Raw genomic sequence first — 55,787 nt, 5'->3', positions numbered from 1 at the left:
CGGCGGCACGCGCGCGACGCATTCGCCGCCGCCGCTCAACCCACATGCACGCCGCGCAGCGTCGTCAGCAACGCGACGAGACGGTCGACGTGCTCGTCCTCCGTGCGCCACGACGACACGCTGATCCGGAACGCCGGCCGCCCCTGCCATACGGTCTGCCCGAACCATACGTCGCCCGAATCCTGCGCGGCCTGAAGGATCGCGATCGTCTCGTCGTCGGTGCCGGCGCGCACGAGCACCTGGTTCAGCACGACACGGTTCAGCACGTCGTAGCCGGCCGCGCGCAGGCCGTCCGCGACGCGCTGGGCCTGTGCGCAATGCCGCTCGACCATCGTCGCCACGCCGGCGCGGCCGAGCGCACGCAGCGCGGCCCACACCGGAATGCCGCGCGCACGCCGCGAGAATTCGAGGTTCAGGTTCTTCTGCGCATCCTGCGCGCCGCTCAGGTAGACGGCATCGCTGTTCATCGCGGTCGCGAGCGCGGCCGCGTCGCGGCAGATCACCATCGCGCCGTCGTACGGCGTGTTGAGCCACTTGTGGCCGTCGGTGGTCCAGCTGTCCGCGCCGTCGATGCCGTCGGTCAGCGCGCGCTTCGACGACGCGCGCGCCCACAGCCCGAACGCGCCGTCCACGTGCACCCACGCGCCGGCGGCCTTCGCGCGCGGAATCAGCGCCGCGAACGGATCGAATTCGCCGGTGTTCACTTCGCCGGCCTGCACGCAGAGGATCGTCATGTCGTCGAGCGGCGGCAATTGCGCGGGGTCGATGCGGCCGTGCGCGTCGACCGGCGCGACGATCAGGCGCTTCATCCCGAAGCCGAGCACGCGCAGCGCCTTCTTCACGGTGATGTGCGCGAGCTCCGAGAGCACGACCTTCACCTCGGGTGCGCCGATCAGGCCGTCCGCGTCGACGTCCCAGCCCTTGCGCGCGAGCAGCGCACGCCGCGCGGCCACCAGCGCGACCAGCGTGCAGGCCGTCGCGCTCGTGCCGAAGCCGACCGCGCTGCCTTCCGGCAGCCCGAGCACGTCGACGACCCAACGCGCGGCCTGCCGCTCGATCGTCGCGGCCACCGGCGAATTCGCGAACGACGACGCGCACTGGTCCCACGCGAGCATCAGCCGCTCGGCGGCTGCTGCGGCCGGCAGCGTCGCGCCGATCACGAAGCCGAAGTAGTTCGGGCCGTTCGATGCGACGGTCGCGGGCGTGCCCTTGTCGTCGAGCAGGCGCAGCACGTCGTCGGCCGGGCGGCCCGCATCGGGCAGCGGCTCGTCGAAGGCCGCAAGACCCGCGAGCGCCGCGGCGTCGGGATAGGCGCGCCGTTCGTCGGTCGCGGCGAGATACGCGTGCGCGCGCCGGTCGGCATCGGCCAGCAGGGCGAGTTCATCCATGTCGATTGCCTCTGTGAAGATCAGAGTTGCAGGAGGTCGCGGCCCAACCGATGCAGCGCATCGTCGATCCGCTTGTAGTACGTGAACTTGCCGACGCGCGTCGCCCGCACGAGCCCGGCATCCGCGAGGATCCGCATGTGGCGCGTGGTCGTCGCCGGCGCGATGCCGAGCTTCTCGGTAATGTACGTGCAGCACACGCCGAGCTCGTCGAAGTCGCCGTGAGGCTGCGGCGGGAAATGCTTGCGCGGCTGCTTGAGCCAGCGCATCACGGCCAGACGGCTTTCATTGGCCAGTGCGCTGATGCGGGTGACGTCGTCCATGGTTCCGGTCTCGTTTGACGTTTTGAATATTAGCTAAATGACGAAACGTGGACAACCCGCTTCGCGGGCGATCTTGCGTTCGCTGTCGCGGGGGAAGCGGCCCCGTTCCGCTACTACGCCGTATTTGGCGTCATCGCGTCGGACGCTGACGCGCGAACGCATCGGCCGCGGCGCGATCCGGTTGCGCTCACCCCGCCGCCAACGCCTGCGCCAGTCGTTCGATCAGCGCCCGCACGCGCCGCGGCTGCACCGCACCGCCCGGGTAGACGATCTGCAGGTCGACCTCGCCCGGCGAGAACTCGCGAAGGATCTCGACCAGCGCGCCGGACGCCAGATCCTGCTCGACGTCGAGCAGCGACTTCAGCGCAATCCCGTGCCCCGCGACGCACCACGCGCGCACGAGCGCGCCGTCGTTGGCGACGCGCCGGCCGCGCACCGTCACGCGCTTCGGTTCGTCGTCGATACGGAACGGCCACTCGGCATACAGCTCCTGGCCGAAGCGCATCACGATGCAGTCGTGCGCGGCAAGCTCGGCCGGATGCCGCGGCGTGCCGTGCGCGGCGAGATACGCAGGCGCGGCGCACACCACGCGGCGCGAGCGGCCGAGCGAGCGGCTGCGCAGCGCGCTGTCCGCGAGCTGGCCGCGACGGATCGCGAAGTCGAGCCCCTGCCCGACGAGATCGACGTAGCCGTCGCCGAGATGCAGGTCGACCGTGACGCCCGGGTGCTCGGCCAGGAACGCGTCGACCACCGGCACGACGCGCGCCTGCCCGAGATCGGCCGGCGCGCTCAGCCGCACGGGCCCCGACAGCGTCTGCGCGCCGAGCCGCACGCGGCTTTCGAGTTCGTCGGCCTCGGCGAGCAGGCGCCGCGCGCCCGCGACCAGCGTGCGGCCCTCGTCGGTCAGGCTGATCGCGCGGGTCGTGCGCGTGAGCAGCGCCGCGCCGTAGTGGCGCTCGAGCGCCGTCAGCCGCTCGGAAACCGTGGCAGGCGACAGGCCGACCTCGCGGCCGGCCGCGGCCAGCCCGCCCTTCTCCACGATGCGCAGGAACAGCGCGAGGTTGTCGAGCAGCATTCTTCGCTTCCTCCGAAGGATATTTTCGAAGTCTGCCCAATTATCCGGATGAACCGCAAGCGCTAGAGTGAACGCTCACCTTGCCGACGCCCGCTCGCGCCGGCCTCGACGACGAAAGGACACCCGCCATGGAATACCGCACGCTCGGCCGCTCCGGCCTCAAGGTTCCCGCGCTGAGCTTCGGCGCAGGCACGTTCGGCGGCACCGGCCCGTTGTTCGGCGCCTGGGGCAACACGGACGTCGACGAAGCGCGCCGCCTGGTCGACATCTGCCTCGAAGCCGGCGTCAACCTGTTCGACACCGCCGACGTGTACTCGGACGGCGCATCCGAGCGCGTGCTCGGCGCCGCGATCCACGGCCGGCGCGACCAGGTGCTGATCTCGACCAAGACGGGCCTGCCGACCGGCGATGGCCCGAACGACGCCGGCACGTCGCGCTCACGGCTGATCCGCGCGGTCGACGACGCGCTGCGCCGCCTCGATACCGACTACATCGATCTGCTGCAGCTCCATGCGTTCGACGCGGCCACGCCGGTCGAGGAAGTGATGTCGACGCTGGACGACCTGGTGCGCGCGGGCAAGCTGCGCTACATCGGCGTGTCGAATTTCGCGGGCTGGCAGATCATGAAATCGCTCGCGCTAGCCGACCGGCACGGCTGGTCGCGCTACGTCGCGAACCAGGTCTACTACTCGCTCGTCGGCCGCGACTACGAGTGGGACCTGATGCCGCTCGGCGCGGACCAGGGCCTCGGCGCGCTGGTGTGGAGCCCGCTCGGCTGGGGCCGGCTCACCGGCAAGATCCGCCGCCACGCGCCGCTGCCCGAACGCAGCCGCCTGCACGATACGGCCGGCTTCGGGCCGCCGGTCGACGACGAACGGCTGTACGACGTGGTCGACGCGCTCGACGCGATCGCCGAGGAAACCGGCAGGACCGTGCCGCAGATCGCGCTGAACTGGCTGCTGCAGCGCCCGACCGTGTCGTCGGTGATCATCGGCGCGCGCAACGAGGAACAGTTGCGCCAGAACCTCGGTGCGCTCGGCTGGTCGCTGACCGATGCGCAAGTCGCGAAGCTCGATGCGGCGAGTGCGATCGAAGCGCCGTATCCGCACTTCCCGTATCGCCGGCAGGACGCGTTCGCGCGGCTCAATCCGCCGATGCGCGGGTAAGTGGAGCAGCGGACCGTCGCGCTCCGATGCAATGATGCAACGACGTGGCGACGTGGCGACGTGGCGACGTGGCGACGTAGCGACGTAGCGACGTAGCGACGTAGCGACGTAGCGGCGTGGAGACACAGCGTCGTAACGGCGTAACGGCCTAGCGACATAGCGACGACACGGCGCGACGGCCGTCACCGCGCGGCCAGCACACAGTCGATCATCTCGCCGATCCGCCGCGCGAGCCCGTCCATCCGCTCGGCCGGCACGCCGCCGTAGCCGAGCACGAGCCCGTTGTAACCCGCCGCGGTGCCCGGCAGGCAGAACGACGACAGCGGCCGCAGGATCAGCCCGTGCGCCTGCGCGACGCGGCTCAGTTCCGTGTCGGCCACCGGCACGTCGAGCCGCGCGGACAGATGCATGCCGCCCGCGCCGCCCGACACCGTCAGCCGCGTATTCAGCCGCCGCGCCAGTGCGTCGTGCAGTGCGTCGCGCCGCTCGGCATACACGCGGCGCATGCGCCGCAGATGGCGCGTGAAATGCCCGGCGTCGATGAAATCCGCGAGCGCGCGCTGCTCGACGGCGCGGCCCTGCAGCATCAGTGCGCCCGCCGCGTCGCGCAGCGGCCGCGCAAGCGCGGGCGGCACGACCATGAAGCCGAGCCGCAACGCCGGAAACATCACCTTGCTGAAGGTACCGAGGTAGATCACCGGCGCGTCGTCGGCGAGCCCCTGCACGGCCGCGTGCGGCGTGCCGTGGTGACGGAACTCGCTGTCGTAGTCGTCCTCGACGATCCATGCGCCGGCCGCGCGCGCCTGCGCGACGAGCGCGAGCCGCCGTTCGAGGCTCATCACCGCGCCGAGCGGATATTGGTGCGACGGCGTGATGTAGACGAGCTTCGGCGGACGATCGCGCCAGTCGTCCGGATGCGGCGCGAGCCCCTGCGCATCGACACCGATCGGCTCGACGCGCAGGTCGGCCGCGAGAAACGCGTTGCGCGCGCCGTGGTAGCCGGGATTCTCGATCCATGCGACATCGCCCGCGTCGGCCAGCGCGCGGGCGCACAGGTCGAGCGCGCCCTGCGTGCCGTCGGTGACGATCACCTGCGCGGCGTCGCAGCGCACACCGCGCGACGCGCGCAGATAGCCGGCGATCGCGTCGCGCAGCACCGCGTCGCCTTCCGCGGACTGATAGCCGAGCTGCGCCGGCCCCGCCGAGCGCCATGCGCGCTCGACGCAGCGCCGCCACTGCTCGAGCGGGAACGCGTCGACGGCCGGCACGCCCGGCATGAACGGCAGCGATTCGTCGAGGCCGCTCGTCGCGCGCTCGGCCTGCGCGACGCGCCGCGACAGCGCCGCCGTAGCGCCGGCGGACGCCGCGGCGGCGACCTGCGACCCGCGCAACCCCATCCGGGCGACCACGGTGCCCTGCCGCGTGCCGGTCACGAACCCTTCCGATGCGAGCCGCTCGTACGCGTACAGCACCGAATTGCGTGCGATGCCGAGCTCGTCGGCCAGCGTGCGCGATGCGGCAAGCCGCGTTCCCTCGGCGATCCGGCCGCTCAGGATCGCGTCGCGCAGGCACGCGTACAGCCGCTGCTGCTGCGACATCCGCGTGGCCGCGTGCGGCCCCGCTTCGCGCTCGAAGGTCGACAGCAGCAACGCGTAATCCATCGTGGCTCCAGAATGTGTGAATGTCATGGGTCTACACATGGTGCCACGAACTTTCTATCGTAGAGGTCTGCGCGCGTTTCCGGTCGTGCCGGCAACGCTTCATTCCATCCATCCTCGAAAGGTTCGCGACCATGAACGCTACCGACACCGGCCTGACCGTACGCCGAGTCCGCGAAGACGATTTCGACGACTGGCTGCCGCTGTGGGACGGCTACAACCGCTTCTACGGCCGCTTCGGCGATACCGCGCTGCCGCGCGAGATCACGCAGCTCACGTGGTCGCGCTTCTTCGACGGCTACGAGCCCGTGCATGCGCGTGTCGCGGAACGCGACGGCCGGCTCGTCGGGCTCGTGCATTTCCTGTATCACCGCAGCACGACGCTGGCCGGGCCGACCTGCTATCTGCAGGATCTCTTCACGCTCGAGCGCGAACGCGGCAAGGGCGTGGGCCGCGCATTGATCGAAGCCGTGTACGACGCCGCGCAGGCGCAGCGCGCCGAACGCGTGTACTGGCAGACGCACGAGACGAATCGCACGGCGATGCGGCTCTACGACACCGTCGCGGAAAAAACCGGATTCGTGATCTACCGGAAAGTCTTGCCGCGCTGATCATGCGGCGTGCCGCAGGCCGCAGGCCGCACGCCGCGCGGCCGCGACGGTTTCAATCCAGCGGCCGCGCCTTGATCCACAGGAACAGCGGCACGCGCGACCACTGCTTCAGCGTGTCCGTGTCGGCGCGATCGGGCAGCGGCTCGCGCAGCGACACGATCGCGAAGCCGGCCGCCTCCAGCGCATCCATATAGGCCTGGAGCGGCAGCGACCAGCCCGCGAAGTGCATCGACAGCCCGTCGCGCGTTTCCACGCCCTCGAAATGCTCGCTGCCGAAATACGTGCCTTCGAGCACGAACGGCGCGTCGGGCTGTGGCCCCGCGAAACGGCCGCGATCGCGGAACGGATGCACGAGCGACACGAACAGCAGCCCGCCCGGCTTCAGCACGCGACGTGCCTCGCGCAACGCGGCCGCCATGTCGTCGAGGTCCATCAGCACGTTGTATGCCATCACGATGTCGAAGCTGGCCGGATCGAACGGCAGCGAGGCGGCATCGGCGAGCGCGTAGCGGTGCGCCGATGCCGCGCGACGCGCGGCGTCGAGCATCGCGGGCACCGCGTCGCTAGCGGTCACGTCGTAGCCGAGCGCCTTCAGTTCGCGGCTCACGCGTCCCTCGCCGCAGCCGATCTCCAGTGCGCGACCTGTGCCGCGGCCGAGGTAGGCCGCCAGCCCGTCACGATACTTCCAGAACGCATCGTGGCCCGGCCTGCCGGCCCAGTCGATCCATTGGTCGGCGACGTGCGTCCAGTGTTCCGTGATGGCTTTGCTGTCGGTCATGTTGGCTCCCGATCGGTGTTCGTCGTGCTGGTTCAGGATGCGCATGGTAAGCCGAAGCGGCGGTGCGCGTGAGCGCGTCGCGCGGCACGAGGCCGCCGCGGCCGGTTTCCGTTTCCGGCGGCGGCGTTCTACAGTGGTTACGACGGACGACATGCGCCGCCGGACATCGTTCGCGTTCGGCGCGCGTGCCGATACACCCCCGATTCCGAGGAACTTCCATGCCGAGTATCGTCGCCGGCCCCGCCGATCTGCCGCCGAGCCCCGTCGCCGCCGAAACGCGGATGGTGCACGACGTCGCCACGCTGCAGCCGTCGGACTATCGTTCGGCCGACGGGTCGTCGTGGGTCATCGCCACCCTCACGCCGGCCCCGGACAGCGGCGAAAACGTGACCGGCAATACCTACTTCGATACCGCGAAACGGCAAACCGTCGCAGTGCCCGACGCGCGTCGGCGTTACGCGAACCGCGGCACCTGGCAGGTCGTCGCGAGTTCCAGCCCGTCGGTGCCCGCCACCGGCCGCTACGACTGGCTCACGCTCGCATGGCTGCCGATCAACGGGCGGCCGCTGCCGCAAACGCCCGAGCATCTGTATTCGCCGTTCATTCGCGGCGGCACGATCGTCTATCGGTGGAATCCGGCCGCGCAAGGCGGCGAGCAGTTCGGCAACGTGCGGATGATCTTTCCGGCGTGGCAACGGCAGGTCGCGGACGTGCTGCGCGCCGCGCCCGGCGACGTCGCGCAAGCGGCGGCGGCGCCCGCATCGGCGCTCGATCGCGTGCAGCAGGACGGCAATCCGATGGCCGCCGTGCTCGACTTCGCCGCCGCGCTGCATGAGGAACCGGCCGACCGGATCGCTGCGCGCCTGCCGGCATTGCTGCGCGCGAGCGACCTGCACGAAGTGTCGGCGATCGTGTTTCAGTGCATCGCCGCATCGCGAGAAGCGGACCGGCCGCGCTTCGTCGAGGCGATCAACGGGTCCGTCACCTCGATCGACGACGGCGCGCGCCTGCTCGCCATCGCCTACGGCGCATTCGCGGCCGGCAGGGCGAAGCCGCGTCCGTTCAGTGATGCCGAACAGGCCGCGCGCATCAACGATGTGTTCGCGGCCTTGAAGCAGCGGACGTCGGCACTCGGCGTGCCGGCCGGACAGGGTTCGCCGTGGTACGAATTCTTTACCGCGTACCGGCTTGGCGGTGCGCCTTCCGGCTCGAGCGGAAGCAGGCAGTAATTACCTGGCCTGCGCGAACGTCGGCGGCCTGATGCGTCGCAAGACTTCGACGAAAACGACGTCGTCCTGAATGCCGGCGCCCGGCATGCGATTCGCACGCGTCGGGCGGTGCATGGCGCGCGGTCGCCAAGGGAACCCGTGTGCGTCCCGTAGGGTCGAAACGTCACATGACCGTCGACGGCATCGCGTTCGCCGGTCGATCCACGATCCCCGCACCCTTTTCTCCCCATGTTGAGCATCGGTCCCTTCTCGATCCGCGTCGTCGCGGTAGCCGCCGCCGCGCTGCTGGCGTGGCTCGTTGCCCGTTTCATCCAGCGCCGCCCGCCCGACGGACATCACAAGAGCGCGTCGAGCCTGATCCTCGACGTGCTGCTGCTCGGGCTGGTCGCCGCGCGTATCGGCTATGTCGCGCAATGGTGGCGCGACTACGCGACGACGCCGCGCGCCATCGTCGCGCTCGGTGACGGCGGCTTCGACTGGCGCATCGGCATCGCCGCCGCACTGGCGTTCGCCGTCTGGCGGCTGCGTCGCCTGCCCGCGCTGCGCAAACCCGTGGCGGCCGGCATCGTCGCGGGCCTCGCCGCGTGGGGCATCGCGCAAGGCACGCTGGCGACACTGCAGCGCACCGCGCCGCCGTTCGCCGCGCTGCGGCTCGAAGCGCTCGATGCGACGCCCGTCCTGCCGCAACGCTTTGCAGGCAAGCCGGTCGTGGTGAACCTGTGGGCGACGTGGTGCGCACCGTGCCGGCGCGAGATGCCGCTCCTCGAACAGGCGCAACGCGATCATCCGGGCATTACGGTGCTGATGCTCAACCAGGGGGAAAACGCGCAGGCCGTGCGCGCGTTCCTCGAACAGCAGGGGTTGCGCTTCGACAACGTGCTGCTCGATCCGTCGTTGCATGCGATGCATGCGTACGGATCGCGCGGGCTGCCCACGACGCTGTTCTTCAATGCGAAAGGCGAGCTCGTCGAATCGCACATGGGCGAGCTCACCGCCGCGCGATTGAAGGATGCGGTGGCGCAGCGTTTCGGTCAGTGATGTCGTCGGCAGCCTGCTCGAGGCCACGATCGATCGTCGATGGCAGCGCGCGTTCCCGCAGCCGCGACCGACTCGACCGCCGACACGCCGGCACTTCGACTACCATCGGCGACGCTCACGGCCTCGACAACACCATCACCCGCCCCGACACGCGCTGAAGCTTCAGCCACCCCGTGTCGGCGGTAAACCTGAGCTGCTGCAACGGGAAATCGAATCCCGCCTTCTGCGCGGCGCTGACCACCGCATCGGCAATCCAGCGAATCAGTTCCTTTCCTTCGTCGGTCGTCTGGTGACCGTTCTGGACACCGTAGAAATAGCGGTTCCCTGCATTGACTTCGTTCTGCAGCTGCATCCAGTGCCCCGGGAGGCCGGGCAGGGTCCTGAACAGGTCGGCCACGCGCTGCGTCGTCAGGCCGCGCGCCCACAACGCGCCGTTCACGGCGGGCCGCGCCAGGTTGTGACGGTCTGCGTCCTGTGCCTGTCCCTTGATCTCGCCTTTCAGACTATCGGGTTTCGTCATCGCACTGTCCTCGTGAGGGCCCGGTAACGGGCCGATTGAATGAATAATGCCGCCGAATAGCGAGCGCACGCGCGTCTTGCACGATACCGCTAATCTCAAAATTGATCGCCTGTCAGGTATATCAGGCCGGCGTCCGGTAATATCGCGCGCAAAAATCATCCTCGTCCGATAGGCGTCGCGACAGCAGGCCGATATGCTTCGTCGGGTGCGGTGCCGGTGAAATGCCCTGTTCAAGTTCGGAGTGAGCCGGTCATCGAGCTTCATCGGCGCCGCACCCCGCTTCGTTGCGATCCGGCTTCGGCGCGGGCGCTCGATGGTGGCCGGTGGGCGCGGCCACGACAGGGAAAGACGATGTTGAAACAACACGCTGCCATATGCGAACGCCGAGCGTCTGCGCCGAAGCCGGATCCCTCCCGCCATTCCCTTCATTCCCGCCTGCACACCCCGCCATTATTCAAAAAAGCGTGACACGCATCGATATAATTTCCGAGATATATCGAACGGCACTCCATTGAATTTTCATCATTAAATCGGACTGTTTCGGTTTCCGATTTTCTGAACAATTCCCATTCCCGGTCGAATATTTTTTCATTTATTTTTCGCCATGCTGACTGAACCGTGTTTGAAACTGCAAGCGTTTGCGAGACACGGTGAAGTGCCTTATCCATCGACTTCCAGGAGGAAAGCATGGCCGACTCTCAAACGTCCTCGAATCGCGCCGGCGAGTTTTCGATTCCGCCGAACACCGACTTCCGCGCGATTTTCTTCGCGAATGCTGCCGAGCAGCAGCACATCAAGCTCTTCATCGGCGACAGCAAGGAACCGGCCGCTTATCACAAGCTGACCACGCGCGACGGCCCGCGCGAGGCCACGCTGAATTCGGGCAACGGCAAGCTCCGCTTCGAAGTGACGGTAAACGGCAAGACGTCGGCCACCGATGCGCGCCTCGCGCCGATCAGCGGCAAGAAATCGGACGGTTCGCCGTTCACCGTCAACTTCGGGATCGTCGTGTCGGAAGACGGTCACGACAGCGACTACAACGACGGCATCGTCGTGCTGCAGTGGCCGATCGGCTGACCTGACGCACGATCGGCGGCCGCGCCGTGCCGGCCCACCGTCGTCTGGCCGGCCAGCGGTTCGCGCCCATCAAGCGGGCCCTCACGCAGCACCCCAATCCAGAACAGCGTTATCACAGGAGACTTCCATGCCGCTTCTTTCGGCTTCGATCAACAGCGCACCCGTCGTCACGTCCGAGACGTACGTCGACATCCCCGGCCTGCATATCGACATCGCCAAGGCAGAGATTCGCGACGGGAAACTGCAGGTCATCCTCAACGTGCCGACGCCGTACGCGACCGGCAACAATTTCCCCGGCATCTATTTCGCGATCGCGACCGACAAAGGCGTCGTCGCGGACGGCTGCTTCACCTATTCGTCGAAGGTGCCCGAAAGCACTGGGCGCATGCCGTTCACGCTCGTCGCGACGATCGACGTCGGGAGCGGCGTCACGTTCGTGAAAGGGCAGTGGAAAAGCGTGCGCGGCAGCGCGATGCATATCGATTCGTACGCGAGCATTTCCGCGATCGGTGACACGGCCGCGCAATCGTCGTCGCAAGGCGGCGGGAATCAGGGCACCGAAACCGGCGGCGGTGCCGGCAACATCGGCGGCGGCGGCGAACGCGACGGCACGTTCAACCTGCCGCCGAACATCAAGTTCGGCGTGACCGCACTCACCAACGCGGCGAACGACCAGACGATCGACATCTACATCGACGACAACCCGAAACCGGCCGCCACGTTCAAGGGCGCGGGCGTGCAGGACCAGAACCTCGGCACGAAAGTGCTCGACTCCGGCAAGGGGCGCGTACGCGTGATCGTGACGGCGAACGGCAAGCCATCGCGCCTCGGCTCGCGGCAAATCGATCTCTTCAAGAAGTCGTACTTCGGAATCGTCGGCTCGGAAGACGGCACCGACGACGACTACAACGACGGCATCGTGTTCCTGAACTGGCCGCTGGGCTGAACCCGGCGATGCGCGGCGCGGCAAGGCGTGCGCGCCGCCGTCGAAGCCGCAATGGCGACGGGGCCAACCGCCCCGGCCACCCGTTGTGAAGCGATTCATTCGAGCAGTCATTTGCAGTCCCACGCCGCGCTCCGCGCGCGACGACGGCGAGATCCGCTCACCGGCCGCGCGATGCGAGACATTCCATCAAGACGAGGAAGACATGTCACAACCGTTTACCCATGACGATCTGTACGCCCTGCTGCAACTTGCCGGCAACGATGCAACCGCCGTGCAATCGAACGGCGACCAGGCCGTGCTCGACCGGATGCGTCAGTTCATGACCGCGCAGCTCGTGGAAAAGCTGCCGCAATACGATGTGTTCGTCGACATCGCGACCATCCCGTACAGCTTCGATGTCGGCAGCTGGCAGAACAAGGTGAAGGCCGATACGGCCGGGCAGGTGATCGCCTGCACGGTGACGTGGGCCGGCGCGCCCGGCGTGCTGCCCGGCGCGGCGGCGAAATTCGGCGTCGGTGCGGTGGTCAACTACTTCTCGAAGGCGACGCCGCAACCGCAACCCACGCAACCGGACACCACGACGACCGGCGGCGGCGAACGCGACGGCATCTTCAACCTGCCGCCGAACATTGCATTCGGCGTGACGGCGCTCGTCAATTCGTCCGCGCAGCAGACGATCGAAGTCTTCGTCGACGACAACCCGAAACCGGCCGCAACGTTCCAGGGCGCCGGCACGCAGGACGCGAACCTGAACACGCAGATCGTGAACTCGGGCAAGGGGAAGGTGCGCGTGGTCGTGACGGCGAACGGCAAGCCGTCGAAGATCGGTTCGCGCCAGGTCGACATCTTCAAGAAGACCTATTTCGGACTGGTCGGCTCCGAAGACGGTACGGACGGCGACTACAACGACGGCATCGCGATCCTGAACTGGCCGCTGGGTTGACGGGCTGACCGTCAAACGGAAGGCAAGCACCGGGCGCCGATTCGCCAGGCGCTTGCCTTTATTGCTTCCGATGCCCGCCGGGAACATCGCATACGGGCATGACGAGCACCAGATGGATAGCCTGAAACATGACGTGGTCGCGCCTGCACACGGTACGCCGGGCGAGCACGCGCGACGTCGCGACATCAGCCGTCACGCCGGGCGCCACGCTGCGACATCGCGAGCGGCGACGTCAAGCTGGCCGCGGCCAACTGCGTGCGCGCGGCGTAGGCCACGCGGTTGAACGCGACACGCTGCTCACCCTTCAGTTTCGCTGCCTTCGCCGCCTGCACGAGGCCGGTCGGATCGACAAGACGGCCGTGTCGGCGGACCTCGAAGTGCAGATGCGGGCCGGTCGCGGTCCCGGTACTGCCGACCGCGCCCACCCGTTGACCTCGGGCGACCCGCGCACCGGTTCGCAGCGTGGGCTCGAACGCCGACAAGTGCGCGTAGTACGACGCATAGCCACCGTCATGACGGATCACCACATACTTGCCGTAACCGCCCGGCTCGGTGCCGATGAACGTCACGACGCCGCGCTCGGAGGCATGGACGGCGCGCCCTGTCGGCGCGGCGAGATCGACGCCCGAATGCACGTGGCGCGCGCCGGTCACCGGATGCACGCGCGCGCCGAAGCGCGAACTGGTGCGAGTCGACCGGACCGGCATCGCGAACCGGGTGCCGTCGAACGGCATGCCGTCGAGATCGTAATAGGCGCCCGGCACCGCCGCTCCGGGGGCGAACCACACGGCCGCGACGCGCCGGCCGCGAAAGCGGATGTCGAGCGCCGTCACGCGCACGCCGTCCGGCAGTGCCGCATCGTCATCGGATTCGAATGCGACACGGAAGGTGTCGCCGGTCGCGCCGTGCAGCTTCGGGTCGATACGACCGGCCAACATGCGCGTCAGCTGCGCCACGACACCGTCGGGCAATTCGGCGCGCGCCAGCGACGCATGCAGGCTGCCGGTGATCGCACCGGCCCGCGCGCCGCTCTCCCGCTCCGCGAGCACGAACGGTTGCGCGGACGCCAGCTCGACCCGACGCGATGCGAATGCCGAAGGCGTGCCGATCGCGGGAAGATGCGATGCAAAACCATAATCGAAACGCCCTGCGTAACCCCGCTCGATCGCACCCCGTGCCGCATCGCAAAGGACAACGTACGGCGCACAGGCGCCGGCACGCACGACGAACATGCCGGGATAGGCCTCCGCACGCACACGCACCGCCTGCGCATCCGCCACGATGCGCGGAACCACCGTCGACGCAAGCAAGCCGCCCCAGACGGTGCGGGCGGAATTGAAGAAAGGCACGTCGACAAGGTCAGCCGCTTGCGCCGCCACGGGCGCGGACGGCACGGCACCGGAGGATGCCAGCGCCATCGCGCCCTGTGTGCCGGCAAGCCACGCCGCCGCGATGACACCGCGCAACAGCGCGCGGCGAACGGGAAAGCGGATGGCGCCGCGTTGCGCGGATCGACCTTGTTCGCGTGCGAGACGTAAACACAGGTCGAACCGCATCGCGTCGTCACTCGCTATCCATGAAAATTTGAAATGAACCGGGTATCGCGGAGGAAAGAGCGTCGCGATCCGGTAGCCTGGAGGCGAGTGTACTGGCGCGACCAACATCGCCGAATAGGACCAATCCGATTTGTTCAGATGTTGTCTTAGTACATGAACGAAAGACAAAAGTCGCCGTAAAAATGCGCGGGATGCGCCCCTTCGGTCGCGTGACACCCCGCATGGCTGTACAGTCGAGGGTTGCCCGCGCACGCGCGCATGCCCGCCGGGCCACGGCGGGTGCGCCGCCCGTCGCGCCTTCTGTCCTCAACCCGGAATCCCGTCATGTTTCTCGATCATCTTCATCCGGAACGCTGGACGTTCCTGTGGAACGCGTTGTCCACGCTGTCGCTCAGGCTCTGCTCCGCCCTCGCGCTGCTCGTCGCGGGCTGGTGGCTGTCGAAACGCATCGGCAACTGGCTGAGCCGGCTGCTCGCGAACAAGGAGCGCGTCGACGACACGCTGCGGCCGATCCTCTGCGACGTCGCCGTGTGGGGCATCCGCATCGTCGCGATCGTCGGCGCGCTGTCGCAGCTGGGCATCGAAACCGCGAGCATCGTCGCGGTGCTCGGCGCGGCCGGCCTCGCGATCGGGCTCGCACTGCAGGGCACGATGCAGAACATCGCGGCCGGCATCATGCTGTTGCTGCTGCGGCCGTTCAAGGTGGGCGACTACATCGACGGCGGCTCGAGCGTCGCGGGGACGGTGGACGAAGTCGGCCTCTTCATGACGCGGCTGACGAAGCCGGACGGCATCTGCGAATATGTGCCGAACAGCGCGCTGTGGGGCAGCGCGATCCGCAATTACACGCGCAATCCGACGCGCCGTCTCGATCTCGAGGTGGAAGTGTCGGTGCACGACGACATCGATCGCGCGCTCGACGCGCTGCGCGCGCTGGCCGAAGCCGATCCCGACGTGCTGACGGAACCGGCACCGGACGTGATGGTGATGCGCTTCGACGACAGCACGGCGATCGCGAACATGCGCGTGTGGACGCACACCGACAAGTTCTGGGCGATGCGCTGGCGCCTCGCGCGCCAGGTGCGCAAGACGCTCGCCGATGCGGACTGCGCGTTGCCGATCCGCACGCGCGAACTGCACATCGTGCATGACGCCGAACAGCAGCGCCGAGCCGACCCGCGCCGCGTACAGGCGTCGTAAGACCTCGGGGCGCACGAGCGCGCATGGCGCGCTGCGCCGTGCGCCCCGCTCGCATCACATCCTGACGATATCGAGCAGCGCCTTCCTGCCGCTCTTGTAAGTGAATACCGAGATCGCACCGTGCTTCAGGTCGCCCTGCGGCGTGAAGCTCGTTTCGCCGATCACGCCGCGATAGTCGGTCGCCGGCATCGCGGCGAGCACCTTCGCCGGGTCCGTCGAGTTCGCGCGCTTCATCGCGTCGACGATGATGTACACCGCGTCGTACGAGAACGGTGCATACACCTGCATCGGCTGGCGATAGCGCGCCTCGTAACGTTTCACGAACGCCGCGCCGCCCGGCATCTTCTCGAGCGCGATGCCGGCTTCCGAGCACACGACGTTGTCCGATGCCGGGCCCGCGAGCTTCGGCAGGTCGGTCGAGCACACGCCGTCGCCGGCGAGGATCTTCGCGCGCATGCCGAGCTGGCGCGCCTGCTTCGCGAGCGGACCGCCCGTCGCGTCCATCCCGCCGTACATGATCGCGTCGGGGTTCTCGCCCTTGATCTTCGTGAGGATCGCGCGGAAGTCGATCGCCTTGTCGTTGGTCGCATCGCGCGAGACGATCTTCATCCCGGCCGCTTTCGCCGCCTTTTCGAACTCGGTCGCGAGGCCCTGCCCGTACGCGGTCGAATCGTCGACCACGGCGACCGTCCTGATGCCCAGGTGCTTCGCCGCGTACATCGCGAGCGCGGGCCCTTGCTGCGCATCGGTCGCGACGACGCGATAGGTCGTCTTGAAGCCCTGCTGCGTGTAGGTCGGGTTGGTCGCGGCCTGCGAGATCTGCACGACGCCGCCGTCGCGATAGACGCGCGATGCGGGAATCGACGTACCCGAGTTGTGATGGCCGACGACGCCGACCACCTTGTCGTCGACGAGCCGCTGCGCGATCTGCGTCGCGGTGCGCGGGTCGCCCGCGTCGTCCTGCGCGTCGAGCTGCAGCGTGACCTTTCTGCCGCCGATCGCGAGCCCCTTCGCGTTGATTTCCTCGACCGCGAGCCGCGCGCCGTTCTCGCTGTCCTTGCCGAGATGCGCGATCGCGCCGGTCAGCGGCGCGACGTGCCCGATGCGCACGATCTCGTCCGCGTGCGCGGACAGCGCGAATAGTGCACACGCCAGCGCGACCGCGCATGCCGCCTTGTTCCGATGCCGATTCCGATTCATGTTCGTCTCCTTCCTTTTCGCTATTGGTTCGTGATCCGTACCATCGTCGATTGCGGGCAAAGCGATGCGCTCACGCGCGCCCTTCGAAGCCGAGCAGCACGTTCACCGCGTTGATACCGATTTCCTCGACCATGTAGCCGCCTTCCATCACGAACAGCGTCGGCAGGTTCAGGCGCGCGAGCGCGGCGCCGATCCGCAGGTAGTCGGGCGAGCGCAGCTTGAAATGGCTGATCGGATCGTGCTCGAACGTGTCGACGCCGAGCGACACGACGAGCAGGTCGGGCGCGTGCTTCGCGATCGCGGCAGTGGCCTGGCCGAGCGCCGCCGAGTAGGTGTCCCACTGCGTGCCCTTCGGCAGCGGCAGGTTCAGGTTGAAGCCTTCGCCCGCGCCCGCGCCGCGCTCGTCGGCATGGCCCGAGAAGTACGGATACGACACCGCCGGCTCGCCGTGCAGCGACGCGAACAACACGTCCGAACGCTCGTAGAAGATGTCTTGCGTGCCGTTGCCATGGTGGAAGTCGACGTCCAGCACCGCGACGCGCGCCGCACCGCTCGCGATGCCGTGCTGCGCGGCGATCGCCGCGTTGTTCAGATAGCAGTAGCCGCCCATGTACTCGCGGCCCGCATGGTGGCCGGGCGGACGGCACAGCGCGAACGCCGCGCGCGCGCTGCCGTTCGCCAGCAGGTCGGCGCCGGTGAGCGCCGAGTTCGCGCTCGCGCTCACCGCGTCCCACGTGCCGGCGTTGATCGGCGCACCGGCATCCATCGCGAAGAAGCCGAGCTTGCCGTCGATGAAGTCGGGCAGCGTCGCCGCCGACGGCATCGCGCGCACCGGCCACACGAGCGGCAGCGCCTGGCAGGTGCGGCCGGTCGCGGCCCATTCGTCCCATGCGCCGGCGAGAAAGTCGACATAGCGCGCGCTGTGCGCGCCGGCATAGCTCGAGCGGTCGAACGCGCGCGGCGCGATCACGTCGCCGAGGCCGGCCGCGCGGACCTGCGCGAGCACCGTTTCGGCGCGAAGGGGGTTCTCGAACGAATCGGTGATCGCGCCGTCCTTCAGTTCGACGCCGCGGTGCAGATGGTGATCGCTGCTGTAGACCGTGAGCATGGTTGACCGTTGCAGTGAAGGCTGTGAGGGGTGGCAACAGTCTATTGAGGGCAGCCGGCAATAACTTTGCTTTTCAACTCTTCGTTTCGTACAATTTTGAGAAAACCGTCTACGGAGACCCTGAAATGAGCAAAAATCGCGCTTCGGTGGAGCTGGACGGTGTCGATCGCGCGATGCTCCGCCTGCTGCAGGAAGACGGCGCGCTGTCCAACGCGACGCTCGGCGAACGGTTGGCGCTGAGCGTCACGCCGTGCTGGCGGCGGCGCAAGCGGCTCGAGGACGAAGGCGTGATCACCGGCTACCAGGCGAACCTCGACCGCCGCGCGCTCGGCATGAACGTGTTCGCGTTCGTGCAGGTCACGTTCAACATGCATTCGGACCAGGATTCGGATCACTTCGAGGACGTGATGCGGCGTCACGACGAAGTGACGTCGTGCCACAAGATCACCGGCGCGGCCGACTACATCCTGCAGGTCGTCGCCGCCGATCTCGACACGTATGCGGAATTCGTCGAACGCGTGCTGAGAAAGCAGGCCGGCGTGTCGTCGATCCAGTCGAGCCTCGCGCTGCGCGAGGTCAAGTTCTCGTCGCGCGTGCCGGTGCCGGATGCGTGATCGATCAAGCGCCCGTGCACGGGCATCCGCTGTCGACCTTCATCCCATGGAGCGCTACCGCATGAAACATTGCATTCCTTCCGCACCGCTTGCCGCCGCGATCGCTCTCGCGTTTGCATTGGGCGCGTGCGCGACGCAACCGCCTGCCCCGCTTCCACCCAATGTCGCCGGGCAGGACCCGCAGGGCACGCAGACCGCCCAGGCTACCGAAGCCGCCCCGCCGATGGTCGGCGGCGATCGCGACGCGCACGGCTGCATCGGCTCGGCCGGTTATGCCTGGTGCGACACGACCCGACAATGCGAGCGCCCGTGGGAACTTGCGAAGGCGCATGGCTTCGCGAACTCGGCGCAGGGATACGAGCAGTTCTGCCGGAACGGCGCAGCGAAGTGAAGTAATGCGATGTGACCGGGTCGCGATGCAACGTCGCGCCCCGATGAAGTGCAAGCGCGATGCGCGCGTTTCGCCCCGCTGATCCCGCCGTTTTTCCCGTTCCGCGCACCGTCATTCCGGAAACCCGGACACACAAAAAACCCCACGAAATCAGGGATATTCCGCGCGAGCGACACGGCAATCGAGTTCGGTTATATTACGCGCCCCTTGCCATCCCGCCCCGCGGAACGCATTGCGCGCGGCCGCTTTCGACGCGGTCTGAAACGCCTTCCGGCGAGGCCCGCAGCAAGGGCCTGCGCGCCCGTCGCACGACCGCGAAGCAGCCGATTGCACGCGTACATGAAGCCGATCCGAAGGTGTCCTTCGCAACGGCCTCGCGTGCGCAAATGCAACGGTGAACGCGGTCGGTCCGGAATTCCGGATTCGCGATCCGGATCTCCGGATGCGCGATCCGGTTGCGAATCCGCATCGGCCGGGCGGCATGGCAAACCGATGCATCCAAGTTGAAAAAGGGATCTGCTGTGATCAAAACGTTACGGGTAATACTGTCGGCGCTCGCGCTGTGCGTCGCGACGTCGTCCGCGCATGCCGCCGATACGAAGAAGGTCGACGTCCTGCTGGTGGGCGGCGGCATCATGAGCTCGACGCTCGGCGTGTGGCTGCACGAGCTGCAGCCCGACTGGTCGATGACGATGGTCGAGCGCCTCGACGGCGTCGCACTGGAAAGCTCGAACGGCTGGAACAACGCGGGCACCGGCCACTCGGCGCTCGCCGAGCTGAACTACACGCCGGAGAAGGCGGACGGCAAGATCGACATCTCGAAGGCGATCGAGATCAACGAGTCGTTCCAGATCTCGCGCCAGTTCTGGGCCTGGCAGGTCCGGCAGGGCGTGCTGAAGAACCCGCACTCGTTCATCAACTCGACGCCGCACATGAGCTTCGTGTGGGGCGACGACAACGTCCGCTTCCTGAAGAAGCGCTACGACGCGCTGCAGGCGAGCCCGCTGTTCCGCGGCATGCAGTATTCGGAAGACTACGACCAGATCAAGCAGTGGGTGCCGCTGATGATGGAAGGCCGCGACCGCAACCAGAAGGTCGCGGCAACGTGGACGCCGATCGGCACCGACGTGAACTTCGGCGAGATCACGCGCCAGTTCGTCGGCTACCTGAAGACCCAGCCGAACTTCACGCTGTCGCTGTCGAGCGAAGTGCGCGAGATCTCGCGCAACGCGGACGGCACGTGGCACGTGTCGTGGGTGAAGCTGCATTCGGACGAACCGCCGCAGGCCGTCGACGCGAAGTTCGTGTTCATCGGCGCGGGCGGCGGTGCGCTGCACCTGCTGCAGGCGTCGGGCATCCCCGAGGCGAAGGACTACGGCGCGTTTCCCGTGGGCGGCTCGTTCCTCGTGACCGACAACCCCGAGGTCGTGAAGCGCCACCTCGCGAAGGCGTACGGCAAGGCGTCGGTCGGCTCGCCGCCGATGTCGGTGCCGCACCTCGACACGCGCATCATCGACGGCAAGAAGATCATCCTGTTCGGACCGTTCGCGACGTTCTCGACCAAGTTCCTGAAGAACGGCTCGTACTTCGACCTCGCGAAGAGCACCAACCTGCACAACGTCGCGCCGATGATGCGCGTGGGCGTCGACGAATTCCCGCTCGTCGAGTATCTCGCCGGCCAGCTGATGCTGTCCGACGACGACCGCTTCAACGCGCTGAAGGAATACTTCCCGGACGCGAAGAAGGAAGACTGGCGCCTGTGGCAGGCCGGCCAGCGCGTGCAGATCATCAAGCGCGACCCGAAGAAGGGTGGCGTGCTGAAGCTCGGCACCGAGATCGTCAGCTCGCAGGACGGCAGCATCGCGGGCCTGCTCGGCGCATCGCCGGGCGCGTCGACGGCCGCGCCGATCATGCTGAGCCTGATGCAGAAGGTGTTCAAGGACAAGGTCGCGACGCCCGAATGGCAGCAGAAGCTCCGCCAGATCGTGCCGAGCTACGGCACGAAGCTGAACGACAGCCCGGCGAAGGTCGTCGAGGAATGGACCTATACGAGCGGCGTGCTGCAGCTGTCGCCGCCGCCGAAGATCGACCTGACGGCGCCGTCGCAGGCGACGGGCACTGCTCCGGCGCGCCCCGCGAAGGCGGCGGCCGACATGGCGCTGTAACGCGTCCGGTCCCGTTTCGCCGCATCGCACGGCCGCCCTTCGGGGCGGCCGTTTTTCATCGCGAATGCGGACGGCGCTGCGTGCTGCGTCCTGCGTAGGCTTCACCGGCTGCCATACCGCCCGCCGCACCACGGCCGATCGCCCGCTGCGGGGGCCGTCCGCCACCGGCCCTCCGCCACCGGCCCTCCGCCACCGGCCCTCCGCCACCGGCCGACCCGCTGCCGATGACCCCGCTGCGGGCCGCGCGGGGCCGGTCGCCCCAGCCACCGTCCCGCATCCGCTAGAATTGCGGGCACGCGCGACACCGTCGCCACCGATCCACCATCCGCATCGACGCGGTCCACGCGACCGCCGGTGCGGCCCGCGCCCGAGCCGCGCGAGCGCCGCACTTCGTTGCCGCGCCCGCCCGGGCGCGCCACCAACCGAATTCAGCTGGAGAAAGACCGTGTTTACTTGCCGAAACCAGAGCTGCGGCACGCAGTGGGAAACGTCCGACGTCGTCATCAAGGACGAAGGCCAGGGGCTGCTGTTCCGCTGCCCGCTGTGCGGCGCGCGCAACTATCTCGAACGCTTCGAGGACGATGAAGGCAACGTCGCCTACGAACAGATGGAAGGCAAGCCTTACCTCGGAGACCTCGAATGACGCAGCCGACCGCCACGCCCTTCAGCGCGCTGCCGCTGACGCCCGCCACGCTCGCGAACCTCGCGCAGCTCGGCTATGTCGACATGACGCCGATCCAGGCCGCGAGCCTGCCGGTCGCGCTGGCCGGCCAGGACCTGATCGCGCAGGCGAAGACGGGCAGCGGCAAGACCGCCGCGTTCTCGCTCGCGCTGCTGGCGCGCCTCGACGCGCGCCGCTTCGACGTGCAGGCGATGATCCTGTGCCCGACCCGCGAGCTCGCCGACCAGGTCGCGCAGGAAGTGCGCCGCCTCGCGCGCGCCGAGGAAAACGTGAAGGTGCTGACGCTGTGCGGCGGCACGCCGATGCGCCCGCAGGCGCAGAGCCTCGAGCACGGTGCGCACATCGTCGTCGGCACGCCGGGCCGCATCATGGATCACCTCGACCGCGGCAACCTGAAGCTCGACGCGCTGAACACGCTCGTGCTCGACGAAGCCGACCGGATGCTCGACATGGGCTTCTTCGACGACATCGCGAAAGTCGCGCGCATGTGCCCGACGACGCGCCAGACGCTGCTGTTCTCGGCGACCTACCCGGACGGCATCGCGAAGCTGAGCCAGCAGTTCCTGCGCAATCCGAAGGAAGTGAAGCTCGAGGAGCGCCACGACGACAGCAAGATCCGCCAGCGCTTCTACGAAGTGACGGAAACCGAGCGGCTGCACGCGGTCGGCCAGTTGCTGAACCACTACCGGCCGGTGAGCACGATCGCGTTCTGCAACACCAAGCAGCAATGCCGCGACCTGCTCGACGTGCTGCACGCGCAGGGCTTCCACGCACTCGCGCTGCACGGCGAGCTCGAACAGCGCGAGCGCGACCAGGTGCTGATCCAGTTCGCGAACCGCAGCTGCTCGGTGCTGGTCGCGACCGACGTGGCCGCGCGCGGGCTCGACATCGCGCAGCTCGAGGCCGTGATCAACGTCGACGTGACGCCCGACCCCGAAGTGCACGTGCACCGCATCGGCCGCACCGGCCGCGCGGACCAGGAAGGCTGGGCGCTGAGCCTCGCCAGCATGGACGAGATGGGCCGCGTCGGCGCGATCGAGCAGGCGCAGAAGCGCGACGTCGAATGGCATCCGCTCGCGGAACTGAAGCCGGCCGGCAACGACACGCTGCTGCCGCCGATGGAAACGCTGCAGATCCTCGGCGGACGCAAGGACAAGATCCGCCCGGGCGACGTGCTCGGCGCGCTGACCGGCGATGCGGGGTTCGACGGCAAGCAGATCGGCAAGATCAACGTGACCGAGTTCTCGACCTATGTCGCGGTCGAGCGTGGCGTCGCGCGCGACGCGCTGCGCAAGCTCAATGCGGGGAAGATCAAGGGCAAGCGGGTCAAGGTCCGGTTGATGGACGAAGAGTGACGCGGTGATGCCGGCGCGCGCCGCAATCCTTATGCGGCGCGCCCGCCCAGCATCGCCAGATACTGCCGTACCGCGCCCCATTCCCCGCCGCTGCGGCTGAGCGCGACGAGTTCGGACCCCGGCACGCTGCCGGCGAGTTTCCGGTACACGACGTTCGGCGCCGCGATCCGGCTGAGCGGCGCCGGCACCAGCGCCACGCCGAGACCGGCGCCCGTCAGCGCCAGCACCGACAGCGTGCTGCTCACCTTGTGCGCGATGTGCGGCGTCTTGCCGAGCACCCGCCGCAGGATCGCCAACTGCCCTTCGTCGTCGCCGTCGGCGGCATAGAAAATGAACGGTTCGTCCGCGAGCGCCGCGACGCTCACCGAGCGCCGCTTCGCGAGCGCATGCCGGTCGCTCATCATCACGTCCCACGCCCAGCTGCCGATCGTGCGCACGGCCAGCTTCGGATCGAACGCCGTGCCGAAGGCCGGGCAGTAGCCGATGTCGAGCCGGCCCGCCAGGATCGCGTCCTGCTGCGCGGCCGGCGCCATTTCGTGCAGGTCGAGCGCCACTTCCGGCCACGCCGCGTGAAACGCGCTCAGGTCGTCGGACAGCCGCCCCGTCGCGACCGCATTGCCGACGAAGCCGATCCGCACCACGCCCGTCTCGCCGCGCGCCGCGCGCTGCACGACCGTCTTCGCGCGCGCGGCCTGCTCGAGCGTGTGCCGCGCTTCGGCCACGAGCAAGCGGCCCGCGTCGGTCAGCAGCACCTTGCGGGTGCTGCGCTCGAACAGCGTCGCGCCGAGTTCCTCCTCGAGCGCGCGGATCTGCGCGCTCAACGCGGGCTGCACGATATGGAGCCGCTCCGCCGCGCGGCCGAAATGCCCTTCTTCGGCAACCGCGAGAAAGTAGCGCAAATGGCGAAGGTCCATACGGTCGATTGATCACCCGAAACAATTAATCTCGAAATTTAATCTATTGGAATGAAAAATCAAGCGCGCGCATCCTGATGGTGATCCGCTGCGTCGCAGCCCACCTGCAAGGAGCCCCGTCGTGTCCGACCGCAACCGCATCGATGTTCACCAGCATGTCGTCCCGCCGTTCTGGGCCGCAGCCCTCCCGTCGCACGGCGGCGATCCGTCCGGCTGGGGCAGCCCGACCTGGAGCCCGGAAGCCGCGCTTGCGTTCATGGACTCGCTGGAGATCCAGACCAGCGTGCTGTCGCTGACGGCGCCCGGCGTGCAGGGCTGGAACGGCCAGGCCAAGCGCGACATGGCGCGCCAGGTCAACGAATACGTGGCCGGCCTCGTCGCGCAACGGCCGACCCGCTTCGGCAACTTCGCGACGCTGCCGCTGCCCGACGTCGACGGCACGCTCGCCGAGATCGATCACGCGTTCGACACGCTGAAGGCCGACGGCGTCGTGCTGCTCAGCAACTACGGCGGCACCTATCTCGGCGATGCTGCATTCGACGCCGTGTGGGCCGCGCTGGATCGCCGCCACGCGGTGGTGTTCATTCATCCGGCCAAGCCCGCGATCGACGTGCTGCCCGGCATGCCCGGCCCGCTGCTCGACTACCCGTTCGATACGACGCGCACCGCGCTGCAGCTCGTGCTCAACGGCGTGATCGCGCGCTACCCGAACGTGCGCATCATCCTGTCGCACGCCGGCGGCTTCCTGCCGTACACTGCGTACCGCTTTGCCGAACTCGCGCCGGGCGTGCGCAACGACGTGCCGGATCGCGACGGGCTGCTCGACCTGCTGCGCACGTTCTACTTCGACACCGCGCTGTCGTCGCCGTCCGCGCTGCCGAGCCTCACCGCGTTCGCGCAACCGGATCGCGTGCTGTACGGCAGCGACTTCCCGTATGCGCCGCCGGCCGTCGGCACGTCGTTCACCGCGGCGCAGGACGCGTATGCCGCGCTGGGCGCCGACCGGCACGCCGCGCTCAATCGCGCGAACGCGCTGCCGCTGTTCCCGCGCCTCGCCGCACTCGCGCGATAACGCGCGACGCAGTGCCGCGTGACGCCCCATCGCGGCGGCGTCACGCGCGCAACCGCCCGCGGCCGTCCGCGCCGCGCGGCACCGTCAGAACGGAATGACGGCCTTCGCCCAAACGGCCTCGCCGGCCGGCCGGTTGCGCACGAAGAATTCCTTCACGACGCGCGCTTCCAGGCTGACCTTGCCGAACTGGTAACGGACACCGGGGCCGATCGCGAACGTCTGTCCGCGAAAGCCGTCGCCCGCGACCGGCTGGCCGTTCTGCATGTCGTCGGTGGTCTGCTTGACGAAGTAGCCCGACAGCCCGACGCGCGCCTTCGGCGTGACCGCGTAGCTCGCCGAGTAATCGATGTGGAACAGGTTGCCCGAGTGGTAATGGGTGTCGTTGTTCGGCGAGTTGAAGCTGTACGTGATCTTCGCGGACACCTCGATCTTGTCGTTCGGCAGCCACGTCACGCCGAACACCGGCCGCGCGGTGTAGTAGTTCTTGCCGGTATTCAGCGCCGCATGCATGTCGTACTGGCCGGTCGGGAACACGAATTCGATCGCCGCGACGGTGCGCAACGCGCCCGATCCCCACGCGATCAGCGCGGGGCTGACGATCAGGTCGCCGAGATTGGTGCGGTCGAACGACGCGCCGCCCGCATCCAGCGCCAGATGCTCCATCGGCAGCACCGCATACGCACCGTAGCGCCCGCCGAGCACCGACAGGTTCGACATCCACACGACGCGCGGAATCAGCACGTCGGCATCGAGCTTGAATCCTGGCACCGAACCGTTGCCGTGCGAATCGTTGAAGCGCGATGCATGGTAGTGCGTGTAGTACAGCAGCGCGTACAGCCCGGCCGGCGGCAGCGCGCCGGCGAAGAACGCTTCCGCGCCCTCGCCGATCGTGTCGCCGCCGCCCTCCGTTGCAAACGCGCCGGTGCTCAGCGCCATGCCCGCGCACGCGGCGAGCGAAACCAGTCCGAATGCAGCCTTTCGTTTCATCGATGTCTCCAATATTCGTTCTACTGAATTGATTTTTTATGGTCGTCCCGCGCGCCGCCCCCGCCGGCTATTCGTTGAAGTGCTCGATCACGAGCCGGTTGAAGCGCGCCGCGTGCTCGATCTGCGTCCAGTGTCCGCAGCGGCCGAACACGTGCAGCTGCGCATTCGGCAGCAGTTCCAGCAGCCGCGTCGAGCTGTCGAGCGGAATGACGCGGTCCTCGCGGCCGTGCACGATCAGCGTCTCGTGCGGCAGCGCGCGCAGTTTCGCCTCGTCGCTCGCGAGCGCATCGACCCAGCGCTGACGCGGCGCGGGAAACATGTTCGCGAACGCCTCCTGGTAGCCGGGCCGCACACTCGCGGCGTAGCGCACCTTCGCGAGCTCGTCGTTCACCAGCGTGCGATCGAACGCGAAGATGTCCAGCAGGCCGCGCATGTTCCCGATCGACGGCGTATAGCCCCACACGGCGTCGAGCCCTTCGGTGAGCGTGAAGCGCGTGCCGGCCGCGCCCATCAGCACGAGCCGGCCGACCCGTTCGGGCGCGCGGATCGCCAGCGCGAGCGCGAGCGCGCCGCCGAACGAGTTGCCGATCACGTGCGCGCGCTCGACGTCGAGCGCATCGAGCAGGCCGAGTGCGTGGTCGACCCAGTGGTCCATCGAATACACGTAATCGCGCGGCCGCTCGGTTTCGCCGAAGCCGGCCATGTCCGGCGCGATCACGCGAAACTGCGCGGCAAGCGCGGGCATCGTGAGCCGCCAGTTCGCATAGGCCGTGACGCCCGGCCCCGAGCCGTGGATCAGCAGCACCGGCGGCCCGTCGCCGAGGTCGTGATAGTTGGTGTCGAGACCGGCCGCGACGATCCGGCGGCCCAGTTCGGGATTGCTTGACATGATGCTTCTCCAGTCGGTTTCGATGGCGCGCGGCGCGTCAGCGCCCGCGTTTCTTCGCGCTCTGCCCGCCGATCCCGAAATGCGCCTTCGGCATCTCGGTGATGATCACGCGCACCGATTCGAGCGGTGCGTCGAGCGAGCGATGGATGGCTTCGCTGACTTCGGCGATCAGGCGTTCCTTCTTGTCGTCGTCGCGGCCTTCCAGGATGTACAGATGAGCTACCGGCACGATGGCCTCCCGTTGCGTTCGGAACGTTCAGATGAAGCGCAGGCCGACCGAGCCGATGTCCTGCACGCGCAGCGTCACGTTGTCGCCGGCCGCGACGGCCACCGCCTCCGTGATGCCGCCCGACAGGATCAGGCTGCCCGCCGGGATCGATTCGCCGCGCGCGCCGAGATGGTTCGCGAGCATCGCGATCGCCGCGGCCGGATGCCCGAGCACGGCCGCGCCGGCGCCGAATGCGACCGGCAGCCCGTTCTTCTCGAGCACGATGCCGAGCGTGCGCAGGTCGACGCCGTCCACCGGCAGCGGGCGGCCGCCCGCGACGAAGCGCGCGGCCGACGTGTTGTCGGCCACCACGCTCTTCAGGTCGAACTTGAAATCGCGGTAGCGGCTATCGATCACCTCGATCCCGGCGACGACGAAATCGGTCGCGGCGAGCACCGCGCCGACGTGGCAGCCGGGCCCCTTCAGTTCGGCCTTCGTCACGAACGCGATCTCCGGCTCGACCTTCGGATGGATCAGTGCGGACGTGTCGCACTCGCCGCCGTCGGGCAGGTCGTAGACGTCGGTGAGGAAACCGAACACGGGCGTGTCGACGCCCATCTGCCGCATCTTCGCGTGCGACGTCAGGCCGGCCTTGTAGCCGACGATCCGCGCGCCGCGCGCGAGCTGCCGGCGGCGGATCGCATCCTGCACCGCGTAGGCGTCGTCCCAGTCCATCTCCGGATGACGGTCGGTGATCTTCGGTGTGTCGCATGCTTCACGCATGCAGTCGTCGAGATGCGCGGCGAGCGCCTCGATCGTGTCGGTCGACAGGTTCATGCGGCCTCCCGCTTCGCTTGCGCCGCGCGCGCCTTCGCGAGCGTCAGCGCGGTGTCCTCGATCATGTCCTCCTGGCCGCCGACCATCCCGCGCCGGCCAAGCTCGACGAGGATGTCGCGCGCCGGAATCCCGTATTTGTCGCCCGCCCGCTTCGCGAACAGCAGGAACGACCCATAGACGCCCGCATAGCCGAGCGTCAGCGCGTCGCGGTCGATCCGGATCGGGAAATCCATCATCGGCACGACGAGATCCTCGGCGACGTCCTGGATCTTCCACACGTCGACACCGGTTTCGATGCCCATCCGCTCGCACACGGCGACGAACACTTCGAGCGGCGTGTTGCCGGCGCCGGCGCCGAGCCCCGCCGCCGCGCCGTCGATCCGGTTCGCGCCGGCCTCGATCGCGGCGATCGAGTTCGCGACGCCCATCGCGAGGTTGTGGTGACCGTGAAAGCCCAGCTCCGTGTCGGGCTGCAGCGCGTCGCGCACCGCGCCGAGGCGCGCCTTCACGTCGTCGGGCAGCATGTAGCCCGCCGAGTCGGTGATGTAGATGCAGTTCGCGCCGTACGACTCCATCAGCTTCGCCTGCTTCACCAGCCCGTCCGGGCTGTTCATGTGGCTCATCATCAGGAAGCCGACGGTATCCATGTCGAGCTTGCGCGCCATCGCGATGTGCTGCTCGGAGACGTCCGCCTCGGTGCAGTGCGTCGCGACGCGGATCGTATGCACGCCGAGCGCGTGCGCTTCCTTCAGATGGTCGACGGTGCCGATGCCCGGCAGCAGCAGCGCCGACACCTTCGCGCGCTTCAGCAGCGGGATGACCGCGCCGAGGTATTCCGCGTCGGTATGCGCGGGAAAGCCGTAGTTCACCGACGAGCCGCCGAGGCCGTCGCCGTGCGTGACTTCGATCAGCGGCACGCCGGCCGCGTCGAGCCCGCTCGCGATCGAGCGCATCTGGTCGAGCGTCATCTGGTGACGCTTCGGGTGCATGCCGTCACGCAGCGTCATGTCGTGGACGGTGATTCGCTTGCCTTTGAGATTCATTTCCGTTCCTTTTCGTCCGGTCGTGGAAGTCGCGTCCGCGGGCATCAGGCCGCCTGCGCGGCCGATGCCAGCGTGAGGCGGCCGGCCAGTAGTTCCTCCGCGAACATCTCGGCCGTGCGCGCGGCGGCGGCCGTCATGATGTCGAGGTTGCCCGCGTATTTCGGCAGGTAGTCGCCGAGGCCTTCGACCTCGAGATAGACCGACACGCGATTGCCGTCGAACACCGGCCCGTTGACGAGCCGGTAGCCGGGCACGTAGCGCTGCACGTCGGCGATCATCGCGTGCACCGATTCGACGATGCGCGCTTCGTCGGGTGCGCTCTCCGTCAGGCAGTGCACGGTGTCGCGCATGATCAGCGGCGGGTCGGCCGGGTTGATCACGATGATCGCCTTGCCCGCCTTCGCGCCGCCGACCTGCGCGACGGCCGCGGCCGTCGTGCGCGTGAATTCGTCGATGTTCTTGCGCGTGCCGGGGCCGACCGAGCGCGACGACACGGTCGCGACGATCTCGCCGTACGCGACCGGCTGCACGCGCGAGATCGCGCGCACCATCGGGATCGTCGCCTGGCCGCCGCAGGTGACCATGTTGACGTTCATCTCGCCGGAGCCGATGTGGTCCTTCAGGTTGACCGGCGGCACGCAGTACGGACCGATCGCGGCCGGCGTCAGGTCGATCATCAGCACGCCGAGCGCATTGAGCTTGCGGCTGTTCTCCGCGTGGACGTATGCGCTCGTCGCATCGAACGCGATCTGCACGCCGTCCGCCTGCACGTGCGGCAGCAGGCCGTCGACGCCGTCCGCGGTGGTCTTGAGGCCGAGTTCGCGCGCGCGTTTCAGGCCGTCGGAATCGGGATCGATGCCGACCATCCACACGGGTTCGAGCACGGGGCTGCGCATCAGCTTGGCGAGCAGGTCGGTGCCGATGTTGCCGGGACCGATCAGCGCGCAACGGATCTTTCGGGTCATGGGGAATGCCTCGTTAGCGTGGAAAGGAGAACGGGCGGCGCTCACGCGAACCGCACCGAACACGCGCCGATCCCGCCGATCGACACGCGGAAGTTGTCGCCGCGCGCGGCCGGCGCCATCGCGGCGAGCGCGCCGGACAGGATCACTTCGCCGGCCTTCAGCGGAATGCCGAGGCGGCCGAGCGTGTTGGCGAGCCACGCGACCGCGTTCACCGGCGAGCCGAGCGCGGCCGCGCCGGCACCGGTGCCGATCACATCGCCGTTCTTCTCGAGCACCATCCCGCAGGTCGACAGGTCGACGCTGCGCGTGCTCACGGCCTTGTCGCCAAGCACGAACACGCCGCACGACGCGTTGTCGGCGACCGTGTCGCCGATGCGGATCTTCCAGTCGCGAATGCGCGAATCGACGATCTCGAAGCACGGCATCACGCATTCGGTCGCCGCCAGCACCATCGCGTTCGTCACGCCGGGGCCGAGCAGATCGCGCTTCAGCACGAACGCGATCTCGCCTTCGGCCTTCGGCTGGATCAGCGTGTCGAGCGCGATGCACTCGCCGTCGCCATACACCATGCCCGACAGCAGGTAGCCGAAGTCGGGCTGGTACACGCCGAGCATGTCCATCACCGCCTTCGACGTGACGCCGATCTTCTTGCCGATCACGGTCTCGCCCGCGTCGAGGCGGCGTTGCACGAAGCGCTGCTGGATGCGGTACGCGTCGTCGACCGACAGGTCCTCGTGCTGCGATGTCAGCGGCGCGATCGGTTCGCGCGACGTCATCGCGTCGTACAGCCGGTCGCCCAGCGTGGTAATCAACGTGGAGTCCATAAGAGTGTTCCGGTCAGTAACGGTTGGGTCAGAGCTTCACGCAGACGTTGCGCAGCTCCGTGTAGAACTCGAGCGAATGCACGCCGCCCTCGCGGCCGATGCCCGATTGCTTCGCGCCGCCGAACGCGGTGCGCAGGTCGCGCAGGAACCACGAATTGACCCACGCGATGCCGACGTCGATCGACGCCGCGACGCGATGCGCGCGCGACAGGCTGGTCGTCCAGATCGCGGTCGACAGCCCGTACGCATTCGCGTTCGCGCGGCCGATCACTTCGGCTTCCGAATCGAACGGCATCACGAGCGTGCACGGCCCGAAGATCTCGTCGCGCGCGATCGGCGAATCGTCGCCGAGGCCGGTCCAGATCGTCGGCTGCACCCACGCGCCGCCGCGCAGGTCGTCGGGCATGTCGGGCACGCCGCCGCCCGTCACGATCGTCGCGCCGAGTTCGGCCGCCTTGCGGTAATACGACAGCACCTTGTTGCGATGCTCCTGGCTGATCAGCGGGCCGAGGCCGGTCGACGCCGCTTCCGGGCGGCCGGGTTGCAACTGCTCGGCGCCGGCCTTCAGCGCCGCGACGAAGCGCTCGAACAGCGGACGCTCGACGTACACGCGCTCGGTGCCGAGGCAGACCTGCCCCGCGTTCGCGAAGCACGAGCGCAACGTGCCTTCGACGGCCGCGTCGAAGTCGCAGTCGGCGAACACGATCGCCGCGTTCTTGCCGCCCATCTCGAGACTGACGGGCCGCGCACCGTCGGCCGCCGCCTTCATGATGGCCGCGCCGGTGCGCGTCTCGCCGGTGAACGTGATCGCGTTCACGCCCGGATGGGTCGTCAGGAATTCGCCGGCGGAAGCCGGCCCGAAGCCGTGCACGACGTTGTAGACGCCGCGCGGCACGCCCGCCGCGTTCATCACTTCGCCGAGCAGCGCGGCCGTCTGCGGCGTCTCCTCCGACGGCTTCACGACCACCGTGTTGCCGCACGCGAGCGCGGGCCCGACCTTCCACGTCATCAGCAGCAGCGGCAGGTTCCACGGGCAGATCACGCCGACCACGCCGACCGGCCGGCGGATCGCGTAGTTGAGCGCGCCCGCGCCGTCCGGCGTCGCCATCTCGAAGGTTTCGCCGGGCACGTTCTTCACGACGTCGGCGAATACCTTGAAGTTCGCGGCGCCGCGCGGAATGTCGATATGGCTCGCGAGGCTCACCGGCTTGCCGGTGTCGGCCACTTCCGCTTCGAGGAAATCGTCGAAGCGGCGCGTGATGCCGTCGGCCACCGCATACAGCAGCTCGACGCGCTGCGCGACCGTCAGCCCGCCCCACGGGCCGGCCAGCGCCGCGCGGGCGGCCTGCACCGCCGCGTCGACGTCGGCGCGGCTCGCTTCGGCCACGCGCGCGATCACCGCGTTGTCGAGCGGCGAGCGCTTGTCGAACCAGCGCTCGCCCGCGCGATAGTCGCCGTCGATGAAGTTGCGGACGCGCCGCGGTTCCGGCTGCCCGCCGGCGGGGCCGCGTGTCGCGGCGTTGGGTTCGGTGTCGTACATGATGGAGTTACCGATAGTCGTGAATCCGTGATCCGTGGGTTCGTGAAGCGTGTTCGCGTGCGATGTCGTGCCGTGTCTTGCCGTGTCGCATGCCGCGCGTCACGACCCGCCAAGGCCGGCCGCATCGAGCCCCGCCTGCGCGCATTGCGCGTCCTGTGCCTCGCTGCCGCCCGACACGCCGATGCCGCCGATCAATGCACCGTCGTCGACGATCGGCAGCCCGCCGCCGAACGCGACGAAGCGTGCTCGCAGCACGAGGCCCTGCCGCACGGCGTCCGAGTGCGACGCCAGGGCGGCGTGCCACGCGCCGGTCGGCAAACCGAAGCTCGCGGCCGTGTACGCCTTGTCGATCGCGATGTCGATCGAATGCAGCGGCGCGCCGGGCATGCGCACGAACGCCGCGAGCAGCCCGGCCGCATCGACGACCGCGACGTTCACGCGCACGCCGAGCCGCCCAGCGGCCTCGGCCGCCGCCTGCGCGGCACGCGCGGCGGCAGGCCAGTCGATCGTGCGCAGCTCGACGCTGCGGGTCGTATCGTTTCGGTTCATGGCGCTGGGCTCCTTCGCGGGTCAGGTATAGACGGTCGTGAACGCTTCGTTCAGCTCGCCGGAGTGGAAGAAGATCCCGCGCCCGAGTTCCTCCTCGGTCCACGTGGTGACAGGGCGATCGGGTTGCGCGAGATAGCCGAGCCCCGCGAACGTCTCGTTGCGGTTGCCGCTCGGATCGAAGAAGTAGATCGTGGTGCCACGCGTGATCCCGTGCCGCGTCGGCGCGACGTCGATCTTCACCTTGTTCTTCGCCATCACGTCGGCCGACTTCAGCACGTCGGCCCAGTCGTCGAGGAAGAACGCGATGTGATGCAGCCCGTTGCGCGGGCCGCCGACGAACGCGATGTCGTGCGGCGTCGTGCTGCGAAACATCCACGTCGCGGCCTGGATCGTGTTGCCCGGGCCGACCATCACCTGTTCCGCCAGGTGGAAGTCGAGACACTCGGCCATGAAGCGCGTGTTCTCCTCGACGCGGTTCACGCCGGCCTCCGGATTCAGCTCGCACATCAGCAGGCAGTGGTCGAGCCAGTGCACGGCCGAGCCCGGCACGTCGTCGGGCCACGGATCGGGGTTCAGCGAGCCGACCGCGGTGCCCACCAGCTCCTTCTTCGCGAACAGGCGCAGCTCGTGCCCGCTCGGCAGCAGGAACCGCAATTGACGCCCGACCGCCGGCAGCGCGCCTTCGGGCAGCATCTCGGTCGCGATTCCGTATGCTTCGATACGCTGCTGCAGCGCGTCCAGATCGGCATCGTGCTCGACCTTGTACGCGGCATGCTTGAGCCCCGCCTGATCGGACGGCGACAGGATCAGCGAATACTTGTCCCATTCGTCCCAGCATTTCAGGTAGACGTTGCCTGCCGCGTCGCGCATCGTCTCCTGCATGCCGAGCACGCGCACGTAATGACGCAGCGCCGCTTCCATGCCCATCACCTTCAGACTGACATGACCAATACGCATCACACCCATGATGTGTCTCCTCCTGGTTTCCTGATTACTTGTCGATCGCCGGCGCGCCTGCACAGGACGCGCCGCAGAAGAACGGCTTTTTCAACCGGCCGGCCACTTCGAGTTCGACGTCGCCGTCCGGCACGACGCGGCACGCCAGCGCATAGCCGTCGCTTTCCTCCTCCGCGCTCACGTGCGCTCGGCTGATCGGCCCGAGCTTGCGCACCGCGCCGCGCAGCACACGCACCTTGCATACGCCACACCCACCGTTCAGGCAGCCGACCGGAATGCCGCGCCGGCCGAGCTTCGCCATGCCGGCCAGCAGCGACTCGCCGGACACGCACGCATAGCGCTCGTCGGTCTGCGCGATCCGGACCGTCCCGCATACGCGGCCCGCGTCCATGTCACACCCGCCGGAACAGCGGGCTGCGCGTCTGTTGCGCGTCCGCCGCCGAGATGAACTTCTCGTGATAGATGTCGCGCTCGAACAGGCGCCCCTGCATCAGCGTCGTGATGCACGCGTCGATCATCGCGGGCGGTCCGCACAGGTACGCCTGGTGCCCCGAGAAGTCGCCGTCGAAATGCGCCTTCGCGACGTCGTGCACGAACCCTTGCGCGACGTCGCCGCCCGCATCCGGCGCGCCTTCGGACAGCGCCGGCACGTACGTGAAGTTCGGATGGCGTGCGGCGAGCGCGCGGAATTCGTCGTGGTAGTACAGCTCCTTCGCGTTGCGCTGGCCGTAGACCAGCGTGATCGGCGCGGTGACGCCGCTCGCGAGCAGATCGGCGATCATCGAGCGCGGGCTCGACAGCCCCGATCCGCCCGCCATGAAGATCATCGGCCGCGCGGCCGAGCGGCGCACGAAGAAGCGGCCGTACGGACCCGACAGCCGCACGCGGTCACCCGTCGCGAGCTGCTCGTGCAGATAGCCGGTGCCGAGCCCGCCCGGCACCTGCCGCACGTTCAGCTCGATCTCGCCGGTGGCCGCGACGTCGGCCGGCGCGTTCGCGATCGAGAACGCACGGCTCTGCCCGAGGCCGGGAATCTCGAGCTGCACGTACTGGCCCGCCTGGAAATGGATCGGCTGCGACAGCTTCAGGCGGATCGACTTGATGGTCGGCGTGAGCTGCTCGATACGCGTGACGTCGGCCGCGAAGTCCTTGACCGGGATGATCTCCGCGTCGGGCTCCTCGTCGACGTCGGCCTCGATCACGGTGTCGGCCTGCAGCGTCGCGCAGCACGCGAGCGCCTTGCCTTCCTCGCGCTCGAAATCCATCAGCGCGAACGGGTTCGCGTCGCCGAGATCGGTTTCGCCGTCGAGCACGGCGACCTTGCAGGTGCCGCAGAGGCCGTGACAGCACGCGTGCGGAATGTAGATGCCCTGGCGCAGCGCGGCGTCGAGCATCGTCTGTCCTTCCTCGACCTCGATCGTCACGCCCAGCGGCTCGATGGTAAGTTGATGGCTCATGATGGTTCGCTCGTCCGCGTGGCGGTCAGAAGCTCGCGCCGCCGAGGCCGTCGAGGCCCGGCGCGCGGAAGCTGATCAGGTCCTTGTGCCCGAGGCCGTTGTCGGCCAGGCTCTTCGCTGCGTCGGGCGTCCACGGCTCGCCGGAGCGAAACCACGCGACGCGATCCCAGTCGATCTTCGCGAAGTCGGGGTGATAGCCATAGACGGGCGGCAGCACCTTGTCGGCCAACGCGCCGAACGGCAGGTCGGGCGGCAGCGGCAGGCAGAACGGCGCCGGGAACATCAGGTGGTCTTCCCAGCACACGTAGAGCAGCGGCGCCGGAAACTTCCCGACGGCATCCTTGATCGGGAAGTCGTAGGGTTTGAGCGCGATGACGGCCATGTTTGTCTCCTGTCGGCCCGCGTTCGCGCCGAGGCGCGCGCGGGTCCTGTTCAAGGTTGCGTATCGATTGCGGGTCAGTTGCGGGTGGCCTGGCCACGCCAGGCCGCGAAGTTCTTCTGGTCTTCCGAGCCGTCGAAATCGAGGTTGTCGCGGCCCATCTGCACTTCGTAGTAGTCGAGCACCGCGGCGAGCGGATCGAAGCCTTCCGCGCTCGGGTCGGCATCGGGCGGGAAGCAGTTGCCCTGATGGATCTGGTGCACCGGCAGCCACGCCTGCACGTATTTCTGCGGCTCGTGGTCGAAGATTTCCTTGCAGTGATCGCTGCAGAAATGGAACCTGTTGCCGAGATAGTTCGACTCGCGCGCGCCGATCTTCTTCGGGTTGCCGGGCTCGGTGAACAGCATCGGGATCTGGCAGGTCTGGCACAGCATCGGCAGCGTCTTCATGTAGAAGCGGTTGCCGGCTTTCGCCTGCTCGCCCCAGTAGTCGAAACGCGGGCGGTAGTAACGGTCGAACGAATCGGGATACTTCGCGGACAGCCACGCCATCTCGTCTTCGGTCGGCACCCAGGTGTGGAACGCGGAGGCCGCGTTGAAGCCGTAGAACGTCGACCACGCCTGGTGGCTGATGTGGTCCTTGCCTTCGCACGCGTCCTGCCAGCCCTTCGGCTCGCGAATCCCGTAGCGCGCGAGATCCTTGAACAGCGCGCCGCCGTTCTGCTCCGCGTACATCTCCCACGATTCGCGCCAGCTCATCACGCGCTTCGGCTGCATGTAGTCCATCATCATCGCGACCAGCGTGAGCAGCCGGTAGCCGCGCCAGAACCACTTGTCGATCCAGCGCTGCACGATCGGCACGTTGTCCGGGTCCTGTTCGAGCAGGAACTTGATGCACTCGATGCCGAGCGTCATGTGACGCGATTCGTCCGACTGCGCGGAGAAGCCGAACGTGACGGTCGACATGTCGCCGTTGTACGCGGCGCCCGACATGAACGGCACGAACAGCAGGTTCGTCAGCACGTATTCGAACGAGAAGCTGACCGCGGTCAGGAACTCGAACGGGCCCGACGAATACGCATCCTCGAAGAACGACTTCGGCACCGACAGATACCAGACGCGATCGAACCAGTGGTTCGAGTGATGGAATCCGTTGAAGAACTTGTTGTACGTCGACATCGCGTGCGTTTCGGTCTGGTAGTGCCGCAGCTCGTCGATCGACTGCATCTGGCATGCGATGCGCGCGCCCTCGCCGGTGAAGTGCCGGCCGACGTGCGCGAAGCCGCGGTGCGCGAGATATTCGAGCGGCGTCACACCCTGGATGAACAGCTTCAGCGCGTTGATGTAGCGGGCGTCGGTCACGCCGAGGAACGCGTTGTTCTGCGTGAACGCGTCGATCACCGCGTACAGCTTCTTCTCCTTCTCGCCCTGGTATTTCCAGTACGCATCCATCGTCAGGCGGAACGGGTCGACCCACTTGTCCCAGTCGTGGATCTTGATGCCTTCATAGCGGTCGTACGGGAAGACCTTCTCCATCGGCTGGTAGGTCGTCTCCCAGCCGAGGCCGCGCGTCATTGCCGCGTAGCGGTCCTTCAGGCCGAGCTTTTTCTTGAGCGTTGGCGTGTCCATGCGTGTCTCCGTGTTGTCGGTGCGCGTAGCGCGGCGTTCAGTGCGACCAGCTCAGCGTGAACTGGTCGTCGTCCTCGTCGATGTGGCCGGACAGCGTGATCAGGTTCACCTGCAGCTGCTGCAGGTCGAAGCGCGTGCCGGTCAGCTCCTCGATCGTGTCGCGGCGGATCGTCAGCCGGTCCGGCGCGTCGATCTTGACCATGCCGGGCGACTCGACCACCACCGCGCGCGGGTTGTCGGCGACGATCGCGTCGACGATCGGTCTGGAGTCCTCATTGGCCTGAAAGGCGATGAATACGTTTGACATGCTGGTTATCCTTGGGATGTGAGGTGAACGCCCGTCGTCAGAGCGCGATGCCGAGCTTCGCGACGCGCGCCTGAAACTGCTCGCGCACTTCGTCGAGCGCGGCCTGGCCGGCGTCCTGCAGCGCGCGTGCGGCGACCGGCGCGAGCGCCGCGTCGGCCCGGGCCGACCAGTCGCGGGTCCAGCGGGCGAGCAGCGCACGGTTGTCGTCGGATTCGGCGGCCATCGTCTTTACGACCGCGTCGATCCAGCGGTTCGATTCGGCGTGCCATTCGGGCATGAACGCAGTCAGCATCGCGACCGCCGAGCCGCCCGCGAGCGCGATCCGTTCGTCGACGAAACGGTCGTAGACGAGCGGATACAGCAGGCCGTCGAGCGCGAGGTTCTGCGCGACGAACAGCTCGACCGGGTCGGCCACGACCAGCGTGTCCTCGACGTAGCGGCGCAGCGGCTGCCAGGCGGCGTCGTTCGTCCAGGCCGCCTTGGCCGCATCGAGCACGTCGGGCTCGGCCATCGCGAGCGCGAGGCGCGTCAGGTACTGCGCGACGCCGAGGTTGTCCATCGCATGGAACATCGCGGGCGCCGTGAACGCGGTGCCGTAGCCGAGCGCGCAGATCTGCGCGTTGTTCATGTTCGCGCCCCACGCGACGTGGCGCAGCGGCACCAGCACGTCGAGCGCGTGCGCGGCCACGTCGTCGCGCATCAGGCCGATCATCCGGCGCGACTCGACGAACTCGAAGTTCGACTCCATAGCGTCCTGCTGGCGCGCCCGCGTGGTCGCCCACGACGCGTAGTAGAACTGGCGCGGATCCTTCAGCGCGTACCAGCTCGCCATCCGGATCGCCGAACGCGACGGATCGAAGATCTCGTGGTCCGGATCCCAGGTCGGCCGGTAATGGAAGTTCGCCTGGGGCTGCGCGCCCATCATGCCTTCCTGGTAACGCGTCGCCGTCTTGTCGCCGCCGATGTGCTGCGCGACGTGCGCGAAGGTGTGCCGGAGCGGCTTGATGTCGACTGTCTTCAGCTCGATGGTCACTTCTTGCTCCTCAATGTCATGGGTTCGCTTCGACGTCGAGCCGCGTGACCTGCTGTTCGCGGCAGAACGCATCGAAGGCGGCAGGAGGCAACGTCAGCTCGACGCACAGCTCGGGCGCACCGCCGATCGACAGCTCGAATTCGACGAAGCCGCGCACGTTCGTGCCCGTCACGCGGACGCACTTGCGGCCGGGATCGAGCGGGGAAAGATCGGTCGGATGCTGATTCATGATCGGTGTCGCCTCCATGCCGGACTTCAATGCAGCATCCGTGCCACGTTCGGATCGACCTTCAAAAAATCTCGATAATTCAGGGAAAGCCCTGACGCAAAGTTCGAATTCGCGATCCACAATGGCGGTTAACCAGAACGGCAAACGCACGCCGGCGACCCTGCCGGAACCTATATCCGGCGGCCTTTTTCATCATTTGAGCAACTCGGTCGAGCGCATTTGATGAAATGATCAAATCGATCCGCTCACCGCGGCGCTGCTGGCGAAAACTTTGAAAATCACGAGAAATCTCGACGGAGGAGACATGACGCGGCCCAGCCTGCCCCCTTTGCCGCCGGACACCGACCTGCGCAAGCTGATCCATTTTTCGGCGAGCGACGGTCGCATCTGGCTGGCCGGACAGCGGATGGTGCTGCTGCATGCCGGCGCGCTGGCGACGCTGCGCCAGGAACTGATGGAAAGCGTCGGCCCCGCGCAGACGCGGCGTTTCTTCACGCGGGTCGGCTTCGCGGCCGGCGAACGCGACGCCGCGCTCGCGCGCGAGATCCGCAGCGGCGCGTCGCTGTTCGACATGTTCCACGTCGGCCCGCAACTGCACATGCTCGAAGGTGCCGTGCAGGTCACCCCGTTGCGGTTCGAGGCCGACCCCGCGACGGGTGCGTTCTACTGCGAATACCGCTGGGAACATTCATGGGAAGCCGACGTGCACCGCCGCACGTTCGGGCCGCAGCCCGAACCGGTGTGCTGGATGCTGATCGGTTATGCGACCGGTTATACCAGCGCGTTCATCGGCCGCACGATCCTGTTCAAGGAAACGAGCTGCGTCGGCATGAACGACCCGCACTGCACGATCGTCGGCAAGCCGGCCGACGAATGGCCCGACGCGGAGGAAATCACGTCGTGGTTCAAGGCCGACTCGCTGATCAATACGATCCGCGACCTGCAGACCGAGGTCGAATCGCTGCGCCTCGAGATGACGCCCGACGACGGCCGCACCCGGCTCGTCGGGCGCTCCGATGCGTTCCGCGCGGCCTATGCGCTGCTGGAGACGGCCGCGCCGACCAAGGTCGCCGTGCTGCTCACCGGCGAGACGGGCGTCGGCAAGGAACGCTTCGCGCGTGCGCTACACGGCCTCAGCCCGCGCGCGGCGAAGCCGTTCGTCGCGATCAACTGCGCGGCGATTCCGCATGCGCTGATCGAGTCGGAACTGTTCGGTGCGGAGAAAGGCGCATTTACGGGCTCGCAAACCGCGCGCGCCGGGCGCTTCGAGCGCGCGGACGGCGGCACGTTGTTTCTCGACGAGATCGGCGAGCTGCCGCTCGACGTGCAGGCGAAGCTGCTGCGCGTGCTCCAGGAGGGCGAGGTCGAGCGGCTCGGCGCGACCGACGGCCGGAAGGTGGACGTGCGCGTCGTCGCGGCGACCAACCGCGATCTCGAACAGGCCGTGCGCGACGGCACTTTTCGCGCGGATCTCTACTACCGGATCAACGTTTATCCGGTGCTGATTCCGCCACTGCGCGACCGGCAGGACGACATCGCACCGCTCGCCGACGCGATGCTCGACCGCTTCGCGGCGCTGCACGGCAAGCCGACGCCCACGCTGACCGATTACGCGTACGACGCGCTGCGCGGCTATCGCTGGCCCGGCAACGTGCGCGAGCTCGAGAACCTGATCGAGCGCGCGGTGATCCTGTCGCGGCCGAACCGTCCGGTCGACGCGAAGGACCTGTTCCCCGGCGTCGGCTCACCCGGCGGCGCGACGGTCGACCGGGCCGGGCAGATCCGGCCGGCGGCCGCGATGTCGATCGACTGCGGGTCGATCCTCGACCAGTTGCAAGGCGGCGGCGGGCTCGACGGCCTCGAGCGGGCGCTGCTGCATGAAGCCGTCGACCGCGCGAACGGCAACCTGTCGGCCGCCGCACGCCTGCTCGGCCTGACCCGCGCGCAGCTCAGCTATCGGCTCAACCGCAGACAGGACCAGGAGGACGCGTGACATGAACAGCATCCTGCCCGCCGATCCGTTCGACGATCCGCCGCCGGCGCTCGAACCGGCCGCCGACGATGCCGCCGAACCGCACGCCCGCACGCTCAGCGAGCACGCGTATCACCAGCTCCGGCAACACATCATCGAAGGGCATTACCCGCCCGGCGCGAAGCTGCGCGTCGAGCATCTGAAGGACGTGTACGGCGTCGGCGCGGGCACGCTGCGCGAGGCGCTCACGCGGCTCGTCAGCGATGCGCTGGTCGTCGCGGAAGGGCAGCGCGGGTTTCGCGTGACGCCGATGTCGGTCGACGATCTGGAAGCGATCACGCGCCTGCGCATTCATATCGAGGTCGATGCGCTGCGCGACTCCGTGCGGCATGGCAACGATGCCTGGGCGCAGCGTGTTCGGCAGAGCTTCGAGCAGTTGTCGGCCTGGGAGCAGCCGGTGTCGATCGAGCACCGCGCCGCATGGGAAGCGTGCAACCGGCGCTTTCACGAAGCGCTGATCTCGGCGGCCGCGACGCCGTGGACTTATCTGATCCTGCGCATGCTGTCGCAGCAAAGCGAGCGCTACCGGCGCGTGTGCATCGGGCTCGGCGATTCGAAGCGCGACGTGCATGCGGAACACACGTGCCTGTTCGAGGCCGCGATGCGCCGCGCCGATGCGCGCGCCGCGCTCGCGCTCGAAGACCATATCGGCACGACGCTCGCGGTGGTGCGCAACGCGCCGCCCGGCACGTTGCCGTTCTAGCGCACCGCCGCGCGGACGACGCGATCACGCCAGCTCGGGATACCCGTGCGCGGCCGCGTCCCGCGCGAACTCGGCAATCGTGTCGTACGCGCCCGGCGGCAGGCGCTCGAATCCCTTCAGCCGCAGTGCGTTCGCCCGCGCCGGATCGAGCGCGACCGCGTGATCGAGCGCATCCTGCAACGCCTCCACGAGCCGCCCTTCCAGCGCTTTCGACGCGATCAACGGCAACCCCGGCGCCGACGCCGTCATGCCGATGATCCGGATCTCTTTCAACAATTCGGGCAGCGCGTCACGCACGTACGCGAAGGTCACGCAATCGATCGCCGCGCAATCGGCAACGCCTGCGGCCAGCGCGCGCAGCACGTTCAGGTGCGAGCCGAACGGCACGACCGAACCGAAGAAACGTCCGTCATGCGCATGCGGCGCGACCGCGTGCCGGAATGCGTTCATCCCGCTATGCGAATCCGCACCGTTGAAGGCGGCTCGCAATCCGCGACACGCAGCCAGCGTCGTCGCGCCGCCCGCATGCACGCGCGCCGACGCGACCAGCACGCTGCTGTAGCGCGCGCCGTCGCAGCCAGGGGCATCGAAGGCCGGTGCCGCGATCAGGTGCGCGGTATCGCGCAATCCGAGCATCCGGTACGGATAACCGCACGTCTGCGACAACAGCAGGTCGTTGCGGCGCCACAGCGCGTGCAGATCCCCGAACGGCTCGTCGAGCAACGCGACGCCGGCCGGCCCGCCGGCGCGCGCGAACGCATCGAGCGCGTCATGCAGCAGCGCGCGCCACAGCGCGGCGTGGCGCGGCGTCACGTTGTACATCGGCAGTCCGGCGATCCATTGGCTCATGCGCGCATTCTACGCATTGGCGGCGCCCTGGAGAAAGCCCGTCCGCCCGGGCGTCGCCGGGGTCCGGCACGCGGCACGCGGCCGGGGCCGGGGCCGGGGCCGGGGCCGGGGCCGGGGCCGGGGCCGGGGCCGGGGCCGGGGCCGGGGCCGGGGCCGGGGCGGCCAATGCTTATCGGCCGCGCAGCGATAAGCAAATCCGAATTGCTTGGTTGGCCTGACTACGCGGCCCGGTTAGCGTTCCAGTGTCGCGACGCCGCCGCATGCCGCTGTAGCGGCTGACCGCGAGCCACGACGCCGGTCGGCCGACCGCATCGCAGCCCGCACCGGCGCGATCGTCCGCTACCGGTTATCCGAATATCGCCCGCTTTACCGGCTTCACCCGCATCATCCGCCCCAGCACCATGGCCGAATACTTCGACGTCGACCACGCGCGCGCGATCGCCGCACTCGACGCCCGCTTCACTGCCCGTACCGAGTGGCCGACCTGGCTGCTGGTCGTCGCGATCTACGGCGGCTGGCTCGCCGTGCTGCTGCTCGTGCGTGCCGAGCGCCTGTCGCTCGCGGCCGCGACGCCGCCGCTGATCCTGCTCGGCGCGTGGCACATGTCGCTGCAGCACGAACTGCTGCACGGCCATCCGACGCGCTCCGCGTTCGTGAACCGGCTACTCGGCTATCCGCCGCTGACGATCTGGTACCCGTACACGCTCTATCGCGACACGCATCTCGACCATCACCGCGACGAGGACCTGACCGTGCCGGGCGTCGACCCGGAAACGAACTACGTGTCGCGCGAGCAGTGGGCGCGGCTGCCGCGCTGGCGTCGCGCGCTGACGGTTGCGCGCACCACCTTCGTCGGACGTCTCGTGTTCGGGCCGCCGACGAGCATCGCCGCGATGTTCGCCGACGCGTTCGCCGCGTTCAGACGCGGCGACTTCCGCTATCTGCCGATGTGGGCGACGCACGCCGCCTGCGTGGTCGCGCTGCTCGCCTGGCTGCAGTGGTCGATCGGCGTGCCGTGGTGGTACTACCTGCTGGCGGTCACGTGGCCCGCGCTGTCGCTCGCGATGATCCGTTCGCTGTTCGAGCACCGCGCCGCACGGCATCCGAAGGCGCGCATCGCGATCAACGAGGCCGGTTTCGCGATGCGGCTGCTATACCTGAACAACAACTACCACCTCGTGCATCACGACTTGCCGAAGCTGCCGTGGTTCGACCTGCCGCGCGCGTACCGGATGCGGCGCGACGCCTATGCGGAGAAATGCGGTGGCTTCGTGATCCGCGGCGGGTATCGCGAACTGCTGGCGCGCCATGCGTGGACGCCCACCGACACGCCCGTGCACCCGTTCGACCAGGGCACGGCGTCGCTGTCGACTGGCGGCGGTGCGAGGGTCGCCGCGGTCGACGGGTATCTTCAGATCAGTACGTAACGCGCGAGCGGGGCCGCGCTTCGCCGTGAAGCCGCCCGATCCGACGACGCGACGACGCGCGCCGGGCCGCCCCGGCGCGCACTCATTACAAAAAGCCGACAACGCCGAGCTTCATCGGCGAATTGCCAATTCCACCGGCAATGTCCAGAATGACGGCTCGTCCGGGGTTCCAACAATCATTCGCCCTGGCTCAGCCTCCCGGCCGCGCGCCGCACTCCCCTACGACGATGCAACCGAACACCTCGCCGGGCGCGATCCGCTCGATCGGCAACGACTGGTCCGTCTCCGCGGTCACCGCGGGCTTTCTCGCGGTGCTGATTTCCTACGCGGGCCCGCTCGCGATCTTCTTCCAGGCGTCGCAGGCCGCGCATGCGTCCAACGAGATGGTGGCTTCGTGGGTCTGGGCGATCTCGATCGGCGCGGGCCTGTCGGGGCTGTTCGCGAGCTGGAAACTGAAGGTGCCGGTCGTGACCGCATGGTCGGCGCCCGGCACCGCGCTGCTCGTCGGCCTCTTTCCGCAACTGACGCTGAACCAGGCCGTCGGCGCGTACATCACGGCCGCGCTGATCATCCTCGTGATCGGCATCACCGGCTATTTCGACCGGCTCGTGCGCCATATTCCGCGCGGCATCGCGTGCGGGATGATGGCCGGCATCCTGCTGCCGTTCGGCATGCGCGCGTTCTCCGCCGCGACCGCGCAGCCGGTGCTCGGGTTCGGGATGATCGCCGCGTACGTGATCTTCAAGCGCCTGCTGCCGCGCTACAGCATCGTGCTCGTGCTGCTGACGGGCGCCGCGCTCGCGACGCTGCTCGGGATGGCGCATCTCGGCAACGTGTCGCCGAGCATCGCGCGGCCGGTCTTCATCGCCCCCGAATGGACGCTCGGCACGACGCTCAGCCTCGCGCTGCCGCTCGTCGTCGTCAGTCTCACCGGCCAGTTCCTGCCGGGGATGACGATCCTGCGCGTCTCGGGCTACCACACGAGCGCGCGGCCGATCATCACGGCAACCAGCGTGATGTCGCTCGCGGTCGCGTGCTTCGGCGGGATCACGATCGTGGTCGCGGCGATCACCGCGGCGCTGTGCACCGGCAAGGATTCGCACGAGGATCCGGACCGGCGTTATATCGCGGGCATCGCGAACGGCGTGATCTACCTGATCGGCGGGCTCTTTGCCGGCACCATCGTCACGCTGTTCTTCGCGCTGCCGAAGGCGTTCGTCGCGATCCTCGCGGGGCTCGCGCTGATCGGTGCGATCGGCGCGAACGTGCACGGGATCTTCGAGGATGAGGCGCATCGCGAAGCATCGGTGATCACGTTCCTCGCGACCGCTTCGGGGATGACGTGGCTCGGGCTCGGGTCCGCGTTCTGGGGGATCGTGATCGGGTCGGTCGCGTATGCGGTGTCCGGCAGGGCGCGGCGGCGGCGGGACGTTTGAGGTGGCTCACCATGCCCTCGGCAAAAGCACTTCCCTTGTATCAGCGAATCGCAACGCACCCCGACCCGTCGTTCAGTTCGATACGGTCACTTCGACACGGCGATTCCTTGACCTGCCCGGTGCCGTGCCGTTGTCGGCGAGCGGATCGGCATCGCTCTGTCCGGTCGCCGAGATGTTTTGCCTCGGCACCCCCGCCGCCGCGAGAATCAGTGCGAGGAACTCGCGCGAGGCCAGAAACGACAGGAACTGGAACTTCTCCATGCGTTATTCCGGAAACGGATCTGGCTTAATCCGGCTTATCGCGCGACGACGATCTCGACACGCCGGTTCTGCGCTCGGCCCTGCACGGTGCGGTTGTCGCCGACAGGATCGGCGTCGCCCTTGCCGGCGGCTTCGAGACGATTCGCCGGCACGCCCGCGGCTTGCAGCATCTGCATGACCTGAATGGCCCGCTCTTCCGACAGCACCTGATTCGACGCGAAATGACGGCTGCGGATCGGCACGCTGTCGGTATAACCGAGAATGGCTACCTTGCCGGGCACCTTGGAGATTTCGCCGGCGATCTTTGAAATCAGCGGGTTCATCGATGGCTGGACCGACGCGCAGCCAGGCTTGAACATCGCATCACCGCGGAATGTCACGGCGCTGCGGTGGGCATCTTCGTCGACGCTGACGGTGCCGGCGGCAATCTCGTCCTTGAGCAACTGCTTGAGGTGCAATTGCGGTGGTTCGGGTTGCGGTGTCATCGCACCGATCGCGGCAATCTGCTTCTGTACGTCAGCGGCACGGTTCATCAACTCGTATTTGAACCAGCCGAACAGGCCGAGCAGGATCACGGACAGGACGGTTACGGTGATCCACACCGGGAAATTGTAGAACGACAGGCGCTTGCCTTTTGCAGTCGATTGCCAGTGGGGAGACAAGGCCATTGGCACGGGTTCGCGTTGCGAGGTGATGACGTTGTAGATTCGCTGGCGGATCGCGTCGTGTTTGCGCTTGTTGCCGGTTGCGCCTCGGTAGCGGCCTTCGAAACCGAGACTGAGAATTCGGTAAATCACTTGCAGCAAGTCCCGATGCTCGTGGGGGTTCTCCAGCAACCGGCCGATCAGCAAATAGACCTTGTCGCCGCCCTTGAGATCTCCGTGGAAAGTGGTCGCAAGCCCCCCTTGAATCCACTCGATCGCCGATGAACCCTCCTTGCCCCATGCGGTTTGCGTTGCGGCTTCGTCCAGTGCCGTGCACAGGCAGTAGCTTGCGCCGATCATGTGATCGCGACGGATGTTTGCCTGCTCGCACAACTTCTCGAATATGCGCATCTCCTGTTCCAGCAACGACTTCAACCAGGCAATGGCCTGCTTCGACTCCAACTTGTCGGGCATGTCCGCCTGGGCGCGGAGCAAAACTCGGGACGCCTCCAACAACGGATTCCGTGCTACGCGAACCCCGGCCAACCGCTGGTCAAACGGCTCCGACGGGGGGTGTTCTGGAACCGCCTTTGCGAAAGTATGTCCGTCGCTGAAAGCGGCCGGGACGCTGGCCGATGATCCACCTTTTTCTTCAACGGCAGACTGTTCCTTGGCCTCATCCGCTGGAAAATTCATTGTCGCCATAGGTTAGCCTCCAGCGTCCGCTGCAACACTGCCGATCAGCGTACAACCGCATTCCGTGCGATTACCGTGCATCGCCACGCGTCGGTTGCCGATGGTGAACGTCGGATGTGCGTCGATGATCCGATTGACCCCGTGCGGACGACCGTCCGGATATTTCTCCGGGCAATCGACCAAGTCATCCAGCCGGGCGATCTGCCGACTGCCGATGGTATGCGTTTCCGAGCCGCTGATGACTCGGCCCCCGTGCGAGGTCGTATCGCCGACCACGATGATTTTCAGCGCCATGTTGATTTTCCGAGTCAATGACGTATCAAGATTGCGCGCGCAATCCAGCTCCACTCCCGCGCTTGAGTTCGCGCCATACCCATCCGGGTATCTGATCCACCATCGCGTCGAATCCCTCGCCCGTTCGACGACGCGCCGTCAGTGCGTCGCGAATGTACCGGTGCCGATCAAAGCCTGCTCCGTAGCGGTAGGAGTAGTTGCAATAGGCCAACCGGTCTCCGGGTTCGGTGAATCCCCATTCCAGCGCCCGTCGGTACCGGGGCTCGAATTCGGTGAAGCGGCTCCTGTAAGGGAGGCTTTCATCGATGTGTCCCAGATCGATCAGCGATGCGATGAGTTCATCTGGCTCGGTATGAGCCATCAGCTTGTCAATATCCCTCTGGTCCAGCTCGATCATCACGGATCGGGAAATTCGCCCCACGTCGAGCGAATCATTCTCGACCGTCTGCCACTGCGCGTGACGCCCGCGATATTTGATCCGCTCGATCGGTGCCAGGAACACATCGCTGATCTGTTTACCCCACATATCGAGCACCGCACCTGTATTGCGAGGATCGAAGAATCGAACCATCGCGGTCATGCCGTCTCCGATCCCTGCGAACAGGAACGCGCGAAAATGCGTGGCTAGCTCCTGCAAACCGACACGGCTCCAGACAAGCGTGAGACACGGCGAGTGAAGATCAATCCGATCCAGCTCGCTCACCCACGTTGCAGCCGGATCATCAATACAGGTGAAAAATAGGGAAGCCGGCCCGAGTTGCTCTTCGGGAAGCCCCTCAAAGAGCGAAACGAACTGCGTGCCGGACTGCTCGAGCAAGGGCAAGATCCTTGCCGGGTTGGCGGCACCGTCGACCAGACAGAATGATTGCGCGCGTTGTTGCATATGGATGACTCCGTCCCCTGCCTCTATGCCCATGCGGCCTTGCTGGTGTTCCCGGTAACCAACAGTTCGGATTCCGAATCCAGCCCCATATAAGCGATCCGCTTTTTGCCGCCCTCGAAGATCACGCGGGGCCAGCCATAACCACCCGGCGCGTATTCGTGAAACCAGGGTACGCGGAACCAGATACGGCTGTCGTGGACATAGTCGTCGAGCAGATGGATGCTCGCCTTCTGGAGCCGGTTGGCTGCTTCCATTGACGCATACTTTTTCAGGAAGTCGACGACGCCGCGCGCAGGCGCCGCCACGATGTCATTCGACGGGCTGAATACGCTGAAAATCGTGCTCCATGTCGAAGCAAGCAGAATTCCGCTCTCGGCAAGCCTGACCTCGGGGGTATCACTGCCGGGCTGCTCGTGCTTCACCGAAAGTGTCGTCGTCATACCCGTGTCCGGGTATTGTCGGAGTGCCGAGTCCATGCGTACGGTCACGGTTACCTTCCACTTCGATTCGCTATCCTCAGGATGCAAGTAGCCCAGAAGCAGGCGCATCTCCTCTGCGCCCTGGCGTAAATCGGTCTGCTCGTTGGTCGTAACATCACCGACGCCTTCGCCGGGGCGCGCCGGCGCGGCACCCTCGGTGCCCGGGTAAGCCGCCTCGCCACACAGTGCCTCCGTGCGACGGTCGATCTCAAGATTGATCGCCTTGATCTGCGCGTCCAGCTCCATGAGCCTGGGCATGTTGGCCGGATAGCGGTGGTGACCTGTTTCCTGGGACTTCTGCACCTCCAGCCGCGCTCGCTTGGCCTTGAGCATCTTCAATTGCGGATCCGTCTTCTTTGCTTTCTCCAGCGCCTCGTCGACTTTGTAGGGTGTCATGCCGTCCTCCCTCGCCTTGCGGAAGAATTCCCGACTGGCCACGTATTCGGGTGTCTCCGGCTGCGCACGTAGCGTCCGCCATGCCAGCATCTCGGCCATGCCGTGCTTGATCGCATCCTCCATGCGCCCGATCGGACCGGCGGTTTTTAGCCAGGCGTTGAAGGCTTCGATCGTAGTAGGAAGCAGGTCAAAATCCGCTCGCATTTGCGGGTCGTCGAGAATCTCATCGCTCTTCATCATCGGCACGCCGTAATTCAGCGCGTGGATGTACATGTCGTGCAGCGGGATCTGGCTCAGCTTGCCACCGTCGCCCTTGTCGGGATCACGGCCTTTGCCCTGTTCGTTCGGCGCATAGCCACCGCCGACATCCGAATGCACACCGGGATAGGCAATTTCGTGTCGGATGCCGGGTGGATAGGCGCCCCCCACCTCGCGGATTGAATCAACCGGGAAGCTCATGCGCTGCTCGTGAATCGAGAACGCATGAACGCAGTAGCGAACCGAATCGGGAATGCGCATCGCGCCGTTGTTGGCAAAGGCGAAGTGTCCATCGAACGACCCGATGTCGACGGTCGCACGGGTCGAGTCAGGCGGGCCCACGGATGCAACGGTATCGAACAATCCCAGGAAATTCACCTGATACGGCAGCGCGTACTTGCCGACGAACTGTCGCGCGAGATTCCCTGCTGGAGCCCACTGGTTCACCAGCTTGTGGACGAAGGCGCGTGCGCCAGCGGCGCCGCGGGAAAAGCCGATCACGTTGATCCAGATCTTGCAGATCGTGCCGGGCGGATGCTGGGCATCTACCGCCAGCTTGTGACTCACGCTCAGCGTCTGGATCGGTTCGTCGAACCCGCTCATGTCGCCGTTGGCAGCGGCTTCACATATCCTTTTTGCCTTCTCTGGCGAAATCAGGGCAAGGGACTTGTCCGGTGCGATCGCCCAGTAAGCGGCATTCAACACACGCACATAGCCGAGCAAGCATCGCGCATTGAAGCCCTCGGCCATCGCCTTACCCATTTTCGAGTACGTCTCTTCGCCGATCTCGGGCAGCGGCGTGCCGACGCCGGGAATGTAGAACTTGAAAATGCCGCTGTCCGGGTCATGAAGTGCGGCACGGAACAACCGCGCGACATTGGTATGGCTACGACTGAGCGAGTCGCGCAACGGGTTATCCGCCGCGTCATTATTGTTCGTGCCGTCGAAGAACAGACTGATCTGCAGCGTTTGCTGACACGACCGCGTTTCGTCATGCATCCGCAGGGCGCCCTGCTCGTACGCGTCTTCGCTTTGCGAGAGCGGCAACCGTCCACCCTCCGGCATCGCTTCAGGCCATCGAATCGTCACTGCATGCCCCCTCTTCTGTACTTCCGGTTCCACTCTTCGTCGATCACGCCCTGCGCGATGTACGGATCGTTGTCCGCCGGGCGAATGTTCGGATTGTTCCCGCCCTCCCGATTGCCGTCGGTGATCATCACGCGCACCCGGTCTTCCGGCAGAAAGATGCCCCATGCATGATTGGCATTGGCACCGTCGTACGGCGCAATCCGCACGTTCTCCGCCTTGTACCAGTAGCCCGGTGTTTTCCCGTCCTGCTTCTTGTCCACCAGCCAGCGCACCGTCAACTTCAGGTCTGCTTGCCATTCGAGCGGATAGCGCATGCAACAGACCGCTTTGCCGCCGCCCGATGGCTTACCGTTTGGCTGGATCGGCATCACGTTCGGGCCGCCGCCACCAATCCCGCTCCCGGACGGCCCGACCATCGAAAACGTGTGGATGTACCACGGCGAATAGTTCTGCGCGAAAACATCCATGCCGCCACCCACCTTCACCGGGCGAGACACGTCTTCGGCAACAGTTACATTCGGTTGCCCGCCCGCGCACGCAGCAAGCAACGCACAGAGCGCCGACAACAAGCTGATCACCACCCCACGACATCGAATCGTCACTGGCTTTCCCTCCTCAATCGTGAGCCGGCGGATACCGCCGGTTCCATTCGTCGTCGATCACGCCCTGTGCAATATACGGATCGTTGTCCGCCGGGCGAATGGTCGGGTTGTTTCCGCCATCTCGATTGCCATCTGTCAACATCACGCGCACACGATCTCCCGGTAAAAAGATCGCCCACGCGTCACCGGTATTACCACTGGCGTAGGGCGCAATCTGCACGTTCTCCGCCTTGTACCAATAGCCCGGTGTTTTCCCGTCCTGTTTCTTGTCCACCAGCCAGCGCACCGTCAACTTCAGGTCCGCTTGCCATTCGGTGGGCAGACTGGTACAGCACTTTCCGCCGCCTGTTGACGGCCTTCCATCTGCCTTCATCGGCTCCACATTCGCCCCCCTCCCCCGACACCGCTGCCAGAAGGTCCAAAAAGCGCAAAAGAATGGATGTACCAAGGCGTGTAGTTCAATGCCTTCGAATCTCCAGCCAGCAGTGTCACCCGTTTCGGTACCTCGACTGACACCCCTGTCGGTTGGCCACTGGCGCAAGCACCCAATGACAGGCAAAGCACCGGCAGCATCCTCTTCAGGAAAACTCCCAACTGTGAGAAACAAGCGCTATCGACCACTATCGATCCGATGGTTGAGGTTATTGCCGTGGAACCAGCGCCGAACCACCCCTGGCGGCTTTGAGAAGACATTCGATGCAGATACTCGTCGGCGTATGGCTGACCGGCGAGTCTTTCGGTCCCGGTAGCGAGTGAGTGGATGCGAACGCAACGAACTTGCCCGGTGTAAGTATCTGCGCGCCACTGTCGTCAAGCACCATACGGGTCTTGCCGCCTTGCAGCTCCAGCTTTTCAGCGCCCTTGATCTGGATGACTTTCGTCAGTAACTGGATGGATTTCGCGGACTCCAGCTTGATCGAACTGGTCAACGCGTGAAGAACGATGTCGCCCAGCGCGGCCGAGATCCTGATAGCCGCCCGGTGGGCAAACAGGCTGATCGTGTCGCGCACGCTCGCAAAGAAACTTCGACCGCTCGCGACGCCGACATGCCCCTCGCTCGTCAATGCGATCTGTTGCGAGGCCACATGCACCGTAGCGGGCGTCGTGATTTCAACACCCGCCTTACCATCGATCATCAGATGGGGCTCGGAAAATTCCGGGAACGGATTTCCATCGCGTGCGACGCCACGAATCTGGTCGTTCTGCACTTCAATCGTCTTCGCGAGGTCCGACTGGTGTCCGTCGGTCTCCTGGGCTTGAGCTTCCTGGGCAGCCTGGCTCATCGCGACATGCAGGCTCTGTGCAACTTCGAGCCGCCGGATCGCTTCCGACATGGCTTTGGCATGGCCCTGCGCATTGGGACGACCTTCCGTCGTGAGTAACATGCCCGTCGCCGCGCGAAAGACGCCGTCCCCATCGGTACGCAATTCAACGCCCCGACCGCGCTCGTCCTGCCGCCCGGCATTCCCCGCGATACGCGTGATGTAACCCAGATTCAACTGCGAGGCGCCTTCGTCACTCGACAGGTGCGCCTGAATTTTTCCATTCGTGTCGTCGAAAGCAAGCGTATTCGCCCGCCGAGCGCCGATCTCCTTGCTGCGAATTCCGGCAAGCGTCTGGTTCTCCGGCAAAGCAAATGGCGGCATGTTGAACGCATTCACCGCACTTCCCACGATGACCGGCAGGTCCGGATCGCCATTCGCGAATGCAACTTCAACCTCGTGGCCCCGACGCGGCAGGAAGATCCCGCCGAACTGATCGCCATGCCACGCACCGGCAACGCGCACCCAGCAACTCGAACGTTCATCGTTGTCGCCGAGCCGATCCCACAGAAACTGCAACTTCACCCGACCGTACGCATCCGTCCAGATCTCCTGGTTCTCCGGACACGTCACAACGGCATATTCAACACCGGTAATACGCGGCTTCGCGATCGAGCGCAGCAGCCGGAACGGCTCGTGAGTCGGCTGCAACACGAAATCCGCTTCGCAGTGGTATCGCTGACCGGAACCTGACGCTTCGCCGACGTCTTCGATCTTCAGCATTGCAGAAATAACCGCGTATTCACAGTTGGCGGTGCGCTGCGGATAGTGCGAAAGCACGAAGGTCTGTCCGGCGACCAGCCCACGCAGGTTGCCCTGTCCGGAGGCTCTGATCCCCTGACAGCGATACGCCTGCATCTGCACGAGCGTCAGGTATTCGGCTTCGGTCCGCGGTTCGTTGGGCGCGCCTGACAACCCGCCCGAACCGGCCTGAGGCTGCGCATAATCGGCCCACGTGTAATGTTCCTGATTGGCGAGCCCCGTATTGCGTGGGTCTTCTCGCGCAACCGTCAGGTTTGCGCGCGGCCGGGCGTAGTCGTAGTCGACACTGGTCACCGCACCTGTCGTCAACGCATTCGAGACCGACAGCGCATGAATATGCTCCTCGTCAATACGCCGGCTATTGGGAGCCTCGTAGCGGATCGTCGAATAGGCATCGCCGTGTGGCTTGAGCGCGGCTATCGTATCGCACAGCACGAGACGGTGCTTCCCCTCGTCATGCTCGAAGAAGTAGAAGATGCCCCACTCCTCCCACAACCGCTGCAGGAACGTCCAGTCGCTTTCCTGGTGCTGGCGCTGGATGTCCCGCTTGGGCCAGGTCTTGTTCGGACGCGGCGGCGTCAGTCGTTTGTCGACAGGGAACAGGTAGGACGAGAGCACCGCATCGGTGATCTCGATCACGGACATATCCTGGAAGATGCGGCAATCGCAATTCTTCGTCGCCAGCCAGAGCCACGGTCGAAGCGTGACCGCGTACACGATCGATCGACCGTCTTCTCGCAGAATGGATGCGTGGGTGACGATGCCGGTGATCTCGCGCGTGCCTGCGCCGATGTTCGCCATTCCTGCATTGCCGGCAAGGCCGCGAATGAAATGACCCACACCTTCGAGCTGAATCGAGACCGTCAGTTCGGTGCCGATCAGCTTGTCGAGATCGATATTCGCGGCAACGCTCTGCGAGAACCCGAGTTCATCCGGAGTTTTCATCTCGAGCGTGTACTCGAACAGCTCGCCGAGTGTTTCGCCGCCCGTAAGTTTCACCGCCGTGAAGATCGGACGATCACCGTACATCGGCAGGGCCGCGCCGGAAATCGACAACGTCCGCGGTGCGTCAAACAAAGTCATTCCCTTATTTCCAACCATTAACGTGAAAACAACCCGACAACATCACCAGAAAAATCAGGTGTGTGATCGCCACCACAACCCTCTTGAACATATATCCTCGCTTGATTAAGTCACGCCGATGCGCGCACGCCCTACAACTCAAGCCTCGACGACGGGAACTCGCCCGCCACATGCAACGCGATACCACCGTAACGCACGACTGCCTCCCAAAGCGGCTCACCTTGCGTCAATTCGTAATGGATGTAGTCCGCGTTGGTATCGTCGACAACCGACGTCAGACACAGACGCGGCGGCGTGTGCCGATAAGGCGAATGTGTGTCGAGCGGCCGACACGTATCCGTGCGCAGATGCGTCGACAGTTCGCCCGCCATGCCGGGCGGCCGCAAGCCGTTGACGCACGTCGTCGAGTTCTCGCGGCGTGGCATGGTGAGACAGCGCCACGCGTGCGCACGCGGTATCGAGCACGCTGATCGCCTTGTCCGGCAATTGACGCGACGGGATGTCACGGTGAAACAACGTCACTGCACCGCGAATCGCCTCGTCACGCGTCACTCCGCCGCGATGCGCGGAGAACGTTTGCACGAGCCCCCGCACCATATCGACGGCAGCAACCTCGGACGGCTCCGCGACTTGGAGAACCTGAAAGCGTCGGGTCGATGCGGGATCTTTCTCGATATGCCGCTTGTACTGGGCCCAGGTCGTCGCACCAATCGTGCGCAGCGTGCCGCGCGCCAGCGCCGGCTTCAGGAGGTTGGCTGCGTCGTCCGTGCCGGCCTGACCGCCTGCACCGATCAGCGTGTGGATCTCGTCGATGAACAGGATGAGCGGCGCAGGCGAGTTCGCGGGTGTCGCCGATTCAATACCTCCGTAAAGCTGGCCCCCTGGCTTACCGAATAGCGCTTGACGAGAAATGGTCATGATGATCTTTGTTGTTGGCCGCGATGGCTCCAAGCACCATGCAGCATCTGTCAGGACTGCTATGCAGACTACCTTCCAGACGGCATCCGGAAGCACTGGTACACACCCTTTCCATTCAATTCGACTCAATCGGTCAATCAAATCGAAGCCGCATTATCAGCACGAATTACAACCTCCGTCAATGCGTCCAGTCAGCAATATTTCCCAAGAACACTACCGAACCCCTTCTTGAACATCTCCGTCAACCCAGCACACGACATCAGCTCGACTCTCGACTGGACACCCAGCCAACCATTCGCAACACGCCCACGCAAGCCATTGATATTTTGAGATAAATTTATTTTTCTCACGAACCCAAGGTAATCGCGAAATAGATATTTTTTATCACAGAAGCAATAAATTCATTTTGCAACATTGTTTTACATTTCAAACCAAATCTCAAAAACAACTCAACCGGACACTCCCGCACGATCATTTCCATCCCAATAAACGATCAATCTTAGCTCGTGGTTAAAGTGCGGACTTATCGTCATTGGGCAGCCAGATGCGTTTCCTTCGCCTGCCGTGGCGTTGTCAATCGGACGTCTCGCACATCGGGCTCCCGCGTCGCAAAAGTCATGTGCGGCCCGACCACGCTGTTGCTGTTGCTGCCGCCCCCGCCGCTCCTGCAGACGATTCGTCAGCGTCGCCGTGTGCAGACGACCTGCTCGGCCAGCTCGGCATCGGCGGCATGGAGCGCGTCGCTCGACATTCTGATCCTTCGTCTCACACTTCCATTGGCGCCCCCGACAACACCGACGCGCTGATCGATACGT

56 protein-coding genes and 3 pseudogenes (1 of these 59 running past the window's edge) are annotated in these 55,787 nt (G+C 66.4%); 20 read left to right on the top strand and 39 right to left on the bottom strand.

Features of this window, described 5'->3' with window-relative positions:
* Positions 1 to 35 precede the first annotated feature (35 nt).
* The 3 genes from DIE16_RS17900 to DIE16_RS17890 all read right to left on the bottom strand — a co-directional run bounded on the left by DIE16_RS17900 (position 36) and on the right by DIE16_RS17890 (position 2,783).
* Positions 36 to 1,388 (bottom strand): pyridoxal-dependent decarboxylase, encoded by a 1,353-nt coding sequence (locus tag DIE16_RS17900; RefSeq protein ID WP_124520889.1) that lies wholly within the window; start codon positions 1,386 to 1,388, stop codon positions 36 to 38.
* 20 nt (positions 1,389 to 1,408) lie between these two features.
* Positions 1,409 to 1,708 (bottom strand): helix-turn-helix transcriptional regulator, encoded by a 300-nt coding sequence (locus tag DIE16_RS17895; protein WP_040139054.1) that lies wholly within the window; start codon positions 1,706 to 1,708, stop codon positions 1,409 to 1,411.
* A 187-nt stretch (positions 1,709 to 1,895) separates the two neighbouring features.
* On the bottom strand, positions 1,896 to 2,783 hold the full coding sequence (locus DIE16_RS17890; RefSeq protein ID WP_124487070.1) for a LysR family transcriptional regulator: 888 nt from the start codon (positions 2,781 to 2,783) through the stop codon (positions 1,896 to 1,898).
* Positions 2,784 to 2,911: 128 nt separating this feature from the next.
* Here DIE16_RS17890 and DIE16_RS17885 point away from each other — a divergent pair, with 128 nt between their 5' ends.
* On the top strand, positions 2,912 to 3,949 hold the full coding sequence (locus DIE16_RS17885) for an aldo/keto reductase (protein ID WP_124487071.1): 1,038 nt from the start codon (positions 2,912 to 2,914) through the stop codon (positions 3,947 to 3,949).
* Positions 3,950 to 4,131: 182 nt separating this feature from the next.
* Here the strand turns inward: DIE16_RS17885 and DIE16_RS17880 are convergent, their stop codons facing one another.
* A complete protein-coding gene (locus tag DIE16_RS17880) occupies positions 4,132 to 5,610 on the bottom strand; it encodes a PLP-dependent aminotransferase family protein (protein WP_124892958.1) in 1,479 nt (492 codons plus the stop codon).
* 131 nt (positions 5,611 to 5,741) lie between these two features.
* Between DIE16_RS17880 and DIE16_RS17875 the strand changes: the two genes are divergently transcribed.
* On the top strand, positions 5,742 to 6,218 hold the full coding sequence (locus DIE16_RS17875; protein ID WP_124892956.1) for a GNAT family N-acetyltransferase: 477 nt from the start codon (positions 5,742 to 5,744) through the stop codon (positions 6,216 to 6,218).
* A gap of 52 nt (positions 6,219 to 6,270) precedes the next feature.
* Here the strand turns inward: DIE16_RS17875 and DIE16_RS17870 are convergent, their stop codons facing one another.
* Positions 6,271 to 6,996 (bottom strand): class I SAM-dependent methyltransferase, encoded by a 726-nt coding sequence (locus tag DIE16_RS17870; RefSeq protein ID WP_124529310.1) that lies wholly within the window; start codon positions 6,994 to 6,996, stop codon positions 6,271 to 6,273.
* A gap of 218 nt (positions 6,997 to 7,214) precedes the next feature.
* Here DIE16_RS17870 and DIE16_RS17865 point away from each other — a divergent pair, with 218 nt between their 5' ends.
* Together DIE16_RS17865 and DIE16_RS17860 are read left to right on the top strand one after the other, a co-directional pair.
* A complete protein-coding gene (locus DIE16_RS17865; protein ID WP_124892954.1) occupies positions 7,215 to 8,225 on the top strand; it encodes a hypothetical protein in 1,011 nt (336 codons plus the stop codon).
* A 228-nt stretch (positions 8,226 to 8,453) separates the two neighbouring features.
* On the top strand, positions 8,454 to 9,263 hold the full coding sequence (locus DIE16_RS17860; RefSeq protein ID WP_124892952.1) for a TlpA disulfide reductase family protein: 810 nt from the start codon (positions 8,454 to 8,456) through the stop codon (positions 9,261 to 9,263).
* A 115-nt stretch (positions 9,264 to 9,378) separates the two neighbouring features.
* Here DIE16_RS17860 and DIE16_RS17855 read toward each other — a convergent pair whose 3' ends face one another.
* Both DIE16_RS17855 and DIE16_RS17850 read right to left on the bottom strand, forming a co-directional pair.
* Positions 9,379 to 9,783 (bottom strand): hypothetical protein, encoded by a 405-nt coding sequence (locus DIE16_RS17855; RefSeq protein ID WP_044845438.1) that lies wholly within the window; start codon positions 9,781 to 9,783, stop codon positions 9,379 to 9,381.
* A gap of 425 nt (positions 9,784 to 10,208) precedes the next feature.
* Positions 10,209 to 10,472, bottom strand: a complete 264-nt coding sequence (locus DIE16_RS17850) for a hypothetical protein (RefSeq protein ID WP_124892950.1) — start codon at positions 10,470 to 10,472, stop codon at positions 10,209 to 10,211.
* On the opposite strand from DIE16_RS17850, the gene DIE16_RS17845 reads away from it, so the two are divergent.
* From DIE16_RS17845 to DIE16_RS17835, 3 genes are all read left to right on the top strand, one after another.
* On the top strand, positions 10,471 to 10,860 hold the full coding sequence (locus tag DIE16_RS17845) for a fucose-binding lectin II (protein ID WP_124529316.1): 390 nt from the start codon (positions 10,471 to 10,473) through the stop codon (positions 10,858 to 10,860). The two genes, DIE16_RS17850 and DIE16_RS17845, sit on opposite strands and share 2 nt — an antisense overlap.
* A 127-nt stretch (positions 10,861 to 10,987) precedes the next feature.
* Positions 10,988 to 11,806: a fucose-binding lectin II gene (locus DIE16_RS17840; protein WP_124892948.1), complete on the top strand. Its 819-nt coding sequence runs from the start codon at positions 10,988 to 10,990 to the stop codon at positions 11,804 to 11,806.
* A 202-nt stretch (positions 11,807 to 12,008) separates the two neighbouring features.
* A complete protein-coding gene (locus tag DIE16_RS17835; protein WP_124892946.1) occupies positions 12,009 to 12,749 on the top strand; it encodes a fucose-binding lectin II in 741 nt (246 codons plus the stop codon).
* Between the two features lie 185 nt (positions 12,750 to 12,934).
* Here DIE16_RS17835 and DIE16_RS17830 read toward each other — a convergent pair whose 3' ends face one another.
* Positions 12,935 to 14,305, bottom strand: coding sequence for a M23 family metallopeptidase (locus DIE16_RS17830; RefSeq protein ID WP_124892944.1), 1,371 nt, complete (start codon positions 14,303 to 14,305; stop codon positions 12,935 to 12,937).
* Between the two features lie 324 nt (positions 14,306 to 14,629).
* Here DIE16_RS17830 and DIE16_RS17825 point away from each other — a divergent pair, with 324 nt between their 5' ends.
* A complete protein-coding gene (locus tag DIE16_RS17825; protein WP_124892942.1) occupies positions 14,630 to 15,505 on the top strand; it encodes a mechanosensitive ion channel family protein in 876 nt (291 codons plus the stop codon).
* A 54-nt stretch (positions 15,506 to 15,559) separates the two neighbouring features.
* Here DIE16_RS17825 and DIE16_RS17820 read toward each other — a convergent pair whose 3' ends face one another.
* Positions 15,560 to 16,705: a branched-chain amino acid ABC transporter substrate-binding protein gene (locus tag DIE16_RS17820; RefSeq protein ID WP_124892940.1), complete on the bottom strand. Its 1,146-nt coding sequence runs from the start codon at positions 16,703 to 16,705 to the stop codon at positions 15,560 to 15,562.
* Between the two features lie 70 nt (positions 16,706 to 16,775).
* Positions 16,776 to 17,813, bottom strand: a complete 1,038-nt coding sequence (locus tag DIE16_RS17815) for a histone deacetylase family protein (protein ID WP_124487082.1) — start codon at positions 17,811 to 17,813, stop codon at positions 16,776 to 16,778.
* Positions 17,814 to 17,938: 125 nt separating this feature from the next.
* On the opposite strand from DIE16_RS17815, the gene DIE16_RS17810 reads away from it, so the two are divergent.
* The 5 genes from DIE16_RS17810 to dbpA all read left to right on the top strand — a co-directional run bounded on the left by DIE16_RS17810 (position 17,939) and on the right by dbpA (position 23,020).
* Positions 17,939 to 18,427, top strand: a complete 489-nt coding sequence (locus DIE16_RS17810; RefSeq protein WP_124487083.1) for an Lrp/AsnC family transcriptional regulator — start codon at positions 17,939 to 17,941, stop codon at positions 18,425 to 18,427.
* 61 nt (positions 18,428 to 18,488) lie between these two features.
* Entirely contained in the window at positions 18,489 to 18,818 is a 330-nt protein-coding gene (locus DIE16_RS17805; protein ID WP_124521005.1) for a hypothetical protein, read from the top strand.
* A gap of 521 nt (positions 18,819 to 19,339) precedes the next feature.
* On the top strand, positions 19,340 to 20,983 hold the full coding sequence (gene mqo, locus DIE16_RS17800) for a malate dehydrogenase (quinone) (protein ID WP_124487085.1): 1,644 nt from the start codon (positions 19,340 to 19,342) through the stop codon (positions 20,981 to 20,983).
* A gap of 445 nt (positions 20,984 to 21,428) precedes the next feature.
* Positions 21,429 to 21,626 (top strand): hypothetical protein, encoded by a 198-nt coding sequence (locus tag DIE16_RS17795; RefSeq protein ID WP_044845448.1) that lies wholly within the window; start codon positions 21,429 to 21,431, stop codon positions 21,624 to 21,626.
* Complete coding sequence (gene dbpA, locus DIE16_RS17790; protein WP_124520914.1) at positions 21,623 to 23,020, top strand: ATP-dependent RNA helicase DbpA; 1,398 nt, start codon at positions 21,623 to 21,625, stop codon at positions 23,018 to 23,020. The genes DIE16_RS17795 and dbpA overlap by 4 nt, the downstream gene beginning before the upstream one ends.
* Before the next feature lie 29 nt (positions 23,021 to 23,049).
* Here the strand turns inward: dbpA and DIE16_RS17785 are convergent, their stop codons facing one another.
* Entirely contained in the window at positions 23,050 to 23,934 is an 885-nt protein-coding gene (locus DIE16_RS17785) for a LysR substrate-binding domain-containing protein (RefSeq protein ID WP_124892938.1), read from the bottom strand.
* A 121-nt stretch (positions 23,935 to 24,055) separates the two neighbouring features.
* On the opposite strand from DIE16_RS17785, the gene hndA reads away from it, so the two are divergent.
* Positions 24,056 to 25,006, top strand: a complete 951-nt coding sequence (hndA, locus tag DIE16_RS17780; protein WP_124892936.1) for a 2-hydroxy-1-naphthoic acid nonoxidative decarboxylase — start codon at positions 24,056 to 24,058, stop codon at positions 25,004 to 25,006.
* Between the two features lie 84 nt (positions 25,007 to 25,090).
* Here the strand turns inward: hndA and DIE16_RS17775 are convergent, their stop codons facing one another.
* From DIE16_RS17775 to DIE16_RS17695, 17 genes are all read right to left on the bottom strand, one after another.
* Positions 25,091 to 25,993, bottom strand: a complete 903-nt coding sequence (locus DIE16_RS17775; protein ID WP_124520920.1) for a transporter — start codon at positions 25,991 to 25,993, stop codon at positions 25,091 to 25,093.
* 67 nt (positions 25,994 to 26,060) lie between these two features.
* The gene (locus DIE16_RS17770; RefSeq protein ID WP_124892934.1) at positions 26,061 to 26,882 is read right to left on the bottom strand and encodes an alpha/beta fold hydrolase; all 822 of its coding nucleotides are present in this window, start codon (positions 26,880 to 26,882) and stop codon (positions 26,061 to 26,063) included.
* Positions 26,883 to 26,919: 37 nt separating this feature from the next.
* Positions 26,920 to 27,114: a 4-oxalocrotonate tautomerase family protein gene (locus tag DIE16_RS17765; RefSeq protein WP_260434407.1), complete on the bottom strand. Its 195-nt coding sequence runs from the start codon at positions 27,112 to 27,114 to the stop codon at positions 26,920 to 26,922.
* Positions 27,115 to 27,138: 24 nt separating this feature from the next.
* A complete protein-coding gene (dmpH, locus tag DIE16_RS17760) occupies positions 27,139 to 27,927 on the bottom strand; it encodes a 2-oxo-3-hexenedioate decarboxylase (protein WP_044845454.1) in 789 nt (262 codons plus the stop codon).
* A complete protein-coding gene (gene dmpG, locus DIE16_RS17755; protein WP_124487091.1) occupies positions 27,924 to 28,970 on the bottom strand; it encodes a 4-hydroxy-2-oxovalerate aldolase in 1,047 nt (348 codons plus the stop codon). The genes dmpH and dmpG overlap by 4 nt, the downstream gene beginning before the upstream one ends.
* Positions 28,971 to 29,014: 44 nt before the next feature.
* A complete protein-coding gene (locus DIE16_RS17750; RefSeq protein ID WP_124892930.1) occupies positions 29,015 to 29,935 on the bottom strand; it encodes an acetaldehyde dehydrogenase (acetylating) in 921 nt (306 codons plus the stop codon).
* 41 nt (positions 29,936 to 29,976) lie between these two features.
* Positions 29,977 to 30,759 (bottom strand): 2-oxopent-4-enoate hydratase, encoded by a 783-nt coding sequence (gene dmpE, locus DIE16_RS17745; RefSeq protein WP_044845457.1) that lies wholly within the window; start codon positions 30,757 to 30,759, stop codon positions 29,977 to 29,979.
* 28 nt (positions 30,760 to 30,787) lie between these two features.
* Entirely contained in the window at positions 30,788 to 32,299 is a 1,512-nt protein-coding gene (locus DIE16_RS17740) for a 2-hydroxymuconic semialdehyde dehydrogenase (protein ID WP_124892928.1), read from the bottom strand.
* Between the two features lie 99 nt (positions 32,300 to 32,398).
* Entirely contained in the window at positions 32,399 to 32,848 is a 450-nt protein-coding gene (locus DIE16_RS17735) for a heme-binding protein (RefSeq protein ID WP_124892926.1), read from the bottom strand.
* 21 nt (positions 32,849 to 32,869) lie between these two features.
* Complete coding sequence (locus tag DIE16_RS17730; RefSeq protein WP_124892924.1) at positions 32,870 to 33,814, bottom strand: catechol 2,3-dioxygenase; 945 nt, start codon at positions 33,812 to 33,814, stop codon at positions 32,870 to 32,872.
* A gap of 25 nt (positions 33,815 to 33,839) precedes the next feature.
* A complete protein-coding gene (locus DIE16_RS17725) occupies positions 33,840 to 34,196 on the bottom strand; it encodes a 2Fe-2S iron-sulfur cluster-binding protein (RefSeq protein WP_044845461.1) in 357 nt (118 codons plus the stop codon).
* Position 34,197: 1 nt separating this feature from the next.
* The gene (locus tag DIE16_RS17720) at positions 34,198 to 35,262 is read right to left on the bottom strand and encodes an NADH:ubiquinone reductase (Na(+)-transporting) subunit F (RefSeq protein ID WP_124892922.1); all 1,065 of its coding nucleotides are present in this window, start codon (positions 35,260 to 35,262) and stop codon (positions 34,198 to 34,200) included.
* Between the two features lie 25 nt (positions 35,263 to 35,287).
* Positions 35,288 to 35,644: a phenol hydroxylase subunit P4 gene (locus DIE16_RS17715; protein WP_124892920.1), complete on the bottom strand. Its 357-nt coding sequence runs from the start codon at positions 35,642 to 35,644 to the stop codon at positions 35,288 to 35,290.
* Positions 35,645 to 35,718: 74 nt separating this feature from the next.
* Positions 35,719 to 37,269 carry an aromatic/alkene/methane monooxygenase hydroxylase/oxygenase subunit alpha gene (locus tag DIE16_RS17710; RefSeq protein ID WP_124892918.1) on the bottom strand — a complete coding sequence of 517 codons (1,551 nt, stop codon included), beginning with the start codon at positions 37,267 to 37,269 and terminating at the stop codon, positions 35,719 to 35,721.
* Positions 37,270 to 37,306: 37 nt separating this feature from the next.
* Positions 37,307 to 37,576 (bottom strand): MmoB/DmpM family protein, encoded by a 270-nt coding sequence (locus DIE16_RS17705; RefSeq protein WP_044845465.1) that lies wholly within the window; start codon positions 37,574 to 37,576, stop codon positions 37,307 to 37,309.
* Between the two features lie 37 nt (positions 37,577 to 37,613).
* Positions 37,614 to 38,609: a phenol hydroxylase gene (locus tag DIE16_RS17700; protein WP_124487101.1), complete on the bottom strand. Its 996-nt coding sequence runs from the start codon at positions 38,607 to 38,609 to the stop codon at positions 37,614 to 37,616.
* Between the two features lie 16 nt (positions 38,610 to 38,625).
* Positions 38,626 to 38,838 carry a phenol hydroxylase subunit gene (locus DIE16_RS17695; RefSeq protein WP_311766337.1) on the bottom strand — a complete coding sequence of 71 codons (213 nt, stop codon included), beginning with the start codon at positions 38,836 to 38,838 and terminating at the stop codon, positions 38,626 to 38,628.
* Here DIE16_RS17695 and DIE16_RS36610 point away from each other — a divergent pair.
* From DIE16_RS36610 to DIE16_RS17685, 3 genes are all read left to right on the top strand, one after another.
* Positions 38,837 to 39,061, top strand: coding sequence for a hypothetical protein (locus DIE16_RS36610; RefSeq protein WP_185500417.1), 225 nt, complete (start codon positions 38,837 to 38,839; stop codon positions 39,059 to 39,061). The two genes, DIE16_RS17695 and DIE16_RS36610, sit on opposite strands and share 2 nt — an antisense overlap.
* A gap of 81 nt (positions 39,062 to 39,142) precedes the next feature.
* Complete coding sequence (locus tag DIE16_RS17690) at positions 39,143 to 40,831, top strand: sigma-54-dependent Fis family transcriptional regulator (protein WP_124520940.1); 1,689 nt, start codon at positions 39,143 to 39,145, stop codon at positions 40,829 to 40,831.
* A 1-nt stretch (position 40,832) separates the two neighbouring features.
* Positions 40,833 to 41,573: a GntR family transcriptional regulator gene (locus DIE16_RS17685; protein ID WP_124892916.1), complete on the top strand. Its 741-nt coding sequence runs from the start codon at positions 40,833 to 40,835 to the stop codon at positions 41,571 to 41,573.
* Positions 41,574 to 41,597: 24 nt separating this feature from the next.
* Here the strand turns inward: DIE16_RS17685 and DIE16_RS17680 are convergent, their stop codons facing one another.
* Positions 41,598 to 42,422, bottom strand: a complete 825-nt coding sequence (locus DIE16_RS17680) for a phosphate/phosphite/phosphonate ABC transporter substrate-binding protein (RefSeq protein ID WP_124529346.1) — start codon at positions 42,420 to 42,422, stop codon at positions 41,598 to 41,600.
* A 401-nt stretch (positions 42,423 to 42,823) separates the two neighbouring features.
* Between DIE16_RS17680 and DIE16_RS17675 the strand changes: the two genes are divergently transcribed.
* Positions 42,824 to 43,849 (top strand): fatty acid desaturase, encoded by a 1,026-nt coding sequence (locus tag DIE16_RS17675; protein ID WP_124892914.1) that lies wholly within the window; start codon positions 42,824 to 42,826, stop codon positions 43,847 to 43,849.
* A 227-nt stretch (positions 43,850 to 44,076) separates the two neighbouring features.
* Positions 44,077 to 45,285 (top strand): benzoate/H(+) symporter BenE family transporter, encoded by a 1,209-nt coding sequence (locus DIE16_RS17670; RefSeq protein WP_124892912.1) that lies wholly within the window; start codon positions 44,077 to 44,079, stop codon positions 45,283 to 45,285.
* Positions 45,286 to 45,357: 72 nt separating this feature from the next.
* Here DIE16_RS17670 and DIE16_RS17665 read toward each other — a convergent pair whose 3' ends face one another.
* The 10 genes and pseudogenes from DIE16_RS17665 to DIE16_RS17620 form a co-directional block, all read right to left on the bottom strand.
* A complete protein-coding gene (locus DIE16_RS17665; protein WP_260434405.1) occupies positions 45,358 to 45,546 on the bottom strand; it encodes a hypothetical protein in 189 nt (62 codons plus the stop codon).
* A gap of 35 nt (positions 45,547 to 45,581) precedes the next feature.
* A complete protein-coding gene (gene tssL, locus DIE16_RS17660; RefSeq protein WP_124892970.1) occupies positions 45,582 to 46,886 on the bottom strand; it encodes a type VI secretion system protein TssL, long form in 1,305 nt (434 codons plus the stop codon).
* Between the two features lie 12 nt (positions 46,887 to 46,898).
* Entirely contained in the window at positions 46,899 to 47,180 is a 282-nt protein-coding gene (locus tag DIE16_RS17655) for a PAAR domain-containing protein (RefSeq protein ID WP_124892910.1), read from the bottom strand.
* Between the two features lie 25 nt (positions 47,181 to 47,205).
* On the bottom strand, positions 47,206 to 48,063 hold the full coding sequence (locus DIE16_RS17650) for a DUF4123 domain-containing protein (protein WP_124892908.1): 858 nt from the start codon (positions 48,061 to 48,063) through the stop codon (positions 47,206 to 47,208).
* A 23-nt stretch (positions 48,064 to 48,086) separates the two neighbouring features.
* Complete coding sequence (locus tag DIE16_RS17645; RefSeq protein ID WP_124892906.1) at positions 48,087 to 50,285, bottom strand: DUF2235 domain-containing protein; 2,199 nt, start codon at positions 50,283 to 50,285, stop codon at positions 48,087 to 48,089.
* Positions 50,282 to 50,866, bottom strand: a complete 585-nt coding sequence (locus DIE16_RS17640) for a DUF3304 domain-containing protein (protein WP_260434403.1) — start codon at positions 50,864 to 50,866, stop codon at positions 50,282 to 50,284. The genes DIE16_RS17645 and DIE16_RS17640 overlap by 4 nt, the downstream gene beginning before the upstream one ends.
* A 34-nt stretch (positions 50,867 to 50,900) precedes the next feature.
* Positions 50,901 to 51,260, bottom strand: coding sequence for a DUF3304 domain-containing protein (locus DIE16_RS37130; protein WP_260434402.1), 360 nt, complete (start codon positions 51,258 to 51,260; stop codon positions 50,901 to 50,903).
* A 268-nt stretch (positions 51,261 to 51,528) separates the two neighbouring features.
* On the bottom strand, positions 51,529 to 54,054 hold the full coding sequence (locus DIE16_RS17630) for a type VI secretion system Vgr family protein (protein WP_124892902.1): 2,526 nt from the start codon (positions 54,052 to 54,054) through the stop codon (positions 51,529 to 51,531).
* A gap of 131 nt (positions 54,055 to 54,185) precedes the next feature.
* Positions 54,186 to 54,428 (bottom strand): annotated as a pseudogene (tssK, locus tag DIE16_RS17625) (type VI secretion system baseplate subunit TssK); the annotation flags it as partial.
* Positions 54,427 to 54,897: pseudogene (locus DIE16_RS17620) on the bottom strand (type VI secretion system ATPase TssH); the annotation flags it as partial. The pseudogenes tssK and DIE16_RS17620, both read right to left, overlap by 2 nt.
* A 619-nt stretch (positions 54,898 to 55,516) precedes the next feature.
* On the opposite strand from DIE16_RS17620, the pseudogene DIE16_RS37545 reads away from it, so the two are divergent.
* A pseudogene (locus DIE16_RS37545) lies at positions 55,517 to 55,787 on the top strand (hypothetical protein); its annotated part runs 266 nt beyond the window's last position; the annotation flags it as partial.

It is taken from the genome of Burkholderia sp. Bp9090 (genome assembly GCF_003857985.1).
Taxonomy (GTDB): domain Bacteria; phylum Pseudomonadota; class Gammaproteobacteria; order Burkholderiales; family Burkholderiaceae; genus Burkholderia.
The sequence above is the reverse complement of the archived record's forward strand: the minus strand, read 5'-3'. Positions and strand labels throughout refer to the sequence as shown.

Coding starts and splice junctions, on each gene's coding strand:
- DIE16_RS17900 (WP_124520889.1), bottom strand. CDS start 1,388: ATGGATGAACTCGCCCTGCTGGCCGATGCCGACCGGCGCGCGCACGCG.
- DIE16_RS17895 (WP_040139054.1), bottom strand. CDS start 1,708: ATGGACGACGTCACCCGCATCAGCGCACTGGCCAATGAAAGCCGTCTG.
- DIE16_RS17890 (WP_124487070.1), bottom strand. CDS start 2,783: ATGCTGCTCGACAACCTCGCGCTGTTCCTGCGCATCGTGGAGAAGGGC.
- DIE16_RS17885 (WP_124487071.1), top strand. CDS start 2,912: ATGGAATACCGCACGCTCGGCCGCTCCGGCCTCAAGGTTCCCGCGCTG.
- DIE16_RS17880 (WP_124892958.1), bottom strand. CDS start 5,610: ATGGATTACGCGTTGCTGCTGTCGACCTTCGAGCGCGAAGCGGGGCCG.
- DIE16_RS17875 (WP_124892956.1), top strand. CDS start 5,742: ATGAACGCTACCGACACCGGCCTGACCGTACGCCGAGTCCGCGAAGAC.
- DIE16_RS17870 (WP_124529310.1), bottom strand. CDS start 6,996: ATGACCGACAGCAAAGCCATCACGGAACACTGGACGCACGTCGCCGAC.
- DIE16_RS17865 (WP_124892954.1), top strand. CDS start 7,215: ATGCCGAGTATCGTCGCCGGCCCCGCCGATCTGCCGCCGAGCCCCGTC.
- DIE16_RS17860 (WP_124892952.1), top strand. CDS start 8,454: ATGTTGAGCATCGGTCCCTTCTCGATCCGCGTCGTCGCGGTAGCCGCC.
- DIE16_RS17855 (WP_044845438.1), bottom strand. CDS start 9,783: ATGACGAAACCCGATAGTCTGAAAGGCGAGATCAAGGGACAGGCACAG.
- DIE16_RS17845 (WP_124529316.1), top strand. CDS start 10,471: ATGGCCGACTCTCAAACGTCCTCGAATCGCGCCGGCGAGTTTTCGATT.
- DIE16_RS17850 (WP_124892950.1), bottom strand. CDS start 10,472: ATGCTTTCCTCCTGGAAGTCGATGGATAAGGCACTTCACCGTGTCTCG.
- DIE16_RS17840 (WP_124892948.1), top strand. CDS start 10,988: ATGCCGCTTCTTTCGGCTTCGATCAACAGCGCACCCGTCGTCACGTCC.
- DIE16_RS17835 (WP_124892946.1), top strand. CDS start 12,009: ATGTCACAACCGTTTACCCATGACGATCTGTACGCCCTGCTGCAACTT.
- DIE16_RS17830 (WP_124892944.1), bottom strand. CDS start 14,305: ATGCGGTTCGACCTGTGTTTACGTCTCGCACGCGAACAAGGTCGATCC.
- DIE16_RS17825 (WP_124892942.1), top strand. CDS start 14,630: ATGTTTCTCGATCATCTTCATCCGGAACGCTGGACGTTCCTGTGGAAC.
- DIE16_RS17820 (WP_124892940.1), bottom strand. CDS start 16,705: ATGAATCGGAATCGGCATCGGAACAAGGCGGCATGCGCGGTCGCGCTG.
- DIE16_RS17815 (WP_124487082.1), bottom strand. CDS start 17,813: ATGCTCACGGTCTACAGCAGCGATCACCATCTGCACCGCGGCGTCGAA.
- DIE16_RS17810 (WP_124487083.1), top strand. CDS start 17,939: ATGAGCAAAAATCGCGCTTCGGTGGAGCTGGACGGTGTCGATCGCGCG.
- DIE16_RS17805 (WP_124521005.1), top strand. CDS start 18,489: ATGAAACATTGCATTCCTTCCGCACCGCTTGCCGCCGCGATCGCTCTC.
- dbpA (WP_124520914.1), top strand. CDS start 21,623: ATGACGCAGCCGACCGCCACGCCCTTCAGCGCGCTGCCGCTGACGCCC.
- DIE16_RS17785 (WP_124892938.1), bottom strand. CDS start 23,934: ATGGACCTTCGCCATTTGCGCTACTTTCTCGCGGTTGCCGAAGAAGGG.
- DIE16_RS17775 (WP_124520920.1), bottom strand. CDS start 25,993: ATGAAACGAAAGGCTGCATTCGGACTGGTTTCGCTCGCCGCGTGCGCG.
- DIE16_RS17770 (WP_124892934.1), bottom strand. CDS start 26,882: ATGTCAAGCAATCCCGAACTGGGCCGCCGGATCGTCGCGGCCGGTCTC.
- dmpH (WP_044845454.1), bottom strand. CDS start 27,927: ATGAACCTGTCGACCGACACGATCGAGGCGCTCGCCGCGCATCTCGAC.
- dmpG (WP_124487091.1), bottom strand. CDS start 28,970: ATGAATCTCAAAGGCAAGCGAATCACCGTCCACGACATGACGCTGCGT.
- DIE16_RS17750 (WP_124892930.1), bottom strand. CDS start 29,935: ATGACCCGAAAGATCCGTTGCGCGCTGATCGGTCCCGGCAACATCGGC.
- dmpE (WP_044845457.1), bottom strand. CDS start 30,759: ATGGACTCCACGTTGATTACCACGCTGGGCGACCGGCTGTACGACGCG.
- DIE16_RS17740 (WP_124892928.1), bottom strand. CDS start 32,299: ATGTACGACACCGAACCCAACGCCGCGACACGCGGCCCCGCCGGCGGG.
- DIE16_RS17735 (WP_124892926.1), bottom strand. CDS start 32,848: ATGAACCGAAACGATACGACCCGCAGCGTCGAGCTGCGCACGATCGAC.
- DIE16_RS17730 (WP_124892924.1), bottom strand. CDS start 33,814: ATGGGTGTGATGCGTATTGGTCATGTCAGTCTGAAGGTGATGGGCATG.
- DIE16_RS17725 (WP_044845461.1), bottom strand. CDS start 34,196: ATGGACGCGGGCCGCGTATGCGGGACGGTCCGGATCGCGCAGACCGAC.
- DIE16_RS17720 (WP_124892922.1), bottom strand. CDS start 35,262: ATGAGCCATCAACTTACCATCGAGCCGCTGGGCGTGACGATCGAGGTC.
- DIE16_RS17715 (WP_124892920.1), bottom strand. CDS start 35,644: ATGGCCGTCATCGCGCTCAAACCCTACGACTTCCCGATCAAGGATGCC.
- DIE16_RS17710 (WP_124892918.1), bottom strand. CDS start 37,269: ATGGACACGCCAACGCTCAAGAAAAAGCTCGGCCTGAAGGACCGCTAC.
- DIE16_RS17705 (WP_044845465.1), bottom strand. CDS start 37,576: ATGTCAAACGTATTCATCGCCTTTCAGGCCAATGAGGACTCCAGACCG.
- DIE16_RS36610 (WP_185500417.1), top strand. CDS start 38,837: ATGATCGGTGTCGCCTCCATGCCGGACTTCAATGCAGCATCCGTGCCA.
- DIE16_RS17695 (WP_311766337.1), bottom strand. CDS start 38,838: ATGAATCAGCATCCGACCGATCTTTCCCCGCTCGATCCCGGCCGCAAG.
- DIE16_RS17690 (WP_124520940.1), top strand. CDS start 39,143: ATGACGCGGCCCAGCCTGCCCCCTTTGCCGCCGGACACCGACCTGCGC.
- DIE16_RS17685 (WP_124892916.1), top strand. CDS start 40,833: ATGAACAGCATCCTGCCCGCCGATCCGTTCGACGATCCGCCGCCGGCG.
- DIE16_RS17680 (WP_124529346.1), bottom strand. CDS start 42,422: ATGAGCCAATGGATCGCCGGACTGCCGATGTACAACGTGACGCCGCGC.
- DIE16_RS17675 (WP_124892914.1), top strand. CDS start 42,824: ATGGCCGAATACTTCGACGTCGACCACGCGCGCGCGATCGCCGCACTC.
- DIE16_RS17670 (WP_124892912.1), top strand. CDS start 44,077: ATGCAACCGAACACCTCGCCGGGCGCGATCCGCTCGATCGGCAACGAC.
- DIE16_RS17665 (WP_260434405.1), bottom strand. CDS start 45,546: ATGGAGAAGTTCCAGTTCCTGTCGTTTCTGGCCTCGCGCGAGTTCCTC.
- tssL (WP_124892970.1), bottom strand. CDS start 46,886: ATGAATTTTCCAGCGGATGAGGCCAAGGAACAGTCTGCCGTTGAAGAA.
- DIE16_RS17655 (WP_124892910.1), bottom strand. CDS start 47,180: ATGGCGCTGAAAATCATCGTGGTCGGCGATACGACCTCGCACGGGGGC.
- DIE16_RS17650 (WP_124892908.1), bottom strand. CDS start 48,063: ATGCAACAACGCGCGCAATCATTCTGTCTGGTCGACGGTGCCGCCAAC.
- DIE16_RS37130 (WP_260434402.1), bottom strand. CDS start 51,260: ATGAAGGCAGATGGAAGGCCGTCAACAGGCGGCGGAAAGTGCTGTACC.
- DIE16_RS17630 (WP_124892902.1), bottom strand. CDS start 54,054: ATGACTTTGTTTGACGCACCGCGGACGTTGTCGATTTCCGGCGCGGCC.